Origin of the sequence: Cardinium endosymbiont of Philonthus spinipes (assembly GCF_964030745.1) — a bacterium.
Lineage (GTDB): Bacteria > Bacteroidota > Bacteroidia > Cytophagales > Amoebophilaceae > Cardinium.
The window spans coordinates 173,014-230,684 of the sequence record NZ_OZ034918.1 but is presented as its reverse complement, the minus strand read 5'-3'; the positions used below and the strand labels follow the sequence as shown (position 1 = coordinate 230,684).

The window sequence follows — 57,671 nt, the reverse complement described above, 5'->3', positions numbered from 1 at the left end:
CATGAGTTTCCCAACTGCTATAAGCAGCTGTTCTTGCTCTTTAAGTGTGGGTAGGGTAGTTATTTTTTTGAGGAGTGATTCCATATGTCTTCCGTAATATTTGTATCTGATCAGCTGCATAAAGGGCATATGTACATACTGCTGTTGGCTATTTTCTCGCTTAGCAGGTTTGGGGTTAGGGCTATCAATATCTAGTTTGTAGTCCGATAGTATGAAAAGATCATCCCACCGTTTTTGTGGTGATGTAGCATTGGGATTGACCACTTCCATGAGCTTTACAATACCATAGGCTTTTTGTGTGCGAATGGCTTTGTCTTCAATGGTTGCAAGCTGTTCCATAAGCTTTTGTATGTTTCTGCCATATTCTTTAAGCATTAAGGGCGATCGAATTGTATTATAGTCGTACATTTTGGGTGATTGGGTTATTTAATAAAATATATATTGGTTAGCTTCTATGTTGAAGATAAGATTTCTAACTTTGCATAGTTTAGCAAGAGGGTCTTTTCTCCAAATTTATGAAAAAGAATAATGGCTTTACGCATACCTTCAGTTTCTACTAACTTCAAAACTTTTCCTATACCGAAGTGGTGGTGCGCCACCGAGTGGCCAACTTGTAGGGCAGTTAGATCAGTAGCAGGCTGATGAACTGAAGTAGGTTTCGAAAGTGGTCTAACAGAGCTGCTTGGCTTTGCTCTATGCTTTTGGATCGGCTGGGCAGCAGATAGAAAAGTTTTAGCGGTTGTTTTAGTGGTTGTATATCCTCCCATTTCTTTTAAAAAACGACTAGGCTGAACGTTGGTTAATTTTCCAAATCGGTACCTGCTGAGCGCGTGAGATAGGGTTAACTTGCGTTGTGCACGGGTAACCGCTACGTAAAAGAGACGCCTTTCTTCTTCTAAGTCTGCTTTGCTGCCCAACATCATAGCAGAGGGAAAGAGCTCTTCTTCCATGCCTACAAGATATACATATTTGAATTCTAAGCCTTTAGAAGCATGAATGGTCATGAGTGTCACTGCATCTTCATTTGGATCATTCTTATCTGCACTGGTCAGCAATGCGATTTCTTGTAAAAAACTACCTAGGCTTGGATCATTATTTTCAGGATCGTCTACAAATTGTTTGATGCTATTGAGCAGCTCTTGGATATGCTCATAGCGGGTTAGTCCTTCTACCGTTTTATCTTCATGCAATTCCTTGAGCAGGCCAGATGCTTTGGCCATATAGGCGGCTATAGTATAAGCATTTTCGTTGGCTAGTTTTAGAGTAGCCGTATCAATGAGTGTCACAAAACGGGAGACAGCGGTGGCAGCAGCGCCGCTTAAAAAATCATTCGGGTGATGCAGTACCGACCATAGGGGGCATGCTTTTTCGGCTGCAGTAGAAAATATTTTTTCAATAGTAGTGGGTCCAATGCCCCGTTTGGGGAAATTAATAATCCTTCTAAAAGCTTCTGTATCATTATGGTTTACGACAAAACGCAAATAGGCTAAAAGGTCTTTTACCTCTTTTCGTTGATAGAAAGAGAGGCCGCCTATGATGCGGTAAGGAATGTTTTTTTTACGTAATGCCTCTTCAAAATTACGAGATTGGTTATTGGTACGGTATAGAATCGCAAAGTCTCGATAGCGTAATTGGGCTGTTAGTTTTTCTGCCACCATTTTATCTACTACCAATCGACTCTCCTCCATATCTGACATGGCCCTGAACACTTGAACCGGTTCTCCTAGCGGATTGGCTGTCCAAACCTTTTTTTTGAGCTGCGTTTCATTGTGGCTAATGATACGGTTGGCCACATCTACAATATGCCCTGTAGAACGGTAGTTTTGTTCCAGTTTGATCATTTGGTGGTTGGGGTAGTCATGAGCAAAATGCAGAATGTTATGAATATCTGCACCTCTGAATGCATAAATGCTTTGTGCATCATCTCCTACTACGCAGATATTCTGATGGTGGGCCGCTAGTTTTTTGGCAATACGGTATTGCACCAAATTGGTATCTTGAAACTCATCAATCAATAGATAACGAAATTGTTCTTGGTATTTTGTACTTAATGCAGGGTGGTCATTTAACAACTTATAGGTTTGTACGAGTAAATCATCAAAATCCATTGCACCAGCTTGTACACAGTGGCGGGCATATCTTAAAAAGATCTCACTGAATCTTGGCATACGCATATAGCTATCTTCCTTTTGATAGGTTGGGTCTGCTGCGTAAGCCTCTGGCGTGATCAACCTATTTTTAGCATGAGAAATACGCCCCAATACCACTCCTGGCTTATATACCTTATCGTCAAGCTCCAATGCTTTCGTGATTTGTTTGATGAGTGATTTGCTATCATCTGTGTCGTAAACACTAAAATGGGAGGGATAGCCCAAGCTGCTGGCTTCTCGCCGCAATAATTTCATAAAGACACTATGAAAAGTGCCCAGCCATATTGCCTTGGCCTCATTGCCCACTATGTCGGTTATACGGTGGCGCATTTCACCAGCCGCCTTATTGGTAAAGGTTAAAGCAAGGATCTGATCAGCTGTTGCTTTTTTTTCTTTAAGGAGATGGGCTATTCTGGCGGTTAGTACTTTGGTTTTGCCTGAGCCAGCACCTGCCACAACAATTGATGGCCCTTCTGTATGGATGACCGCTTTTTTTTGCATTTCATTAAGCCCATCAAGATAGGCTGGCTGCATAGCTGGTTCCATTGTGATGACCATGTTACTTTTAATATTTGATGAAATCTAAGCAAATATGCTTGTGATGGCTGTAAGTTTGTAAATTTAGAGATTATAATTATACCTGGCAATTGGTTAAATAAGTAGGCAAGCAATTTAATAAATAGTTGGATAAAGGACAAGCAAGGGCTTATAATGGACTCAAAAAACGGATAAAAAAAGATGGTTGTACAAGATGCGCATGTCAATATAATAGCTTTTTATATTGGCATTTTACTATTACGAACATAGCGTTGAAACGCATACATGTCAATGACTCAGTTTAGACCTGTAGTAGTTCTGGAATCACTATGCCTGCTTCATTTATTTCCTTCAGGATTACTTTACAGAGTTTATTGGCTAATGGTTCTTGATAGGGAAGTTGTACCCGAATGTAATTTTCCGTAAACCCTTCTATAACCTCATCATCTGCACCATATTCAAATAAAACCGTAGCAGTATGACCCAGGTGTTGGCTATAAAAGTGTCTAAGCTTTTTGTCCGAAAGGATCCGGAGCATTCTGGCCCGTTTTACCCGTTCTTTTTGGGGTACTACATCAGTCATGCCAGCTGCTATTGTATTATCGCGTTCTGAGTAAGGAAATACATGTATATAGGCAATAGCCAATTCATTTAAAAAATGATAGGTTTCTAAGAAATCTTCTTCTGTTTCACCTGGAAATCCAACTAGTACATCTACCCCTATGCAACAAGTAGGCATTTGTGCTTTTATATGGGCTATACGTTCCTGGTAGAGCGTTGTTAAGTAGCGACGGCGCATGCGTTTTAGAATCTTGTCGCTACCAGATTGTAGTGGAATATGGAAGTGGGGAACAAAGCGTTTGGAGGCAGCGACAAAATCTATAATCTCCTTGCGGAGCAAATTGGGCTCAATAGAGGAAATGCGAAAACGTTCTATCCCTTCTACTGCATCTAAGGCTTGAATCAACTCAAAAAAATTGGTTTGTCGTTTGGCATCAATGATACCAAAATCTCCTAGGTTGACGCCAGTTAAAACAATTTCTTTTACATTTTGCTTAGCAATCACTTGGGCTTGTGTGACTACTTCTGTAATGGTGGCACTTCTGCTAGGGCCTCTAGCCAGTGGTATCGTACAAAAAGTACAGGCATAGCTACAACCATCCTGTACTTTCAGAAAAGTCCTGGTGCGGTCTCCTATAGAGTAAGCAGGGGAGAAGGTTAACTTTTCTTTGATAGAGGCCACTTGTATGGTGGCTAATTCGTCTGATTTTTTTTTATGCCAATCGGTAATCCAATCCAGCAGTTTAAACTTTTCATGTGTACCGAATACCGCATCCACGCCTGGTATCGTTGCAATCTCTTCTGGCTTGAGTTGTGCATAGCAGCCTATTACAATAACAAAGGCCTCTGGTGCAGCTTTTAGTGCTTCCCTAACAATCTTTGCGCATTTATGATCTGCATTTTCTGTGACAGAGCAAGTATTTAAAACAAAAACATGCGGACGTTGTGCCAAGGTTACCGTCACAAATCCTGCTTCCGTAAACAATCGGCCAATCGCGGAGGTCTCAGAAAAATTTAATTTACAACCTAAGGTATGAAAAGCAACTTTTTTCATTCAGTTTTTCAAGTAAGGCATTGATAGGCTACTTTTTGCTTGATAAAAAAGTAGCGAAGCAATCGTTTTATTGCCGCAGTAGGGCCAGCAAGCAGCATAAGCGCTAAGTTAATCATTTTATCTTCTATATGGTAATCACCACTGTTATTTTCCCTTATTATAGCAAGTGATACAATGCCCCTGTAAAAAGTTTCGAAATAGAAGCCACCCCTTGCAGATGATTGGGAAAAACAGATTCCTTTGAAGCCCGCGCAGCGGGCGACTTCTGTTTTTCCATCTGTAAGGGGTGGGTTCCGGAACTTTTTGCCGAGGGCTTGATTTTTTGGCCACTTTTTTATCAAGAAAAAAGTGGAATACAATTCATTATTAACCAGTGACGTGAATAGATACTATCTATATCGGGCCAGACTTTTTATCGAAGGAGATAAGGGGCCCAGCCACAGGCGTGTATAGAATACTATAATACTTCTGTGTCCATCAGATGACACCATTAGACTTGAATTGCTATATTAGCTGTATCTTTACTTCCCTATGCTACTTTCAGCCACACTACCATCCCAAACCTTTGCATTAGCTATTTTGTCTTCTTGTAGTGCCAAGCGATAGACCTGATCTACAGAATCTACATAGTGAAATATTAAATTTTCACGGTAAATTGCTTTGATCTCTTGTACATCTTTTTTGTTTTTGCTGCTGAGTATAATCTCTTTCATGCCCACACGTTTTGCAGCTAAAATTTTCTCTTTGATACCGCCTACTGGTAGCACTTCTCCACGTAAGGTAATCTCTCCTGTCATGGCCAAAGCGTCTTTTACCTTTTTTTGCGTATAGAGAGAGGCCAGTGAGGTAAAGAGGGTAATCCCTGCAGAAGGACCATCCTTTGGTACTGCGCCAGAGGGAATGTGAATGTGTAAATCATAATTTTCAAAGACCCCATGCGATATGTCCAGGTATTGGTCATTGGCCTTTAGATAAGAAAGGGCAGTCATGGCAGATTCTTTCATCACTTCTCCTAAGTGGCCAGATAAATTCACCCTGCCTTTCCCTTTACTTAAAACAGATTCTATAAAAAGAATTTCACCGCCAGCTGCTGTCCATGCCAAGCCAACGGAAACACCCGGAAGGGGTGTGGTTTGGTAAGGCGTCTGGTCAAATGGTTCTGGACCTAGTAAAGCCAGCACATCTGATTGTTTGATTTTTTTCGTATAACTTTCCCCTAAAGCAATGGATTTAGCTGTCTTTCTACAAATATTGGCCAATTGACGCGATAGCTCACGTACACCAGATTCACGGGTATAACTTGCTATAACAGTAGCCAAGGCATCATCTTGTATAGCCAGATCAGTGGCTTTAAGGCCATGCTCTTTTCTTTGCTTGGGGAAAAGATACTTTTTAGCAATCTCTATCTTTTCTTCTAAAAGATAACCACTTACGTCAATGACCTCCATTCTGTCCTGTAAAGCAGCTGGAATGCGGTCCATAGCATTGGCAGTGGCTATAAACAAAATATTAGAAAGATCATAGGGTACTTCTAAAAAGTTGTCTACAAAAGCATTGTTTTGCTCTGGATCGAGTACTTCTAGTAGGGCAGATGCTGGATCTCCACGCATGCCATCTATTTTATCTATTTCATCTAATACAATAACAGGATTGGAGGTACCACTCTTCTGAATGTTATAGATGATTTTACCAGGCATGGCGCCAATATAGGTCTTTCTATGACCACGTATCTCAGCCTCATCATTTAACCCACCTAGTGCAATGCGGGCATATTTTCTACCCATTGCTTTTGCAATAGACTTGCCTAAAGAGGTTTTACCAACTCCAGGAGGACCACATAAACATAAAATAGGCCCTTTCATGTCTTTTTTTAGCTGTAAAACAGCTAAATACTCTAAAAGACGTTCTTTTACTTTTTCAATACCATAATGATCTGCATCGAAAATCTTTTTAGCTCGGTTCAAGTCTAGGTTATCTTTGGTATAGCTTTCCCAAGGAAGGTCTACCAGCAGCTCTGCATGGTTGATGCTAATCGAATAATCTGGACTATGTGGGCTGATCCGCTCCGCTTTTTCCAATGCTTTTTTAAAGTAATCGGCTACTTCTTTAGGCCATTGTTTTTTATTGCCTTTTTCACGCAATAGATCGATTTCATCAGAAAGGTCATTTTCGCCTAGTTCATCTTGTAGTACTTTAACCTGCTGCCTTAAGTAATAATCCCGTTGCTGTTGACTAATATCAGAATGTACTTTGTCCTGAATCTCTTTTTTAAGCTCTGAAATCTCTAATTCCCTAAGCAGGTGCTTTAAAAGTAGGTTGGCACGTTTGGTGCTATTGTTGGATTCTAGTAGCTTTTGCTTGTAGTGGATGTCGGTGTTTAAATTAGAAGCTAAAAAATAGGTAAGAAAGTCTAGGCTTTTAATGCTGGTGAGTACCGTTTGTGCTTCACTAGAAAGATCAGATCGAAATTTGAGGATTTTAATGGCAACATCTTTTAGAGATTGCATAAGCGCCAGCACCCTTTTATCCTCTTTATAGGGTTGGTCTTTGAGAAGTTGAATGGTAGCTTCTAGCCCAGATGGCTCTGTAAAGAGTTGAATCGTTTGAAATCTTTGCTTGCCATGCACCAAAGCAATCGTTCTACCATTTGGCAAACTGATGATTTTAATAATTTTGGCCAGTGTGCCTATTTTATAAATGTCTGTTTGCTTGCCTTCAAAGGTTTCTGGATTGCGTTGTGCAACGATGCCTAATAGGCCATCTCTTTCATGTATGGCTTCTATCAAGTGCATGGCTTGCCGTTCCTTAACGGTAATGGGTACAACTACATTGGGAAATAGGACTGTATTGCGAAGCGCCAATAGGGGTACTCGGGTGGTGCAATCAGAGGGTTGTTCTTTTTCGTCAGAGACAATCAACTCTACCATGCCGCCTATGCCATCCTCACCCCATGCAGAAGCAAGCCCTCCATCCATTATCAGTGACTTATTGAAGTACATATATTTGGTTTATCTATAGACCTTCTGCAAAACCTATTTCTAATGGCAATTTTGGTATCGAAGCTTGTCTATGCTCCTCAAATACATCTAGTATGCTGCGGTGCTCGACTGCGTTTCTCCTAAAAATTGCTGATCACAAATAGCTTTTGCAGAAGGCCTTATTATGCTGTATAATACTACAAGCAAATAATGTGCCAGAAAAGTGAAAACAATAGGCTACTTATAATAATTTAGAAATATCATTCCCCAATACATAAAGTGTAAGTAAAAGGATGAAAATCATACCCAATTTTTGGGCGATTTGTAAAAATCTATCGGAAGGTTTTCTGCCAGATAGTGTTTCATACAATATGCATAACGCATGCCCTCCATCTAATGCGGGAATAGGCAACAAATTGGCTAAACCCAACGCGATAGATAAATAGGCAACCAGCATCCAGAATCTATAGCCAATAAATTCATTGCCAAAGCTTTGGGCAATGCCAATGGGACCACTTAAAGATTTTTTCACACTGAGTTTACCTGTGATCAATTTCCAGATGGATAAACACTGCCCCTCCATCAACTTCAATGCTTTTGCTATACCAACGGGAATGGATGCTATAAATGAGTAGTTGAGCTGTTTATAATGATAGGGTGGTTGGGTTAATGCTACGCCTAATCTTTGCTCGTCCATTTGAATCTGAGTAGATTTTCTTACACCATCCCGCAAATAGACGATCTCGACTTCTTGGCCCAAACAAGTTTTAACTATTGCATGGAGCATTTCTATATCAAGAGTAGATTGGCCAGCTAATGCAAGGATTTGATCTCCAGCCATTAATCCTGCGCGTTCAGCGCTGCTGTTTGGACTAACGGATTGAACCACACAAGGATAAATAGGTCTTAACAAAAGGCCTTTTTTGATATCTGATAAATTTTCTATGGCATTTTCTGTAATGGGCAGCCTTAGGAGTGCTCCATCTCTATGAATGGTATAGTAGCTTTTACTGCGCAGCAAAAGATTGGGTGAAATCGTATCGTTAAAATCTTCAAAATCTTCTCCATTGATTTGAATAATCTTATCCCCTGGTTTAAAACCCATTTGTATGGCTAGTGCATTGGGCATAATGCCATATTTATTTACTTCATCTTTAGGCAAATAGGTATAGCCGATCAGATAGGTTAAACCAATCCATATAAGGATACCACTGATCAGGTTAAAAGCAATACCCCCCAATATGGTGATGAGCCGTTGCCAAGCTGGCTTTGAACGGAACTCCCAAGGTTGTGGGCTATTTTGCAAATGATCGGTAGTTAATGACTCATCCACCATGCCTGCAATTTGAACCGCCCCGCCTAAGGGAATCGACCCTAGAGCATATTCTGTTTCACCCCATTTTACTTTAAATATTTTGGGTGGGAAGCCAATCATGTAGCTGTTGACGCGCATTTTAAATAACTTGGCAAAAAGCAGATGGCCTAATTCATGGATGCCAACCATGATGAAGAGTGCTGCTAAAAATTGAATTGTCTTAATAAGGAATGCCATGTAGTATCAGTAAATAGTAAGCGTTATGTCCATAACAGTCCATAAATATAAGGATTTTTTTCTTGTTTTGGAGTGGTATTGCCAGAAGGCTAGGTGGATGCTAATGATAGAACCCTTATAAAATATAACTACTCAAATCTTTCCGTTTTATTAACCCAGCTAGTGCTTCTTGAACCATTTCTTTGGTGATTGTAATAGCTGTATGGGGGGCGATGGTATCGGGCACGTCGAATAGTATAGGGGTTAATAGATGGCTCATTACTGTTTGCAACCGCCTGGCACCAATGTTTTCTATCTCTTCATTGAGTAGATAGGCGGTAGCTGCAATTTCTTGTTTGGCTTCTGGGCTAAATATTAGGCTAACCTTTTCTACTGATAACAGCGCCTGGTATTGGATGGGTAATGCGCTTTTAGGTTCATCTAGAATCTTATAAAAATCCTTTTCTGAGAGGTTTTCTAATGTTACACGAATGGGAAAGCGGCCTTGTAATTCTGGAATGAGGTCAGATGGCTTGGCCATATGAAAAGCACCGGCTCCAATAAAAAGAATATGATCTGTTTCGATAGGGCCGTGTTTGGTTTGTACCGTACTCCCTTCTACAATGGGTAAAAGGTCGCGTTGCACCCCTTCTCGACTTACACCTGGGTTATTTCCTGGTCCGGTATGGGCAATTTTATCAATTTCATCTATAAAAATAATACCGGTATTGCTGGCTCTGGCTAAGGCTTCTTCTTTAACCGCATGCATGTCAATGAGCTTGGCCAGTTCCTCTGCTAATAATAGCGTACGTGCTTCTGCAATGGTTACTTTTCTTTTTTTAGTTTGCTTAGGTAAAAAGCTACTGAGCATATCTTGAAAGTTCATTACAAACCCTTCTTCCATAGCAGGCCCCATACCTAGATTATTTATATTACCAGAAGGAGGCACTTTGGCTACTTTAATCTCTATTTGCTGTTGATCCAGTGCGCCACTGCTGAGCTTTTCACGAAAATGCTCCCGAGTAGCATAGCTGCTTTGCTCTGTGCATGGGCCTGTTGTGCTTTGTGGATGAAGCGGAGGCAGCAATATATCTAAAATAATTTCTTCTACTTGCTGAGCCGCCTTGTGTTGGAGCGCTTCCATTTTTTCTGCCTTTACCATGGCGATAGCACGTTCCACCAAATCCCTGACCATGCTTTCTACATCACGCCCCACATAGCCTACTTCTGTAAATTTAGAGGCTTCTACTTTCGTAAAGGGAACTTTTGCAATTTTAGCCAATCGCCTAGCTATTTCTGTTTTGCCAACGCCAGTGGGCCCAATCATTAAAATATTGTTTGGAATAATATCCTCTTTGAGCTGTTCCGTAACTTGCATTCTGCGCCACCTATTGCGTAGTGCAACTGCAACGTTGCGTTTGGCTTCTGCCTGACCGATAATATATTTATCAAGCTCTTGTACAATTGCTTTGGGTGTGAGGGCGTGTGGATCGGTTGACATCATTTCTAGTTGGTTGGTCTATACAAGCTGCGCAATACCGTCTTATGTTCACGACGATAGGGCCGTTCTGTTGGCATCTAGCACTGCTTAAATTTACTAATTTTTGTCTTGTTTTTAAGCACACAAGCACAAAATAAGCGTTTTGAAGTTACCAGTGATCAATAGTTCCCTCGTGCAGACAAGATCAAAACTCTTTTTTCTTCTTCTAATCCTTGATAAATAAGCCTTTCTTTTTTATTTATCATTCGGGACCATTGCCCATACAAATCGTATTTTAAAGCCTCAGGCTTACCTGTACCCCCAATGGCGTCAACTTAAGGAATTTATTTTATTTTTTTACTCAGCATTGTGGTTGAAAACGCATTTTTTCTAGTTTTTTAAGGAACTTCATTACACGCCTGTGGCTTGGGCCCCTTATCTCCTTCGATAAAAAGTCTGGCCCGATAGTAAATAGCTGAATCGATATCTTTTTCAGCGGGAAAATCGTGAACTCAGCCCGCAAGCGGGCTTCACACAGACGATTTTCTAATCCGCTGAAAAAGATATCGCTCAGGTGTTAGTATTTTACTAGAGCGCCATTTTTTATCGAAGGAGACGCGGGGCTGATAATGATAAGAAAATCTATTGTGGCCGCCGATAAAGGAATGCGGTACTTCAGTAAAGCGGAAGTCTTTAAACAATCTGTTTTTCAGCGGATTAGAAAAACAGCCTGTTTGCAGCCCACGAAGTGGGCAAGTTCTGTTTTTCCCGCTGAACAATAGATTGTTTCATTGTCTTTACTGCGTGCCAAATCTTTTATCGGCGGCCATAAGTGCTGCGTATACCAATACTCCATGTAAAAAATGCTATTCTATTTAATAGTCAATAGATGTAAATAAATGATCTATGTTTACAAATCCAATAAAAACCATACAACACCCTCCTTTTTTGGCAGAGGTTGTTGCGTACTTAAATAAGTCTAATAGCCTGAAGAAAAGGCGCCTGTTGATATTTCCCACATGGTTGTCTATTGATTATTTTCAAACTTTGTGGACGCAGCAAGCTGATTGTTTGACTTTGCCTGAGTGGATGCTGATGCATAGCAAGCTGGCTCCCCTACCTACTTTGGCTTTGTTGAGCAGACTGCATAAACTAGCGCAGCATATTTTCAATAGAGCGGAATCCTTCGAGCAATTTTATAGTTGGGGGACTACTCTTTTAGAAGACTTTAATAAGATAGACAGCCACCTGGTCAATGGAACTGCGTTGTTTGCAGCCTTAATGCAGCACAAGCAACTGACCAGCGATGGATTTGTAACTCAACTCAAGGTTGGAACGCTACCACTATTTCAACAAAAAGAAGACCCTGTTTTTTGGAAACAATTGCCCCTGCTATATCAAGCTTTTAGAGAAAAGCTTATAGCGGAAGGTAAAGGGTATGAAGGGTTATGCCATAGCATGGCCCAACCTTTACCGGAAATAATGGATGCCTATCAGGAAGTAATCTTTATTGGATTTAATTTACTAACGCCTGCCCAAGAGCAGTTTATAAGGCAATGTCAGGCAGCTGTGGCGACTACTTTTTTCTGGGATGTTGATCCCCATTATTTAGATAATGGAGTCAATATAGCAGGCCATTACCTGCGTCAGCATAGGGAAAAAAAATGGTTTGACCATACTTTCCCTATGGGTACCTATTTGAATGATCCTAATAAAAAGGTTTTCGCAATAGAAGCATCTACTTCGGTAGCACAGGTGCAAGCAGTGATAGCAGCTTTAGAAGAAAAAACAGATGATGGAAAGCCAAGGTTTTTGCCTAGTCAAACTGCAATCGTGGTAAGTGGCAGCGATCTACTGATCCCTTTATTGGATCAGCTCTCTAACCTATCTATTCCGCTCCATTGTAGGTTGGATTATCCATTCCATGCTACGGTGATCTATACCTTAGTAGAGCAATTGGTAGCGCTTTGGGAAGCCTCTGTTGCAGGGAGTGAGCAAATATATCGCCATATGGCTAATCTCTTGGCATTATGGCATCCATTTGCGGAAGAGACGGTTCAGGCAGAGATCACTGTTATGCGCCAATCACTGGATGCATGTAAGCTAGTCGATCCCTTTGGCTTATGGCTCCATCAAGAAGGGCTGCTTCTCTACTTACAGAAGGGATTAACCTATATCTATACCCATTTTACGGAGACCAAGCAGTTGTTCTTGGAACTGAATAAAGCAGCATTGCATCATCTATTGGATTATATAGAGGGGCTAATGGCAGAAATGACCGACTGTTCCACTGCTTTTTTCTTAAATGGTTTGAAGCAGAGTAAGGTGCACTTCCATCAAGCAAACGCTTTAACGGGGCTCTATATTGTGGAGGTCTCCTACTCCCATAACTTAGATTTTGAACATATTTTTTTTCTGAATATGAATGAAGGGAGCTTCCCTAAGCTTACCCGTAATGACTCCTTTTTACCCTATAGTCTGTGTTATCATTTTGGGTTACCGTTGGTAGATAAAGTAGCAGAACATACAACTGCTTATGGCTTTTATAGATTGCTGCAGCGTGCTCAAGTTGTTTATTGTTATTATGCTCAAAAAAATCATTTAGATGGTTCTGGTGAAATGAATCGACTGTTGATACAATTGACTTTTGATAGTAAGTTAACCATAACACAGTCATGTCATGCCCTGCAGTTGTTCAAAAGGCCAATAGCTGCTATATCTATTGACAAGGATAGTAAAGTGATGGAGTTATTAGATAGGTTTCTCGGCCAGGAAGCTGCTTCCATCCTGACGCCTTCTGCGTTAACTACGTATTTGTCTTGTCCGCTTCAATTTTATTTTAGCTATTTGCTCCGCCTTAAGCAGGAGGTTGGTGCAACAGATGGCGCAGATGCCATCCAGTTGGGTATAATATTTCATGATGTTATGGCCAGGTTGTACAGCCCTTTTGTAGCGATGCAGGTGGATTCAAAGATGGTCGTACAGCTTAAATCAATAATAAAAACAAGGATAAAAGAAGCTATGGCTGCTCGGGGTGCAGTGTTCAGCACACCTATCTTGATCCATGCGCTACTGGACAAGTTGGTAGCCGGTATGTTGGACTTAGATGACGCAGATGGACCCTTTACCCTTTTGGGTGTTGAGGTAGCCATCAAACACCCCATGGTTTTAGATAGCAAGAGAAAGATCTGGCTTGGTGGTGTATTAGATCGTATAGATAGGCACAACCAGGTGATCCGTATTATAGATTATAAAACAGGATTGTCCAATTGCAAAATATCCAGTATAACCAGCCTGTTTGATCCTACTAAAATTAAAAAAAACAGAGCTGTTTTTCAGCTGTTTTTTTATGCTTGGCTTTTTCAGTCGCTACACGGAGCTGATTACCAGCAACCGATCATGCCTTACTTGATTTCTATTCGCGAGATTTTTTTGAAGGGTTATGCGCCTGGTATCTTTATGCAACAAGCTAATGGTGGCAAACAGTACCAACGGATCGAGGATGTTCAGGAATATGCACAACCATTTCAAGAAGGGCTCAAGGAGCTGCTGTTAGAGATATTTAACCCTGCAATACCTTTTACCCAAACAGAAGACTTAGAAATATGTCGCTATTGCCCATATGTGCGCATTTGTCAAAGGGATTAGTTGATCTGAACCGTTTTTTGTGTTAACACGATTTAGTTATCTCAAATTTTACATGAAGTATTGGTATACGCAGCATTTATGGCCACCGATAAAAGATTTGGCGCGCAGTAAAGGCAATGAAACAATCTATTGTTCAGCTATTTACTATCGGGCCAGACTTTTTATCGAAGGAGATAAGAGGCCCCAGCCACAGGCGTGTAATGAAGTTCCTTAAAAAACTGGGAAAAATGCGTTTTCAACCACAGTGCTGAGTAAAAAAATAAGACAAATTCCTTAAGTTGACGCCATGGGTTGTACGGTATTGGGGTGTTGGGCGGGATTGAGGACTTAACATAGGCCTAATATCTTAAATACTTCGCGAATACTAGTTTATATAACTTAAGGCCATTGTGATAGAAAACAAAAATTTAATAAAGAGGCGAGCTGTATCTATTGCAATGGTTTCAATTTATGTTAGGTCATATAAAACGAAATTGATGAAATATATATATGTAGTCATCAGGGGGACCTTATTAACTTTTTATGGAATTATGGTCATTGCAGTTTCTAAAGTCCATGCAAAAAATCTTAATGCAGTTAAGAGGGATTATAGAAACTGGGTAGACTATTTGTGCACGAATTGTGATTATCGTGATCATACAGAACCAAAAGATATCTATAAATATGGATGCAAGTGGGGTACCTGGGTCACTTTTCCTAATAAAATAGCAGCGATAGAAGCAAAGGTAGGGCCTTGGAAACCCCCGGAAGCATTGTTTCGTTCTCAGGATTTTATTGCTATGTATAAACATCCTGGTTATTATTGGAAGCATGTTTTGGATTATCTGTCTGATCCGAATTATACTGAAACACAGAAAAAGATAGCAATATATGGCTTAGAAAATTTGTCATACGAGCCTTATTTATCCTTTGCAAAATCATGTTACAAACTCTATAAACACCAACGTCTGAGTGAAGCACTGCTAGAAATGGTATTAAGTTTTGAGTTTCTGCGCATACATCCACTTGTAACAGCACTACGATATAAGTACGAAAAATCTGTTATTGAACCTTTTTTGCGAGAAATACAGTCTTATATAGGTGATACTACGGCTGTTGGATTACAAATTGAAAAAATCTTGTCTGGTAAATTGGCAGAAGACTGGAACCAAAAGAAAGCAAGCAATTATATAGATTATCGAAATCGATTACCTTTCTCGAAGACTATATGTGATGCATATAAAGATTTTGTAAAATATATGAAGACTTGGTGGGAGGGTTGTTTAGAGCCTTATAAGCCTCCTTATTTTCTAATGATTCGTGACCATCCTGGCGATTACTATATGATGGGTGTAGAGTCAAAAGATATAGTAAGGTTTTTAAAAGATCCTACTCATACTAGTATGGAGAAGCGATTGGCTATTTTCGCTATGCAGGAACTATGGGAGACTGCTTATAGTCAATTGATTGAAAGTGCATGTGGTTTGTACTACCTGGATCACGTATCTGTACATCTTATGGAAGACTTACTACACTATAGTTTTCCAAATTTTTGTAAATATCCATTTTATATATTGGATTATAAAGCAGCTCAATATACTTTAAATAAATTTATATCTATTCCTACGCTACCTTGTGGCTTAAAAGAGATGGCCAAAAAAATAAAGGATGGCACATTAGCTACACCTGAAGAGATGGCTTATATAGAAGGATACAGAACGTTTTGTCAAACACACTTTATCTTATATGAAACCATATTACCACTTAAAGACCGTGTGAAGAAACAGCGTCAAGCAGTGAAAAAATAGACTTTATTCTATCACATTAGTATCTATTCACCACTGTGGCAGAAAATACGTTTTTTCTAGCTTTTCGTGAGTATCCATTCATCACTGTGATTACGTTTTTCTGAAAAAGCAAATAGCTGACCAAGTACCCGCCCCGCGTCTCCTTCGATAAAAAATGGCGCTCTAGTAAAACACTAACAGCTGAGCGATATGTTTTTTAGCGGATTAGAAAATCGTCTGTTTGAAGCCCGCTTGCGGGCTGAGTTTACGATTTTCCCGCTAAAAAACATATCGATTCATCTATTTACTATCGGGCCAGACTTTTTATCGAAGGAGATAAGGGGCCCAGCCACAGGCGTGAATAGACACTCACATTATTCCTCTTCTTGTTGCGTTTTATCTATGAGTTGTGGATCCAACACCTTACTGGTTCGTGCGCCTAATAATTTCATTTTTTGTGCTCTGGATACCAAACTTCCTTTTCCATCGTATAATTTTTTAGTAGCCTCTAAATAGTTTTTTTGTGTTAAATCCAATTGGCGTCCTATGTTTTTAATATCTTCTGTAAAAGCAACAAATTTGTCATATAAGGCACCGCCTTGTCTAGCAATTTCTACAGCATTTTGATTTTGATGGGCTTGTTTCCATAAGTTTGCAACGGTGCGCAGGGTGGCTATTAAATTGGAAGGAGATACGATTACAATATTGCGTTCATAGGCTTCGTTAAAGAGCATGCCCTCTTCTTGCACAGCTAGTGCAAAGGCTGGTTCAATGGGTATAAACATTAAAACAAAATCCAAACCTTGCAGGTTATAGAGCGATTGGTAACGTTTCTCGCTGAGTGTTTTAATATGGCGTCTAATAGAGAGAATATGTTGCTTGAGGTGAAAAGTCCGCTCAGGCGTATGTGCATTATTAAAAAATTTTTCATAGTGATTTAAAGATACTTTTGCATCAATCACAATATTTCTGCCTTCGGGAAGGTTAATGATAACGTCTGGTTGAAAGCGCTGGCCATCTTCTGTTGTAATAGAGGGTTGAATCACATACTCTCTATTTTTAACCAGTCCCGATTGCACCAGAATGTTTTCTAAAATAAACTCGCCCCATCCCCCTTGCAATTTTGAATCTCCTTTAAGCGCCTTGGTTAGCCCTTCAGCTTCTTGTGTGATTTTTAGGTTGAGGTCATGTAGTTGTTTGAGTTCGGTCCGTAAAGCCACATTTCTTTCCAAATTTTCTTGGTTATACTGGGTTACTTGTTGTGCAAAGGTCTTAATTTTCTCGCTCAGTGGCGTCAATAATTGTTCCATTTGGAGCTGGCTATGATCTGAAAATTTTTTACTTTTTTCTTCTAAAAGTTCATTGGCTAAATTTTTAAAATGGATGGTGAGTTGGCTTTGGAGTTGTGTAACTGATTGTCCTTGTTCGGCTATTTTGTTTTCTAAATAGCTATTATGTGCCAGAGCAGTGGCTAATTCTTTACTGGTTTGTAAGTGTTGTTCCTGTAAGGTATGGAATTGATTTTGGTTTTCTGATGCATGTTTTTCTAGACCAACAATATTATTTTGTAGGGTTGCAATGGCTACTTTGTATAGAAGGGTTGCGATGCACCATCCGATGATGAAGCCAATGAGGCATGCAATGATACAATAGACTATCAAGGAAGACATAGTAACCCGGTAAAGATATTCATTAGACCAACATTTTTAGGAGTAGTGCAAGGGTCTCCTTTAGTTTGCGTCTATCTACAATCATATCTAAGAAGCCATGTGCCAATAAAAATTCTGCCGTTTGAAATCCTTTTGGCAGTTCTTTGCCTACTGTTTCGCGAATGACACGTGGTCCAGCAAAACCAATCAATGCACCAGGCTCAGCCATATTGATATCACCCAACATCGCATAGGAGGCACTGACGCCACCTGTAGTGGGGTCGGTAAGCAGCGAAATATAAGGAATTTTAGCTTGTGCCAATTGTAGTAATTTGGCAGATGTTTTGGCCATTTGCATCAGTGAAAAACTGCCTTCCATCATCCGTGCACCACCAGATGTGGAGATAATCAATAGGGGGGTTTGGTAGGCCAAACAATGGTTGACCAATTGGGCTATTTTTTCACCTACTACACTACCCATGGAACCGCCAATAAATTTAAAATCCATGCAGGCAATGGCAAGGGGTAGGCTATGGAGCTGGCCATAGGCTGTGCGTATGGCATCTGTTAAGCCGGTTTGCGCTTCTGCTTGTTTGAGGCGTTCTGTATAGGGCCTGTTGTCTACAAATTTAAGCGGATCTGCAGATCGGAAGGTTGGGTTGAGTTCAGTAAACTTGCTCTCATCAAATAAGATGGAAAAATATTCTTTGGACCCAATTGGTAGATGATGGCCATCATCAGGCACAACGTGTAGATTTTCCTGTAATATTTTACTGTGTATAATTTTCCCTTTGGGTGTTTTTACCCAAAGCCCATCGGGGGACTCTTTTTTGGCAGAACTGGGGGTTAGAATGCCTTTCTTTTTTCGTTTAAACCAGCTGAGGTTCTCGTTCATTAAACTCATAAGATCATATAATGGGTGATGATGGCACAACAAATAGGCCTCGTAAGAGATCTAGTGATGGTCCAACCATAGGGCTAAGATACAGTTTTTATCAAAAAAACGATGGGTTGAAAATTTTATCGGTTTTCCGGGCGCATTTGTGGGAAAAATATTACATCTTGAATAGAGTTTGAGTTGGTCATAATCATCGTTAATCGATCTATACCTATGCCAATACCTACCGTTGGGGGCATTCCATAACGTAAGGCTTTTAAAAAATCATGATCTACCACCATAGCCTCTTCATCGCCCCGTTCGCCTAATGCACGTTGTTCTTCTAACCTTTGTTGTTGATCGATTGGGTCGTTTAACTCAGAGAAGGCATTGCAGATCTCTTTACCTGCACATATCACCTCAAATCGTTCTGTTAAAGCTGGATTGTCTCGATGCCGTTTGGCCAAAGGGGACATTTCAACTGGATAATCGGTTATAATGGTAGGCTGAATAAGATGTGGTTCACATTTTTCTCCAAAAATTTCATCTATAATTTTACCTTTAGCTAGATTATCCGCCACATGGACATGGAGTTGATGGGCTACTGTGCGCAATGCTGCTTCATCCATATTGCTTACATCATATCCGGTAAAATAGTGAATGGCTTCAAACATGGTAAAACGCTTCCATGGCCGTTGGAAGTTGATCAGATGGGGACCAAATGGAACCGTTGTATGACCATGTAAGGCTAGTGCTACCCCTTCTACCAATTCTTCCACGTAGTCCATCATCCAGATGTAATCTTTGTAGGCAACATAGAGCTCTACTTGGGTAAACTCTGGGTTATGAAAACGGGACATCCCTTCGTTTCTAAAATCTTTAGCAAACTCATAGACCCCTTCATATCCTCCAATAATTAATCTTTTTAAATAGAGTTCATTGGAAATACGTAAATATAAGGGTATGTCTAGCGTATGGTGGTGTGTGGTGAAGGGACGTGCAGATGCCCCACCATAAACGGGTTGTAGAATGGGCGTTTCTACTTCTAGATATCCTTCACGATGTAAGAAAGATTTAATGGTATGAATCAATTTAGCCCGTTGTTCAAATACTTTTCGTATGTCTGGATTAACGATTAAATCAACATACCTTTGGCGATACCGTTGCTCTGGGTCTGTAAAGGCATCGTGTACTTTTGTACATTCTTTAGTGGCTACCTCTTTGACAATCGGTAAAGGAGCAAGTGTTTTGGTTAACAAGCGCAGGTGGGTGACATGCACCGCTATAGCTCCTACTTGAGTAGTAAAGACAAATCCCTGTACTTCAATGATATCACCTATATCCAGCAACCTTTTAAATAAGGTGTTATAGTCGCTTTTATCTTCTCCTGGACAAATAGTATCGCGCTGTACATAGAGTTGAATGCGTCCACTAGCATCTTGTAGTTCTACAAAGGAGGCTGCGCCCATAATTCTGCGGCTCATTATACGACCTGCCAGTATTACATGGCTATAGTTTGCTTTATCCTCCTCTTTGTAGTGCGCAAGAATCGTCGCCGCTTTGGCATTGATCGGCGCAACAAAGGCTGGATAGGGGTTGATCCCCATCGATTCTAAAAGCGCTTTTTTTTGTGTTCGAATAATGGCTTGTTCGCTCAGTTCTTGCATCGTTTTAGTATAGTTATCAATAAGGTAGCTGGCTATGGACAGGCAACAGCAGTCTATGGCCATGTCGATAATAATCATTCATTAGGGACTTACCTAATTTACACTTTTATTTTTAATAAGTTCTATACTTTTATAGTAACCTTTATTTTGTTTAATTCTTATTTATAGTGCCCGTAGCCAATCGATTATGTGCCAAATTTCTTTATCGGTGGTCATAAGGTGGGGCAGTATGCTCATCATTTACAGACCGCTTTGTGCACGTCTGAGCTAAAATATGTTTTCCTTTATCTTGCTTTTTATTTAAATTTGATTTGGCTATTGATTTTTTGTTGAGAATGTATAAAAGAACCGTTTATCTTATTGTATATCTATTGGTTTGTCCCCTTTGCGTTTTGGCTGAGCCTGTAACCTATCAGGCTGATCGGTTGGAAGGTGATCTGGTCAACGATAAGCCCTGTAAAAAACTAGAAGGAAATGTAGTCTTTACTTTTCCTACCAACGGTATGGTACTGACAGCTGATAAAGCTTATAAATATGATGATCAGGAACTGATAGAAGCAGAAGGTAATGTAAAAATTGTAGACCAACAAGGTGGCGTGATAACGAGTGAGGTGTTAATATATGATTTAGCACAGAAGCAAGCTATATTCGAAAATAATGTAAGTTATGCATCTAAAAAAGCCACCTTTTATACCCCCAAGTTAATTTATAATGTAGAGAAAAGACAAGGCAAATTTTTACAAGGAGGGAAACTGGTACAGGATCAAATGGTTGTAACCAGTAGGATGGGTTTTTATGATGGGGTCAACCATCGGGTTACTTTTTCAAGAAAAGTGGCATTGGTAGATCCTAGTTATACACTCCATTGCGACCAATTGCATTACCATACTGAATCAGAAAGCGCTTACTTTCAAGGAGCTACTAAAATTGTCCATCAAGATGGTGTGCTCACAACGGCTAAAGGAGGCCATTATCTGCTGCCTACAAAACAGCTTATATTTGACCAAGGGACACTGACTACAGAAGCCATCATACTGACTGCCGATCGCTTAGAAATGGTCCATGAGCAAGATTGTCTAGCTACTGGCCATGTTTCGCTTCGTGCGCGAAGGCATGATGCAGTGATTGTTGGTGAGAAGGCTAGTTATTCTGAAAAAGAGAAAAAAGGCGAGATAACGGGCCATCCATTATTAACAAAGGTAGTCCATGATGAGCCCCTCTATTTACGTGCCGATACCTTTGTTGTTTTAGAAAAAAAGATAAAAAATCAACCATCAGAACAAGAAATCCATGCTTTGGATCATGTTAGGCTTTACCAAGAAGAGCTACAAGGCATAGCAGATGGAGCTGTTTATAATACCAGTAAAAATACCATTCATTTACAAAATAAACCAGTTATTTGGTGTAGCAACTATCAGATTACAGGAGAAGCGGTTTACCTGGTTATAGAGGAAGAAGAACAGGTTAAACTATTTGTCGGCAAAGATTTATTTATGGCATCAGCAGATCCAGTTGGCCATTATAATCAAGTAAAAGGGCATAAGATGGTTGCCTCTTTTAAAGAAGGTGCCATTCAAAAAATGTCGATAACTGGTAATAGTGAAAGCCTCTATTTTGCTCTTGGAGATAAAAATGAGTTAATCGGTATGAACCATATCAAGTGTGATAGCATGGAAATGACTATGGTCGATAATGCATTGGAGCAGATGACATGCAAACCACAGCCGCGCGGTAGCTTTTATCCTGCAGAAAAAATTGAAGCAACACAAATGAAATTAGATGGTTTTGAGTGGCATGGAGAAAAATGGCCCACTAAGGAGAATATTTTAGAAGGGCTTCCCAAACATGCAGCAGATAAAAGCTAAACTTCCATTTAGACTAATATCTAGAAATTTAATATCTTTACATGGCGTAGTGGCCTACTACTAGGTTGGCTTTTTTATATTTTGCTCATGCACTTTTCAGTACTGCCTGAAAAGTAAAAAATAGCATATAAATTTCTTTATAAACTTTAGGATTTTTCCATGAAAGAGCATACCATTAACCCATCCCTTATATGCAGACTCAGGTGGCTATTTTTGCTGCCCTGCATTTTAGCAAGCCATGCCCTGCTTGCTACGCCTCCAACGCATAGTACTCAAATTGAACAAAAAAAAGAAGAAGTAGTGCGATTCTATGCGGGCAAACGTTATGCAAAAGCGCATGAGCAAATAGATTCCCTTTTACCTATGTTAAAAGATAGAAAAGATCGTTCCAAGTTTGAACTGTACCAAGCTTATTGTAATTTCCACGAAAAAAAATATTTGGTTAGTGCCCATCAGTTTCACTTGTTTGCCAAACAATATCCATTTTTTCCTCAAGCAGAAGAAGCACTTTTTATGCGAGGCTATAGTTTGGCCTCTGAAAATGTAGATATATGGTTAGATCAAACAACCACTTATGATGCCATGCGTTGTTTGAAACACTATTTAGCTGTTTATCCAACCGGTGCTTATGCTCGTAAAGCTTCCCATGCTTTGCAAAAATTACAAGAGCGCCTTGTGCAAAAAAGTTTCCAAGCTGCTGCGTTATATGTTCGGTTAGGTTACTATAATGCTGCGATTGTAGCCCTAAAAAACTTTGAGCAAGCCTATCCAACTACTTCTTTAAAAGAAAACCTATTGCGGCTATTGATAAAGTGTTATGACAAGTTAGCGATGCAAGCAGGTGATGTGGGAAAAAAACAAGCATTTATAGCAAATAGTGCACACTGTGTTCAACAGTTAGACCAGTATTTGAATGAAAAGAAGTGTGATGTGGTGGATAAAAAATAGAAAGATAATATTCTAAAATAGAATAAAAAATTTGTTTTGATTATATAGCATATATTTACGATTATGAGTTTGAATAAAAAAGTATATTTGGTACCTAGAAACATACATGAGCTGATTGGGCCTACTGGTAATATTTATGAAAGCACTGTTATCATTACCAAACGTGCCAAGCAGATTGCTGTGAATATGAAGGATGAGCTCGATCGAAAATTGGAGGAGTTTATTTCTATTATTGAAGAAAAAGATAGTATAGATGCGCAGCGTCAATATGAGATTACCCAGCATTATGAAAAGCTTCCTAAGCCTGTTCTAGAAGCCACTACCGAATTTTTAGAAGGAGGTATTGCCTTTCGCTATATTGATGAAGCGGGAACCTCAGCGTAAAGGAAAGCATTTGTATTATTTTTGGGTCGCGCTCTATTTGTTATCTGGGTGTGGCCTCCAGCAGGATAGCAGACACTCGTTTGATGTAACCGGTCTCTGCACTTCTTTTCCTGCCTGTTTCTCGATGCAAGCCTCTTTACATTTTATAGGCTCCCACCATGTCTGCCGCCTTCGTGTGCGCTGTTGTGTAACATATGACCAACAAATTGCCTTTTTAGTCAAAGGTCCCTTTGGTGTAGAACTGATGCGTGGTGTCATCGATAAAAAAGGCGTAACAGTGGTAGATCGGTTGCGTCGTCTTGTCTACCAGTGGGATTATAAGCGCATCAGGGAGCAGTATCATTTCCCTTGTCATTATGCACTCATTCAGTCATTGCTGTTGGCGAAAGTTTGTAGCCCTATGGAGGATGATCTATCTATATCAGATGCACTGCCTGCCCATTTATCCTATACCTACGATGACCTGACACGTAAGGTTATAGCACTTCAATTATCCGGCACTAAATCGGGTGATTTTCTTCGCTGTTTATACCAATACAAAATGGTAGAAAATAGCCCTTGTCTGTCTGGGAGTAAAATAGTCTTTTCCATCAAAGAGAAGGGAAGGCTTTATCGGGGAAGGGCAACATTACATAAGCTTCATTTCAAGAAGCTGAAAAAGCCCAACATTCAATTGACTATACCTCCTTATTATCGTAAATAAATAATGTTTAGTTCGTTTTTTGTTCCAGTTGGTCTGCGATGAGTTCTAATTCTTTTAAAATCTGTTGGGCAGAGTTGACCACCCCTGTAATGACCTCTTTACCAGTTACTTTAGCCTCGTTTGCAAGAGCGTGTTTGTTCCCTATGAGCTTTAGTATAAAGGTTTGTAACCGTTTTTTACATGACTTTAAGTTGTATAGCATTCCATCCCTGGCTACTGACCCTTTGGTAGGCGCAGACAGAATGCCTACAACCGCACCCAAGCAAAAACCCAAGCAAAGCATTACTAAATTTTCAGTTTTTTTTATCATGATTAGATTGATTAAAGTAATAAGCAGCCCACCTATCGTTTATCTTCTAGCCCTTTTAAAATACCCTCTAATACACCATTTATGAAAGAGCCGCTTTTAGAAGTGCCATACCATTTTGCTATTTCAATGTATTCATTTATAGATACTTTAAGGGGTATCTCTTGGCATTCAAGTAATTCCGCTAGGGCTAATTTGAGTATCAACTTATCCGTTAATAGGATGCGTTCATGATCCCATTTTTCAGCCTTTTCACCAATCATAGCCTCATAAAGCGGGTTGTTTTCTAGGACAATGGTCAAAAGGCGGTTGTAAAATGCTGCTTCCGTAGTCCATTTTTCCTCTAAATGATGCCAAAGTAGCGTAAATGTAGTAAAATCTTTTGTCAATAGCAGCATAAAGACCCGGGTTAAAAGCTTTTTTACCAGCCGTTTATGCTCATCCCAGTAGAGGTCTGCCATAGCTAAAAAATCGTTGATAGGACCCTCTTGGAATATAATCTTTTCAAGTATGTACTCCAAAAGTTTCACACCATTATCGGGACCTGATCTATACCACTTTGGTATTTCTGCAGCTTGGATAAACTGCCTAAACCAACTCTTCACTTGGTCTTGATCCTTAGCCCAGCTGATACCATTTTTATAAATGGCGTTGATCCAACTACGGTTATCATGTAGTTCCCTTAGCAAGGGGTCTTCTGCCAGCTGGCTGTTCAGTAGATGATCTGTTGGTTTGCATGGATCGTGTGATTGTTTTGCCAATTTGTACCACTCTACCAGCAATAGCAAAACATATAAAAGCCCTATATAGATGGATTCCTTGGATTGGCTAAATCCACCTTGTAAAAGAGCTTGCTCTTTTTGCAATGCTGCTAGGTAGTGGCAAAGATGGCCACGTACAGACTGCTCAATTTTTTTGTTTTCCACATAGGCAAAAGCCTCGGTAGGCAGCCCTGCTGCTACTGCTTTTGAGCAAAGTTCAACCGCTATACTTTGCTCTGTAGCACGTTGGGCTTTTTCGTCTAGTGCATCTAGAAAAGGATCAAATACAAAATCGTTTTTTACTTGTTCTACAGCCTCTTTCTTATGAGCTATTTGCGCAATAGTATAAGCGTAAAGATTTTGTAGCGCTTTTATACGAACGAAACGGCGAGGAATTAGGAAGGTTTCCATAAGTAAGTTTTGCAGCTATTGGCCAAGTTGTGCATTTTTGATGCTTTGAATACGTGCGATAGCCATTTCTTGCGCTATCTCCTGCGTTGGGCGAGCTGTTTTTGCAGCTTTATCTAATACATCAAGGCAGATGGTATAGAGCTGCTCGGTACGTTTTTTGACCAAATCTTTAGACCTAGGTTCTAATTCCGTAACGGCGTTGATTAGCCCCCCTGCATTGGCCAAAAAGTCTGGTGTATATATAATTCCTCTTTTTAGCAACAGTTTGCCATCTCGGTCTTGATCTGCTAGTTGGTTATTGGCTGCACCCACTACGATGGCACAATTCAGCATTGGAATGGTTGCACTATTTAAGGTGGCACCTAAAGCACATGGTGCATATATGTCTAGCGGCCGGCTGCATAACCGCTCAGCTGCTACTACTTCTACTTTGCAGACTTCCGTTATAGCTTGAAGCCGCTTGGCGCATATATCGGCTACATAGACAATCGCTTCCTCTTTGCAGAGCAATTGTGCCAAAAAGTAGCCCACTTTGCCTACGCCCGCTATACCAATTTTTTTGCCAGTTAAGCAATCTCTACCAAATGTTTTTTTTGCAGTAGCTTTCATGGCCATATAGACCCCATAAGCCGTATTCTCTGAGGGATCGCCACTACCCCCTGATGCGACAGGAAGGCCTATGACATGGCGGGTTGATTTTGCAATCTCTACCATATGCTCCATAGTAGTATTGTAGTCTGGTGCAGTAATGTAATGCCCCCCCAACCGCTCTATAAAAGTTCCATATTTGCGCAGCAGTGCTTCGGTAAGTTTCATGCCTTTTTTTTTCATAATCACAGCTTTTCCTCCTCCGCAGTTTAATCCAGCTATAGATGCTTTGTAGGTCATTCCCCTGGAAAGGCGCAGTACATCTTTGAGTGCATCTCGTTCATCTTGATATTCAAAAAAACGCAATCCACCAACAGCAGGCCCTAATGTAGTATCATGTATGCCCACAATGGCTTGCAAACCAGTTGCTTCATCTTGAAAATAGACCACTTGCTCATGCCCTTTTTGGGAAAAATGGATGGAATCATTTGAATAGTTGCTAAAAATATAATTCGAAATGGTTTGTTCTATTATTTTCATAGGGGCTGATAAAGGTTTTTTTGGTTAAAAGAATCGCCTCAATATACAAAAAAGCCAATAAATGAGGAGTCGTGGTGCGCATTTTTAGGAGCAGTTCAGTCAATGGCGTCAACTTAAGGAATTTGTCTTATTTTTTACCTGATTATAAGTATCTATTCACGCCTATGGCTGGGCCCCTTATCTCCTTCGATAAAAAGTCTGGCCCGATAGTAAATAGCTGAACAATAGATTGTTGCATTGCCTTTACTGCGCGCCAAATCTTTTATCGGTGGCCATAAGTGCTGCGTATACCAATACTCCATGTAAAAAATGCTATTCTATTTAATAGTCAACAATATTTATCTCTTAAGCCCGCGCCATTGGCAGTTCAGTAGCCAACATACTCAGGCTACAATTAAGGAGCATAGACCACAAAATGGCTATTAGCAAATTGTGTTTCGAAAGAAGCCTATGGACTAGCCAAAATCAGGAAGGGTGGAGTAGGGGGGATTCGAACCCCCGGTACCCTTTTAGAGGTACACCCACTTTCCAGGCGGGCACCTTAAGCCACTCGGCCACCACTCCAACTAGTGCAGCTAAATGTACAGCTTTTTTTTGAATTAGAAAAGATAGACTGCTTTCTCTATTTATTTATGCGTAAAAATGTGTAAGAGACATATAGTGAAAAGTCGCATATTATAAATTTTTAAAAAAATATGAACGAAATAGTATGATTAATCAATAAACTTTTTTATAATAAAAACGAAATGCTTTGTCAAGAGATTAAAAAATAATAATGATTATTGTACTGCTTTTATCTACCATTCTTTCGTGTAGTAGGTTAATCCATTATAGTGTAAACTCTGACAAAAAATTGCCAGACAAAACCCTTGTAGAATTGGCTGCCTTAGTGGGTAGCTTGCCTATCAAGCATAACCCCTTATGTGCACTAGACCAGGATGGCCGAAATATGCTGCACCATTGTGCTTTGAACAATCGACCAGAGAGTGTTCAATTATGCCTTTCGCTTCGGTTTCCAGATCATGCGTATGCCCGTCTTACTGCCAATCAACAAGATAAACTAGGCTATACTCCACTTCATTTGGCGGCAACATGTGGCCATGTAGTCGTAGTTGAAAAGTTGCTGGAAGTGGAAGCAGGAAGGAAGTCTATCAATGACGTAGATCGCTTCTGTAGGTCTGCGCTTCATTTTGCGGCAGCATATGGGCATGTAGAGGTAGTCAAAAAGTTACTGGAAGTGCAAGACCCACTTGTTGATGTAAATGCAAAAGATTCTTATCTTAACGCTCCGATTCATTTAGCAGCAATAAATGGCCATGTAGTCGTAGTTGAAAAGTTGCTGGAAGTGGAAGCAGGAAGGAAGTCTATCAATGACGTAGATCGCTTCTGTAGGTCTGCGCTTCATTTTGCGGTAGCATATGGGCATGTAGAGGTAGTCAAAAAGTTACTGGAAGTGCAAGACCCACTTGTTGATGTAAATGCAAAAGATTCTTGTCTTAACGCTCCGATTCATTTAGCAGCAATGCATGGTCATGTAGATGTAGTCCAAAAACTGTGTACGCATACCTATCCAAAGGTTAATGTTAATGCATTAGACGTTTGGTTGAACGCTCCGCTTCCTTTGGCAGCAGCAAATGGTCATGTAGCTGTGGTCGAAGTGTTGTTAAAACATGAAGACCTTTACATTGATAAAAAAAATTATTTTGCAAGCTCTGGCCTTAATGTGGCAGCAAAAAATGGTCATATAGCCGTAGTCAAAACGCTGCTAAAATATGGAGGCATTAACGCGCATACAATAGATGCTTCCGGTAGAACAGTCCTTCATTGGGCAGCAGAAAATGGTTATGTGGCTCTAGTTAAAGCCGTTCTGCATGGGGCGTTACTCAGCGATCTGGAAGATGTAGAGGTGAATATAAGGGATCGTTTTGGCCAGACTCCACTTCATTTGGCCGCAGCAAATGGTCATGCAGCTATTGTTGAAGTGCTATTGCAAGATGGCAGAGTTAATCCTCATATAAAGGACTATTCTAGTAGGTCCCCTTTAGCGTTGGCACGCCAAAAGTGTCATAAAGCTGTAGTTAGAGCATTTGTGAAAAATTCGGGTGTGCTCTATAAGAGAGGTTCTCGGCTGTTGAGCTTTTCATGTATCAGCATCAAATAGTTGAATGTGTAAGGTAATCTATCAGTAACATAAGTGCTTTATAGCGATGTGAGATTTTATTTTTTTGATCTTCTTCCATCATGGCATAGTTTATATGATATCCTTCTGGTTGAAAAATAGATTGCCAATTGGTTTGGTTTTCTGGCATGTTGCTAGACTGGGTAATGGTTCCATTCATGGTGCCCGTAAACAGCTTTACGGGCTGGTTTGGGCCTTCTGTATAGGCGAAAGTAGAGGTCGCTACTGCAGTTTTATCTTCAAAATCTGATAAAATTCGTACTAGTCCTTCTAAACCTATTTGCTGTATAAAAGTTTTAATGTAAGGCCCAGGCAAACCATTTAAACTATTAAAGGTGAATGCAGTATCTTCTACCAACACTGCATCTCCTATAATAGTAGCGGCAGTTATACATTTGTTAATGGCAATTTCATCTAAAGATGCTTGTAGCTCTGGTAATTCTAAGGGATGATGCACCAGCTTAAAAGTGGTGTTATTTCTTAAAATAGCTTGAACCTGTTGTAGTTTTAATAGATTGCTGGTGACAAAGTTGATTGTTTTCATAGGCGATTAAGAAATAGTCATATGCTCTATTTTATAATTTTTTAAAGCTAAACGCAACCATCGCATCTGCTCAGGACACCTATACCTAGAGTATTTTAGCTATATCTAATTCTATGGCTATTTTCTTTTTCTCTGGTGTACCCGTTGACTGATTGCTACTTGCATCGGTAGATTGGGGATCTGGCGTTTTGCTTTGAATAATATTTTTTACCTTTTCAGATAAGGTGTGGCCCGGGATCAAAGGTCCTTTTTTATAGACCAGAAGAGGGTCACTATACAGCCTTAACATAAATTTTTCCCATATAGGGCGTGCGGTTGCACTACCTTGTCCCAGTGCAAAATCTCTAAAATGAATGCAACGATCTTCTCCACCTACCCAAACACCTGTACAAAGGTTTTGGGTTAATCCGATAAACCAGCCATCTGAATGGTTGGACGTAGTACCCGATTTCCCCGCTATATCGTTTTGCCCCCTTAGTGCTAAGGGCACCCCATTTAAGGCACCTTCATCTAGTGAGCCTTGCAGCATATAGGTCATAAGATCAGCCGTATCCTCGTGAATGGCTTCATGCCGTTGGGGGATAAAGGTTTGTAATATATTGCCATGTTTATCTTCAATATGGGTAATAAAAAAGGGCTCCGTCCAAACTCCTTTGTTTAAAAAAGTACTGTATGCCCCTACCATTTCATAAATAGAAGCATCACTACAACCCAAACAAATGGCAGGAACTGGATCTAAGGGGCCTTGTAGGCCCATGCGCTTGGCGTAATCTACAACCAATTGAGGCGTAAGTTGCTTAATCAGATAAGATGTAATAGAGTTGTAAGACTTGGCCATAGCATATCGTAAGGTATATTGCTTTCCAGAGTAACTTTTCCAGGCATTTTGTGGCGTCCAAGTTGCCCCATTGGGTTGTAAAAAAGTAACCGGCTCATCTGTGACCAAATCTGTTGGCAAGTAATCATTATCCAATGCTACGGTGTATACTATAGGTTTAAAGGTTGAGCCAGTTTGCCGTTTACCCTGTTTCACATGATCGTACTGAAAATGTTTGTAATCAATACCACCTACCCAAGCTTTAATATGGCCTGTATAAGGGTCCATGGCCATACATCCGGCTTGTAATATCCTTCGATGGTATTTAAAGGCTTCTATAGGGCTTATTGTTTTTTGAATGGGGCCTTCCCAGGAAAATAATGTGGTGGATACAGGTGTATGCAATATTTTATCAATGGATTCGGTGTCTGTTCCATATTCTTTAAGCAACTTTTGGTAAAGTGTTGTTTTTTTTATCGCTTTTTCAATATAGTCTGCTATTTCGTTCCCATTTTCATGCACCCATGGATTTTGATCTTTCCAGTGTGCATCAAATTTATTTTGTAGTGTGGCCATGTGCTCTTTTACAGCAGCTTCTGCGTGTACTTGCACCCGGCTATCAATAGTAGTATAGATGCGCAGCCCATCTGCAAAAAGATCATAACCATTTTCTTGCGCCCATTTTAAGAGGAAGTCCCGTACTACCGCTCTAAAATAAGGCGCTATACCCTTTTCATAATTTTCTTCTTGATACTGTAATTCAGTAGGTATTTCACAAATAAGGTCGTATTCAGATTGTTTTAGAAAACCATATTTAACCATTTGGGATAGTACTACATTTCTAATATGGTTGGCACTTTCAGGATGCTTTATCGGGCTGTAGCGGGTAGGGGCACGCAATAGACCTACCAATAGTGCAGCCTCTTCTACGCGTAATTCGGCTGGTGTTTTGTTAAAAAAGGTGCGTGCAGCTACTTTTATACCATAGGTATTGCTTCCAAAGGTAACTGTGTTTAGATACATGGCTATAATTTCTTGCTTGGTATAAGCGCGCTCGAGTTGAACGGCTAGGATCCACTCTTTCGTTTTAAGAATCAGTTTACTCAGCAAGGGAATATTGGAACATTTGCCTCTATAGTTTGCCTCTCTTCTAATGTTGAAAAGATTTTTAGCCAACTGTTGGGTCAACGTGCTACCCCCTCCTTTGTTTTGTTGCAATACAATCGAAAGAAAAAAGGCACGCGATAATCCCCGTAAATCTATACCAGCATGTTGCTCAAAACGATAATCTTCTGAGGCGATAAGCGCATGAATCATATTAGGGGAGATTTCCTCATAGGTTACAGAACTTCGGTTGTTTCTAAAGTACTTGCCTAGTAAAATGCCATCAGCGGCATAGAGCTCAGAAGCGAGCTCACTTTGTGGGTTTTCTAACAAGTCTGTGGATGGCATGCCGCCATATAAATTGTAGAAATTGACTTGAACAGAAAAAAGGTAAATAGGAATGCCTACGACTACCGCTATAAAAAATTTCCAAATTATACCTATTATTTTTTCCATATGTTGTAACCTGCCTGTATCATTCTGTTGAATACAGCAATAAAAATATTCATAAATTTAACCTTTTTAAAACGAAAAAATATACAACTATAGTAGACTGATTTATTTATATTAGCTACTTTGAAGGTAAGCTATATAAATTTTAGCGTATGGGTTTCACATTAGGGCAATAGCAAAGCTATATGGTATGGAGGATAAAGGGTTAAATGCTGCTAGGAGGGTACGTATTCCTATTGGAAAAGCTAGTGCCAAACAGATGATAGATGCTGGTTTTTACGCAGATAAAACTGATTATATTTCTAAACTATTTGAAGATGAGGGAACTTATTACTTCTTTATAAGGCCACGTAGGTTTGGCAAATCATTACTATTGGATACCATAGACCAAATAGCCCAAGGTAATAAGGAACTGTTTAAGGTGTGTGCTATTGGTCAGCAAGAAAACTATGCGTGGAAGAAGTATCCTGTTATTTGGTTGAATTTTTCAGAGTTAACTTCTAAAAAAGCTTCTTTATTGGAAGAAGAGCTACAATATAAACTTTTAGAAATTTCAAATACATATGGCCTCCATGGATTAAAAGCTCCTTCACTTAGCACGAAATTGGGTGAGTTGATACATGCCCTAGGAGGGTTGCAAAAAGGTTACGAACCTATTCCCATTGTTTTAATTGACGAATATGACAGCCCATTAATTTCCTCTAAAAAAGAGCAATATGAAGATGTACTTGCCGTGCTTAGTTCATTTTTCAAAGTCTTAAAAAGTCGTCAAAAGGATTGTAAATTTATTTTTGTAACAGGTGTAACTAAATTTCATTTATCTGGACTTACCTCAGGTGCTAACTCGGCAAATGACATATCATTGCATGAAGATTATGCAGGGATGCTGGGCTATACAGAAGAGGATATTGACAATCTATTTCTTAGCAAGAATGCAATTATTAATCCTGTACTTGAAAGACTGAACAGCAAGAAGACGCAGGAAGAAAAGTACACACTGATTCAAATCAAACAAGAGGTAAAGGATTATTATAATGGTTATTGTTTTACAACTGATAAAATGGTAAGCGTTTATAATCCAGACTCCATACTAAGATTCTTTTATGCAAAAGATTTTGAGAATTTCTGGTTTAACTCTGGCAGTCCTACCATCTTATTGCAACAAATGAAGCAAAATATGCATCGGTTTAATATGGATTGGGATAAATGCAGTTTCTCAATAGATAAGGTGAGATTTAAACTGGTACATCCTTCGCTCCATGAAATGCCTTTGCTGCCATTGATGTATCAAACAGGATACCTCACGATGGATCTTGATCCATCTCATGTGCAGGATAAAAACAACCTGCTCTATCATTTGAGATTTCCCAACCAAGAAGTAAAATCTGCTTTAAAGCTTATATTAGCTGATTTTGTTGCTCAAGCCCAACAAGAAGCAGGGAAAGCATGTAGCATCTCTATTTTAGAATCTTTAAGAAAAGAAGCGTGGGTTTCTTTTCTTAACATGATTCGAAGCGATTGTTTAGCCAAAGCGGGTTACCGTTTCTTAGATAGAACTGAAAAAAGCTTTCAGGCCACTTTATATGTGTTTCTCAATGGTGCCTTTCATGCCACTCAAGAGACGCATGCTAGCGCTGAAAGAGATAGTGGCATGGGGCGTTTGGATATCGTTATGGAAGACCAGTACAATGGCCAAAGCACCGTTTATATTGTTGAGTTAAAAGTAGACAAGCCAGCTTTAGACGCTTTAAAACAAATACATAGTAAAGACTACAGCCTTCAATATGGCACATATCGTAAAAAGGTCCTTATAGGTTTAACCTGTGATGCTACAAAGCTTAATATTACAGAGGCAGTTATTCAAGTGCATCAAAAGGATGATGAAAATGACTTTAAGGTAATGTCAAGTAAAAATTTTACAATTAATAGCGATGGGTATTTTGAAACAACATAAAAATTAGGATCGTTTTCGATCTTTTGGTTTAAGCATAGTTGACCGAATAATTCGGACAAAAAACATTAATTTGTTTTCCGTATCGTTTAGCTTGAGGGTTTTATAAAGTCTTCCAGGGGATAGCAACAAGATTATAAATTGTATGCGTTCAACGTTATGGTCGTAATAGTAAAATGCCCTGAACTTTTTACCGAACCAACCCTGCGTTCCCTTCGATAAAAAATAGCGCTCTAGTACAACACGAACACCTGAGCGAAGGAGATAATGGGGCCAGCCACAGGCGTGTAATGAAGTTCCTTAAAAAACTAGAAAAAATGCGTTTTCAACCACAATGCTGAGTAAAAAAATAAGATAAATTCCTTAAGCCCGCGCCATTGCGTGAGCAGATACTATGAATTTTAATTCAGAAGAAAAAACTAATATAGCATTAGCTTTCTTAACCTTAAAGAAGGTCTAATGTTAGCCAGGTTATTATCCAAGTTATGTACAAGTCCAGATTTAAGATAGTGTTGTTTATGTTTCTCTTCCTTAAAAGTCCCTATTTGTGGGCTTCTGGTATGGGAAACTATCGATTAAGTTTTCTGGGAGAGCTGGAAAAAAGGGTTGGAAGCGGTTGGGTGGTTGTGCAAGGGAAGGGTTTGCCTTTGCGCTGGATATATCCAGCAATGGAAAAAAGACCCCTCACCGCTGTTGCCAGCACACTGGCTAGGCCCGAGCAAGTTGTTGTAACAACAGGTGAGGAAATATTTTTATCGCAAGATGGTGGTGGTGCTTTTACGCTGGTAGCGGATAAGCATGCCCTTTCTTATTTGTCCTATTTTACCTCAGTCGCTATTTCAGAAAAAGATTCGAATGAATGGATTGTCGGCACTTCTTATAATGGTTTTTACCTCACACGAGATGGAGGAAGGAGCTGGAAGGCTATACCGGTAACGTTAAAAGGCCTTCGTTTTGGTGGTCACTATCACGAAACGATTAATGATATAGCCTATGATCTTGCCAATCCTGATAAAGTTTATTTTGCTTATGGGCCTTATGGAAAGATGGGTTTGCTCCATATCAAAACAGGTTTTATGGAGCCCATAGCCCCCCTACCAGTGCCACATGGCATTGTTTCCCTATCCACCGTTGGTTCAGATGCGCAGCTGATTGCGCAAACGCAATCAGCTGTTTGGTGTTTTCGTAAGAACAAGTGGCTAAAAAATGGCATACTGCCTCCCAACTGCTCACCTTATTTTTCCGAAGCTAGACGAAAAAAGGTGCAAGACAAACGAGGCATTTATCTAACCGCTTGGACAGCTAGCAATCTAAAGGACTTACGAAAGCATTTGTTGTTTATCAAGGAGCATGGTATGAATGCCGTTGTAATTGACTGTAAAGATGACTTTGGTTATATTACGTATAATTCTCGGGTTAAAATGGCCAGCGAAATCAAGGCGATTCGTCCCATGCTAGATATACAGGCGATTCGTGCCTTAGCAGATGAGCTAGATATTTATCTGATTGCTCGTGTGGTCCTTTTTAAGGATGAAAAACTATATCGATATGCCGGAAATGGCTATGCATTATGGGATAAAAAAAGGAATGCACCATGGGCCCATTTTATAAAAACCCCTACAGGCCAACTGGTTCAACGAGAATACTGGGTGAATCTCTTTTCGCCTGAAGTTTGGGAGTACAACCTCCAAATTGCCCAGGAGTTGCAATCTCTAGGTATGGATGAGATTCAATTTGACTACATCCGGCTGCCTTCAGAGGGGCCTCTTCATACCATTTCTTGTCGTCATAATAACTATGAAATGAAGGCTATAGATGCCCTAGAGTCTTACTTAAAGAGGGCGCGTGAAGTCTTGACCTTACCTATCTCTGTCAACGTATTTGGCTATAACGGTTGGTTTTTGACCAACGCACTGGGGCAAAATATCCAACGGCTAGCCCTTTATGTAGATGCGATTTCTCCTATGACCTATCCTTCTCACTACCACACTACCTTTTTAGGGACTACGCCATATTTCAAAAAAGCCCATCTGCTGTATAAAGTAGGCTCAGATCGTTCCGCCTTCTATACCAAAGAACAAGTTTGTATTCGTCAGTATGTACAAGCCTTCCTTTTGGGAGCAGAAAGGAAATTTTCAGAAGAGGTCTATTGCAATTATATGAAAGCGCAAATAGCCGGCGTCTATGGTTCAAAAGGGTCAGGCTTTTTACTCTGGAATGCTTCCAATAACTATTACATGGTAAAGCAGGGTTTGCTTCGTTCTCCATTATCGAGTTTGTCTAAGTATAGCTGGGCTACAGGTAAAAAATGATTTGATCTATGCGTTGGATTTTTGTTGTTATCGCCTTGCTACCATTTCCTGGATGGGCTATTGATACGCCTCAATCAATCGTGGTGCCGCAAGTAGTCCGGTTTGCAAACATGCGATTGAGGCTTACGCGTGGTGCCCGTAAACGTGTGCAAGCAAAAGTAGACCAGTTGACCCGATCTGCCAGGTCGTTTAATCAAATATTAGAGCGCACCCATCTTTTTTTTCCTATTATAGAAAAAATATTGTCTGATGAAAATGTTCCAGATGATTTTAAATTCCAAGCTGTGCATGAAAGTATGCTTGTCGGCCATGCAGTAAGCCACACCCAAGATGTTGGATTTTGGCAAATTCAAAAGGCAACTGGCTTGGGTTTACGTTTAACCATTGATCATCTTGTAGATGAGCGAATGCACTTAATTCAGTCGACAAAAGCGGCAGCCCGTTTTTTAAAAATCCAGTACCAATATTTTGATAGTTGGCTGGGCGCATTACTGGCCTATAATAGAGGTAGGGCAGGGGCTGTAAAGCTATTTCCTTCCCGTTTCCGTGGCGCCAAAATCGTACGTTTAGATGATCAGACCGACCACTATATCATTTCTGTTATCGCTACTAAGCTGGCCTTTGAAAAGATGGCTGGAAAAAAGCAGCATGCAAAGCTACGGCTATTTGTTTATGATCAAGGTCACCATGGCCAAAGATTGGAAGATATTGCTATGCATTTAAAAATAGAAGCAGGATTATTACTCGAACACAATCGGTGGCTTAGAACGGCTGTAGTACCACCTCATACAAGGTGTGCTTTGCTGGTACCATTACTCCATGCCCACGCTCCTATGCATCCTGTGCTAAGCCTTTCTAAACCAATAAAAAATAAATCACTTAAACAGAAACAAACAGCAGTAGTACCCAAGCAAAAGTCTTCCCAATCTGGTCATATAGATTATGCCAAGTATGTAAAATCTCCCTTTCCTGAGATGAAGTCTTTACAAGATACCCGTTCTGCTAGATTGGTTAAAGCCAATGGTAGATTGGCTATTGTTGCAAAAAAAGGAGATACCATTCCCTGTTTAGCCAAGTTAGGTGGCTTGGCTATAGATCAATTTCTTCTTATAAATGAGATTAAAAAAACGCACCAGTTGATACCAGGAACTATATATTATTACAGTCCAAAAGGCAGTAAAGGTGGTACCCATTATCACGTTGTGGCACTGGGCGAAGATATGTGGAGCATTGCCCAACGGTATGGCATGAGACAAGCTGCACTTTTGGAAAAGAATCGCATGAAGCAGGTAGAACCGTTAGAAAAGGGACGTGTATTATGGTTACGATTTATTAGGCCTCGAAAGATTCCAGTGGAATACCACCATGTAGATGCTCCATTTTAAAATCTTATTCATTATGCAGGATGCACATCAGATGAAAAGCCTTAAAGAATTGGTCAATAGGTTTCTTGAAACCTCTCCTTTTCAGAAACAACTCACATCAGCTATGGCACGTGCTGCATGGCATAAAACCATGCCTAAAGCAGTGTGTGATAGAACAGAAAAGCTTTACATACACGATAACAAGGTTTTTTTAAAAATTACCTCTGCTCCTTTGCGTCATGAGTTACAGTTTAATAAAGATAGAATCCTTATCATGCTCCATGAAGCCATGGAGGGTGCTTCATTGCAGGATGTTGTTTTTTTGTAATAGGGATTGATTACATGTATCTGTTCAACACTATGGTCATAGTGATAAAATGCCCCTGTAAAAAGTTTCGAAATAGAAGCCACCCCTTGCAGATGATTGGGAAAAACAGCTTCCTTTGAAGCCCGCGCAGCGGGCGACTTCTGTTTTTCCATCTGTAAGGGGTGGCTTCCGGAACTTTTTGCCGAGGGCTTGATTTTTTGTCCACTTTTTTATCAAGAAAAAAGTGGAATACAATTCATTATTAACCAGTGACGTGAATAGATACGATTACATTATTGTTGCAGTAAGTTTTACGCACTGCTTTATGAATCCTCCTGCATGGGCTGAGTGCATAGGATTTGCTGTACGCCCAAAACTATCTTGTGCATTTGCATCAGCACCATACTCTAATAGTAAGCTAATCATTGCTTTAGCCGTCTTTGTATGAGGAAACATTGCTGCGAGATGCAGTGGGGTAAACATCGATAAGAAGTAATGCCTACATGGCTCATTTACATTGGCACGATATTCCAACAACAACTTAGCTATTTCTACATAACCATTTTCTACTGCTAGATGCAGTGGGGTATAACCGTTTGAAGACCATATATCTACATTAATTTTATTATGAGCATGAGCAAGTAAATAGCGCATAGCTTGTAGATTTTTCGTAAAAACTGCTATATGTAAAGGAGCCCATCCTTTATTATCTAATAAATTCGATGATTCTCTATGATAATCAATAAAGAGTTCTATGCACTTTTTTTGCAGCACAGGAGACAATTTGCACTTTTTAAGGTTTCGTTGAGTCGATTGAAAATCTTTGATAAATGCATGCAGCGGGAATTCACTACTAGCTACATTTTTGCTAGATCGATCTACAGACTGGATGCATGCACGCCACCACTTTTCCATTTTTTTATCATGAATCTGCTCCAGAAGCTGTTGTATAACTTTGTCTGCAGCTTGCTTGCGTACGTCTTGCGGGTTTTTCAAACCCACAGAAGGGGAATATAGCTGTGACAGGTTATATACTCTACTACAGCCTAAATAAAACAATACAATGCTACTAAATAAAATCACTTTCCGGTTCATAATAAAATAACGTAAATTTTTGTTTATGAAGCAATAGGATATAATATAATAGACCATAAACCGTTTGGTGCACTGCTGCGCTAAAATACATTTTCCCTATGCTATAGATTTTTAGGCCAGCTGAATACCTTTTTCGCACCTGGTTGTAACCAAATGACTGCTAAGCTTAATGTTTTAATGGCTGGGTGGTAATAAAATGGACGGACCTCTTTGGTATATATCACCAATGTTTTGATGTTACATACTTTCAAAATAATATCCATATCAGAGAGTAGTTTTTCATCTATCAGTAAATAGTCTATATCCAGTTTCGCGCCATGCCATCTATGCCAATCAATGGGAATCTTATCAATGGTCAAGATCATTTTTTTATACCAGCTTGCTATTGTGCCTCCAGCATAGTGTCGTAGTGGACTACTCTTTGAAAGAGGTCTATTACAGCCTAAAGTCTCTATGCCATCTTTTAAAGTAAAGGATAGTTGATGGTGGTTGCAACAGATCATCTTACATTGTTTTTGTTTGGATAGGATAAGTTGCAGTTGATCTATACTATAAAATAGGGTGCATATACTGATGGTAACAGGATAAATCAGCTGTTTGTATTGCAAGAACAGACTGGTTGTAAGGAGCACAACATATAGTAAACAAGCAGAACGGCCATTTACAGCACAGCAGGAAAGGGTGCTCATCGGCCATTTTGCCACCCAACAAACCCATCCATTGGTGGCAACAATCAGTTTATTAAGTATAAAACCTAGTAGTGTACCTACTATAGGCAAATGGCTACCCACTAACAATGCCAGGCTAAGCATTAGAATGGCAAAAATAGCAGGTATCACCAACCAATTAGCGATGATAAAATAGAGTGGAAACTGTTTAAAGTAAAATAGTATAAGTGGTAGTGTACTCAATTGTGCAGCAATAGACAGCGTAGTAGCAGTCCATATTTTCTGTAGCCAATAATTTTTCAGGGTAGTGAGGCGATGGATAAAAGGTTGTAGGTAAAGTATGCCTAACGTGGCTGAATAGGAAAGTTGAAAACCACAGTTAAATAGTAACAATGGGTTCCACAATAGTAACCCAAATGCAGAGACAATCAGTCCATTGTAACTGTTAGATCCCCTACCCATTAGCAACCCTAGTCTAGCCATGGTGATCATAATTGTTGCACGCACTATAGGAGGGGTAAAATCGCAGAGCCCAGCATATAGCCAAATAAAAAGCAGCGACAGCAGCTCTGGTAATATCCAATAACCTATTCTGCTAAACACAAATCTAAAAATAGTCTTCATAATCAGGTACAACATGGTTACATGTAAACCAGAAATAGCCAATACATGAATGGTACCTGTTTGAGCATAGGCTTTTTGTAAATCCGGGTTTAAACCATCTTTTTCCCCCCATAGGAGTGCAGCAACCACCCCCCTGGCCGTTGTGTCTTGGAGCTGTTTTTCGAAGATTTGACTGCACCACTCCCTAATCACTCTAACCCATTGTCTATTTTTACAAACTGGTTGCAGGTAGATAAAATCTCGATCGATTTGCTTTAAAACATGACGATGCATCGAGGGGTGATAAAAGGATGCATAAGGAGGTGGTAGTTCCCTGTTTTTAGATGGTACGATGCGAGTTGGTGTGCCAGAAATCAATAGCGTATCTCCTTTTTGTGGTTTATAACCAGACTTTTTTGAAAAGAACAGTTGTATAGATGCAGGATGCTTGTGCCAACCTGAGTTTGCTTTTATATGTGTAATTAAAGCTTTGCAGCTGAGCGAATGATAAACTTTTTGAATAGAGGCTGTATATCCCTCTATAGGCTGATTGGTCCATGTAAGCAGTTTTTGGTATGGTGCGATTTGTAATACTAGGTTGCTATACCCTACTAAAAAAATCACTAGCAGGCCTATTATATGAGGCCATTTCGAAAGAAGTCTGGCAGCTTTAAATCCTATCCAGGTAACCAAATACAGCATCTTTAGTGCAATCAAAAGCATAACTGCATGGAATGGCTCTATTGGGCAGCAGATGGCTATTAGCACACCACTTATATAAACCAATAGTAAACGAAAGAGAGGAAAAGCAACAGCGCTTAACATACTAAGCTTGATTCAAAACGCTAAAAAGTTAAATTTCTTTATAAGAAAAGCTTTTTCGGTGGTATAAAGTAAGGCCAAATTGTTTAATAATTTGCTTATGTGTTGGCGTTGCATAGCCTTTGTTTTTTTTCCAGTTATAAGCAGGAAAGTCTTTATCTAACTTTTCCATATAACGATCTCTATATACTTTAGCCAGTATGCTTGCTGCCGTAATGGCAGCATAGATCTGGTCTCCCTGGGGAATGCATTGGTGTGGAATCGTTTTATATCCATCAAACGACCGTCCAGCAACTAATAGTAGGTTGGGTAATGTTTTTAATTGATCAAGTGCCTTATGTATTGCAAGCTGAGCTGCATTTGGCACACCGCTTCTATTAATTTCTTCATGGTCCACCATAGAGATGCTCCATCCAACAGCATGTTGTTGAATGATACTGTACAGATGAATTGGTAGGGTGGTAGCTAGCTTTTTAGTATTGTATAGTACTTCGTTATAAAAAGCACTTGGTAGTATTACAGCTGCCCCAACAATAGGGCCTGCTATTGCGCCTGTCCCTGCGTGATCGCAGCCAGCTATATGGGATGCGTGATAGTCTTTGTATTCAGATAGTAGTGGTTTATGTAGTCGCACCATATTCAAAATACTTTAATTGGTTTACCCATTATCGACTAAATAGTACACTTGTTTGGCAATATCTATGTTTTTCAGGCAACATTCTTATAAAGTAAAAAATTTTATTTAAAAAAAATAATCCTATCTCTTACGCTGAGCAATTTGTAGGAGAGATGGCTCGCTGATTACAAATAGCTCTCAAAAGAGGTCTATTCTTGTAAATAATAATTATATTTGCTCTTATCTATCTTTATGAAGCAGCGCTATGCTTTCAGCTATGCCGTATAGTCTTTCATTTTTGAGATTAGCCTAAATTTTTCTTTACTCTATATGGTTTTAGATAAAAATAAATTTGCTCGGTTGTTTTTGATATCAGCAGGTTTTCTGGTTTACTTTTATGTGTTTAAACCTAAGTTAGAGAAGCAACTTACTGCACCACCTGCCCATGCTACTGATCAGACAATCCCCTCTTTAGCTGGGTCCAGCCCATTGGTTCCTAGTCCATTTACTACTGCGTTTCAGGGAGAAGACAAAGATATAGTAGTTGAAAATGAACTATTTAAAGTAGTCCTTGGCACCAAGGGAGGTATGATCAAAAAGGTTGTACTTAAAAAGTTCAAAGACAAGTATGGAAAAAAATTGGTCTTACTGGATGAGCAGAGCAGTAATATGGGGCTTTCTTTGCTGCATCAAAATATGCGTATAGAGACCAAGGATTTATATTTTCACACTCAGGCTAACCCTACATATACACTAAAAGAGGGTGAGGAGGTTAAAATAGTTTTCCATATGGAGGTGGCTCCAGCGCAATATTTGGAGCAATCTTTTTCGTTTACTGGAAATAGTTACCAAATCGACTATAGCTGGCATGCTGTTGGGATGGAAAGTTATCTCAACAAAACCACGCAGGCAGCTTTCTGCTGGAATATGGATATGAGAAGCTTAGAGGCCGATGATAAAGCAGATGCTTCTAGAAGTACAGTCCATTATTATTTATCAGATGAAACCTTTGATAAACTAAAAGAATCATCGAGTGAAGCTGAAAAAAAGAAAATAGAAGCCCCTATCAAATGGGTCAGTATCAAACAACGTTTTTTCTCTTCTGCCGTTATTGCACAAGATGCTTTTGCTGCAGGGGAGCTGCGCATGGAGCCAGTGGTATCAACAGATGTTACGAAGTCTGTAGCGCTATCCCTGCCACTATCTCAAAAAAATAAAACAGAAGGCCATGGCCAGTTCATTTTTTTCTTTGGTCCCAATGATTATAAAATCCTTAAAAAGGTTACGAAAGGGTTTGAGCAAAATTTACCCTTGGGATGGCCGGTAGTCAAGTGGGTGAATCAGGGAGTAATTATTCCACTTTTTTATTTTTTGGAAAAGCATTTTTCTAATTATGGCCTGGTCATCTTCTTCTTGGTTATTATCATCAAATTGCTTTTGATGCCACTTTCCTATAAGTCTTGTATTTCTATGGCTAAAATGCAGGTTCTCAAGCCAGAACTCGATAAGATAAAGGAGAAATATAAAGATAACTTACAAAAAGCTCAGATTGAGCAAGTAGCCTTTTATAGAGAATTCGGTATTAATCCATTGAGTGGCTGCATGCCTATTTTACTCCAAATGCCCATTCTGATGGCTATGTTTCATTTCTTTCCTCATGCTATTGCACTTCGGCAAGCCTCTTTTTTATGGGCAAAGGATTTATCTACCTATGATAGTGTCATGCGCCTTCCCTGTACGATACCTGTCTATGGTAACCATGTCAGTTTGTTTACACTCTTGATGGTGTTCTCAACCATTTTATATACGCGATCTAGTAGCCAAAGTGGTCCAAAAGAGGGTCCTATGAAGGGCTTATCCTATATCATGCCTTTTGCTTTTATGTTTGTTTTAAACACATTTCCTGCTGGGTTAAGCTTTTACTATTGTATCTCTAATGTTATGACTTTTCTTCAGCAGAAGCTTATAAATTACTGGGTAGATGCAGCTAGCATTAAAGAAAAGTTGATGGCTAGGCAGCAAAAGGTCAAACAGCATGGTAAGCTTTCTTTTCAATCTAGGGTTGCTGCTGCCATTGAGGCTAATAATAAAAAGAAAAAATAAGGCCTGGTTGGCTAACTATTTTACGGTGGAGAACTTTATAGGATATTAGGGGTATCGGTTTGGTCAAAATAGTTTGCTTATCAGGCAAAAACAGCATAGTGTTGGATCTATGATTGCCCAACTTACAGGAAAATTACTGCATAAGGAGCCCACTTACATTATGGTAGATGTAGGGGGGGTAGGGTATGGCTTACATATTTCCTTGTATACTTTTGATCAGATCAAAGCCTTGGATAGCTGTACCTTGTTGACCATTATGCAAGTAAAAGGTGAAACCCCTACCCTTTATGGTTTTTATACGACAGAGGAAAAGTCCTGGTGGTTGTATCTAACTACCGTTAGTAGCATTGGTCCAAAGACTGCTTTGACCATTTTATCTTCCTTAGCGCCTGGCGTTTTACATAAGGCTATTTTAAGTAAGGATACCCGTTTGCTTACCTCTATTAAAGGGGTGGGCGCAAAAGCTGCGCAGCGCTTGATACTCGAATTATCAGATAAAGTGCAAAAATTGGATTACATGCAGGATCCAGTTCTATCACAACCAACTGCCAACAAAGTAGACCAAGATGCCATAATGGCTTTAATCCAACTAGGGCTTACCCAAAAAATCGCAGAAAAGGCGATTGCAACTGTAAGGGAACAGGCATGCACTCCCCTGACCTTAGAAGCATTGATTAAAAAGGCCTTGCAGCCACATTCTGCTAGTAACTAGCAAATTAAATTTGATGAAAATCAATAGCATATCAAAAATTTTATGCATAATACCCCTCATTATGCTCCTTATAGGCTTCAAGAGCACAGCTACTTCTAAGGGGGAGCCTAGAGGAATATGGGCCATACCGCTTGGTATAGGAGTAAACTGGAAACCTAAAGCTGAAGCAAAAAATCATGGATGGATGGGTTTGGTGGCTACTACAGGTATAAAGTGGGAGAAGCGGTTTTCTACGCGGTATACATTTTCTGCTGGCCTGCTATGGGGCCTATTCTTACCAGATATGTTTATGAAAAATAAGCCGGTAGACTTCCGTATACTAAAAGTTATTGTAATCCCTTACAACTTAGCCTTATTGTTACCTATGACCTCTCTTCAGCTTGGTTATTTGGTTAGTAGCCACTGGCATCTCTCTTGTGGGCTAATTTATTTATACGCTGCAGCATTCAATGTCCATTATTTGATCTCTTCCAAAATAGCGCTTAATGCTAAGTGTTGCCTATTTCTAGATAAGATCTTTATGGGCCATGGCATCCATTTGGGTTTTGCAACCATAGGTATAGAGTGGAGGCTATAAAGGATGATGCAGCGCTAATAAAAACCTTTTAGCTGTTGGATTTCTTTGGCCCACATCGTTTCGCCATTAGGTGTTTCTAGATATTTAGGAATCGTTCTAAGTTTTGAATGCTGCATGATGGCTTGAAAACAAGCCATGCCTATTGCTCCATCTCCCAAGTTGGCATGCCGGTCTTTTCTTGACCCAAATGGCATCATTGAATCATTCACATGCAAAGCATAGAGATGGTTTAAGCCAATGGTTGATTCAAATTGAGTCAATGTAGTTTCCCATCCATCCAGTGTGCGAATGTCATACCCTGCTGCAAAGATATGACAAGTATCTATACAGACACCAATAGGGACTACCTCTTTGACCCGTTCAATAATATAGGCCAACTGCTCAAAAGAATGGCCAACTGTAGAACCTTGACCTGCGGTAGTTTCTAGTAACAAACGTAAAGGCGTTGCTTGTTGAAAAAGCGGTTCAAGGCTCCATAAACTTTGCACAATGCGGTCCAAACAAGCTTCCGCACTATCGCCTGTTGCAGCTCCTGGATGAAAGTTTAGATAACTGATTTTTAAATCTAAACAACGTTGGATTTCTTCCACAAAAGCACTCCGACTTTTAGCCAATAACGCTTCTTTGTTTGACCCAAGGTTGATCAGATAACTTGCATGGCTCATCACCTGTTGCATAGCGGTTGTCTCTAGCATATGGTGCCATGCATCCAACATTTCTTTGCTTAATAGCCTGCTGGTCCATTGGCGTTGATTGCTGGTAAAAAGTTGTATAGTAGTAGCCCCTATGGTGGTACCATGGTGTAATGCGTTGTGGAGTCCCCCTTGCGTAGAGGTATGGGCACCAAGTAGTGGTATATCTATTGCTTTGTCTGTCATATAGGTTGCGGGGTTTCGTTATCTTTAATAAAGATACAACTATTCTATACAACCTATTTAAACTAATTTTAGTAGAGACCTTCTGCAAAAGCGCAACGCAAGCCTAGTTTTGGTACTGAAGTTAACGCAAAATTTGTAATTTATACAGCTAGCCTTCTTTGGAAACGCTAATTGCTGCTATGTAACCTATTAGATGGTTGGGTCTAAATTAGGTATAACTACACATTGTTTATTTAAATTATAAAAAGGAATGAATATAGAAAAGATATCATTAGGAGATGATTTTCCAAATGAATTGCATGTCATCATTGAAATTCCAATGCATCATGACCCTGTAAAATATGAAATGGATAAGTCCTCTGGCACTTTATTTGTAGATAGGTTTATGCCAACGGCTATGTACTATCCTTGTAACTATGGATTTGTGCCCCATACAGCTTCTGGAGATGGAGACCCTACAGATGTGTTGGTGGTAACTACTTATCCTATTATATCTGGTGCAGTGGTTAAAGCTAGACCTATTGGCGTCTTATTGATGGAAGATGAGTCTGGTTTTGACGAAAAAATTATTGCACTTCCCTTAAAAAAAGTAGCCCCTGAATTTGCGCATGTTGAGCATATTGACCAATTAAGTAGCCTGTTGCAAGGGCGTATCATACATTTTTTTAGCCACTATAAGGATTTAGATGCGGCAAAATGGGTTAAAGTGCAGGGGTTTGCAGGAAAGGAAAAGGCTGTAGAACTGTTAATAGAAGCCGCACAAAGGTCTAAGGATCGGTAATCAAGTTAATAGGTTTACTTTCTTAAAAATTATGCACCAAACACCTGACGATGCAAACGGTTCTAATAGCCCCGATCATAAAACAGCTGCACTTGACCTGCTCCCTATGGAGGGAATGTATGAGCAGTGGTTTTTGGAATATGCCTCTTATGTAATTTTAGAGCGAGCTGTGCCTGCTATAGAAGATGGCCTGAAGCCTGTTCAGCGTCGGATTCTTCATGCCATGCAGCTGATTGATGATGGCCGTTACAACAAAGTAGCCAATATTGTAGGGCAGACCATGCAATACCATCCTCATGGAGATGCATCTATTACAGAAGCCATTGTAGCAATAGGACAAAAAGAATTGCTAATAGACACCCAGGGGAATTGGGGAGACCTAAGAACCGGAGACAGTGCTGCTGCTGCCCGTTATATAGAAGCCCGTCTGGCTCCATTTGGTAAGGAAATTTTGTATAGTCCACAGATTACAACCTGGCAGCTCTCTTACGATGGCAGAAAAAAAGAGCCCCGTACCCTACCTGTTAAATTTCCTTTATTGCTTGCACAAGGTGTAGAAGGCATTGCAGTAGGGTTGGCCACTAAGATTCTGCCCCATAATTTTATAGAATTGGTCGAAGCTGCTATAGATCTACTGAAAGGCAAACCGGTTAGCTTGTTTCCAGACTTTCCCACAGGTGGATTGGCAGATTGCACCCACTACCATGCAGGCAAAAGAGGGGGGAAGGTTCGCCTGCGCGCCCGTATAGAAATCCAGGATCAGCAAACATTGTCTATTACCCAAATACCTTATGGAACCACTACTACGAGTTTAATTGATTCTATTCTAAAAGCCCATGAAAAAGGGAAGATAAAAATTAAAAATGTAGTGGATAACACTGCAGAAAATATTGAGATTCTTGTCCATTTACTCCCTGGTCAACTGGCAGAAACCGTTATAGATGCGCTCTATCTTTTTACAGATTGTGAAGTAAGCTATGCACCTAATGCTTGTGTCATTCAGGATGAAAAACCGGTTTTTGTAACGGTTCATGAGCTTTTGGCCTATACAGTAGCCCGTACGACTGATTTGCTTGAACAAGAGTTGCTTTTAGAACAACAAGCATTAAAAGAAAAGTTATTTTTTGCCAGTTTGGAGAAAATATTTATTGAAAACCGTATCTATAGGGAGATAGAGTCGTCTACAACCTGGGAGGAGGTATTGATGACCATAGCAAGCCATTTAGAGCCCTATGATTTAGGTCGGCCTATTGTAGAAGCAGATTTGGTCCGTTTAACAGAGATTAAAATCAAACGCATCTCACAATATGATAGCCTGCGTGCCGAGGAAACCTTAACCCAGCTTCAATCCGATTTAGCCACTACTAGGCATCATTTGCAACATCTAAAGGACTATACCATAGCCTGGTATAGCCGCTTGCTTGAAAAATATGGCAAAGGACGGGAAAGAAAAACTATTTTAACCAGTTTTGATCCTATTGAGGCTCAAGATGTAATGGTTAAGCAATACAAGCTGTATGTAAACCGTAAACAAGGTTTTATAGGTTATGGCCTTAAAGGAGAAGAATTTGTCGAGGCTTGCTCAGATATAGATGATGTCATCGCAATATGCAAAGATGGCAAATATGTCATTACTAAAATAGCCGATAAGCTTTTTGTAGGAAAAGATATTATATATGTCTCTGTTTATGACAAAAAAGACAGCAGCCGTTGTTATAACCTAATTTATGTAGATGGTGCTACTGGAATTGCCTTTGCCAAACGATTTCAAGTATTGGCTATTACACGCGATAAAACCTATGATGTAACCTTAGGCACACCAGGCTCTCGAGTCGTTTATCTAAGTGTCCATCCCAATGGAGCAGCAGATATCGTTACCATTTTGCTTTCTCCTATCAGCAGGACCACTAAAAAGAAATTTGAGTTTAACTTTGCTAATTTATCTATAAAAGGCCGTGCTGCTAAAGGTAATATGGTAACCAAACATGCCATTTATAAGGTGCAACGAAAAGGGAAAAGTCGTTCTATACCAGCTGAAGTAGCGCTCTGGTATGATCCCTCCACAGGCCGAATAGCCCCCCAGGGAAGCGGACAATTACTCGGCCTTTTTGGTCCAACAGATAAAATACTTGTAGTGTTTAAAGAAGGAGATTATCTGGTGACTACCTATCCACTTACCTTTCAACCCATACCTGAGCAGATTGCTCTTATAGAGCCATTAAGAGATTGCCATTTGCTTTCAGTAGTCTATTACCATACCATACAGGAAAATTATTTTGTAAAACGCTTTGCGGTAGATGTGCGGGTTTTAGATAAACGCTATAATCTCTTTCTTTCAGAATCAGATGTTTGTGTTTTAAAACTGGTTACCTCCTCTGCAACACCTAAATTACAACTCCATTATTGTATAGACCCTACTGGTAACGATAAACGATCTATTATGTATGATTTGGAAAAAGTCGCTATTAAAACGATTAAAGCAAAGGGGACCCGTCTTTCAAAGTATAGGATTATAGAAGTATCGTTATGGAATGAATAATTTTTATATTTTGATTTTCAGATTTTTGGTTTAGATATGCATCACACCAGTTCAAGAATGTTCATTTGTACATACTAATATGAAAAAGACAATACAAAAAATTACAGGGCTTATTGCGTTATCAGTAGGGTTGGCAAGCCAAGTGCCAGTTTTTGCTGCAGCAGATCAGGTTGGCCAGAAACAGTCGGGTATACATGAAGATTTTCCTTGGCGTATTGGTGTAAAACTATGGCACAAGCATCCTATCAAAACGGTTATGGACCGTTTGTCTGGAGGCTTAGAATTTGCCCTTGGTCCATTTATAGAGTGGAAACCATTCGATAGCTTGGGCATTCAGACTGGTGTACTCTATAGTTACAACGATTTGGCTACAGCCGGTTTTAATTGGCAGATGCGCGTAGTCAGTGGCTGGTCTGGTAAGCCTAAAAAAAGTATAAAAAATGCATCCAACACTATAGATATAGATCGGGTTAAATTTGATGCTATTAGTATTCCATTGTCTATTCGGTTCTATCCAGGCAGTGGTCAGCAACTTGCGTTATATATAGGGACTCGTTTGCTCATTCCTGTATTGAAAGCAAAACAAATTTGCTATGGTTTTATCTCTTGTAATAATGGGCATAAAGCTAAGTTATTTGAGTGGATCAACCAGGAAATGGAGTTTTTTAAAGACAAATCAAGTAAACAATTGGCTCATGACCTTGAGATTAAGTCTCATGTAACTTGGGATTTGGGATTTGATTATAGTACCAAGTTTGGTCTTATAGTAGGCATGAATGGATTCGGGCTTATGTTAGGCTATGATTGTACCAGACATTGGCTTAAATGAACCATAACTTACATATTTATGGAATATAGCATATGCATGGTATTTGAATTGGAATGGTAAAAAAAATAGAAAGGTTTACATTGTTGGTTGGCTTATGGATAGGGTGGGTAGGTCATCATGCAGTTTTGGCTATAGAGCCTTCTACCGACTTAGCAGCGCAAAATAATTTTTTTGGTAAAAATGGACGATCTAGTTTCCATATTGGTATAAAAGGTTGGGTCAAAGGGACTAAAAAGGTTATTGAGCAGCATTGGGCGCTTGGTGGTGAACTGGCCATTGGACCTCTTGTAGAGTGGCATCCTTTAAATGGAATAGCACTGCAAACTGGCTTGCTCTATAGTTATAACTACTTTTTTACGATAGATTTTTCTGTTGATCGCAAGAAGTTATTGGATGCAGGTTTATACTCTTTTGGCCATCGTTTGATAGCTGCTATTAATGGCTTATCGGCTAAAAAAGAAGGTTATATAGCCCATACTGGTTTGGACAGTATAGCATTTCATGCCATCAGTCTACCTTTATTTATTCGATTCTATCCAGAAAAGAGCCGGAAGTTGGTATGCTATGGAGGCCCCCGCTTCCTATTGTTATGTGCTGGTATAGATAGAAGAAAACATTGTCCTATTCATATTGACACCTCTATCATCAAAAACATATTTTATGACGCCCTCAAAAATGGAAAAGCTATTGCTGATGAACGTGGTATTACGGTTCAGGATATACAAAATATAGCTCAGGGAGGAGTATTCGACATATATCATTCTATTTTTAATATTAAGCCTGACAGGGTGCAAAACGAACTACTTCCTAACCAGGTCTACATTTGGGATTTGATTTGGGATTTTGGAGTGGAGTTTAGAGGCAGTTCTGGATTGATGATAGGTGTCAATGGGTTGGGCATTGTATTGGGGTATGATTTTATAAATTAAAGGAATGTGTATTTTACTTTTTTCTTGATAAAGAAGTAAGCAAAAAATCAAGCCCTGATGCAAAAAGTTGCAGAAAGCACAGCTTACAGATGGAAAAACACGAGCCCCATTTTAGCTCTCTCTGCAGCTGTTTTTCTTGTCATCTGTAAGCTGCACTTTCTAATTGCAACTTTTTACAAGGCGCGTTTTTTTTCGTAGCATTTCCATAGCACTAAAATGGATACTACAGATAAATCATGCAAATAGAAGCACAATATCTTTCAGGTCTTTTACTGCTTAGGCCTACTGTATATTATGACAGCAGGGGGTATTTTTTTGAAACCTACCATAGAGAAAGATACAAACAGAAAGGATTAGACATTTCTTTTATACAGGATAATCAATCATTATCTAAAAAAGGAACGGTTCGTGGGCTCCACTATCAATTGGCGCCCTATGCACAAGCCAAATTGGTTCGTGTGGTGCAGGGGGTGATATGGGATGTAGTAGTAGACTTGCGCAAAGGCATGCATACCTTTGGAAAGTGGCAAGGTTTTTTGCTCTCTTCAGACAATCAGCATCAGCTTTTTGTTCCTAAAGGCTTTGCCCATGGCTTTATAGCCTTAAGTGACCAGGCAATAGTAGCCTATAAGTGTGACGCCTATCATTACCCAGAGGCAGAGCAGGGCATTTATTTTCAAGATCCTACCTTAGGTATTCCTTGGGAAGATTATGCAAAACCCCAAGTTATTTCAGCAAAAGATGCAGCGTGGCCGTTATTGCAAGAGGCAGTCTATAATTTTTAAGGTATCTATTCACGCCTGTGGTTGGGGCCCCTTATCTCCTTCGATAAAAAGTCTGGCCCGATAGTAAATAGCTGAATCGATATCTTTTTCAGCGGGAAAATCGTAAACTCAGCCCGCTTCGCGGGCTTCAAACAGACGATTTTCTAATCCGCTGAAAAAGATATCGCTCAGGTGTTAATGTTTTACTAGAGCGCCATTTTTTATCGAAGGAGACGTTGGGCTGATAATGATAAGAAAATCTATTGTGGCCGCCGATAAAGGAATGCGGCGCTTCAGTAAAGCGGAAGTCTTTAAACAATCTGAGGCCGTTGCAATAGACCTTTACGATTTGCCATAAAAAGTATCTTTTTATTTTTTAGAAGAAGGTAAAAAAAGGTTAAATTCTATTGATTTTTTTAGGTATTGATGCTTAAAACTTTTAATAATATTGTGTATGTCGCTCAAGCAAACTAAGCAATTAAGTTTTTCAGATATTTCCGCCAATAAGCGTAAGTGCAAACACACTTTCTTTGATCAAATCAACAAGCTAGTTAATTGGTCAGTAGTAGAAAAAGCACTCCGATTACATTATCCTAAAGGTTTACGTTTATCAGGCAAACCGGCCTATAGTCCTCTGCTTCTATTCAAAATGCTATTGCTACAGACGTGGTATGGCTTGAGCGACTATGCAGTCGAAGAAGAAGTGAATGATCGTATCACTTTTAGCAGATTTTGTGGTATTTCGATGGATAGTTCTGTTCCAGATCATAGTGTACTAAGTAGATTTAGAACTACCCTTACAGAGAAGAATGCTTTAGAAAAGTTATTGCATATCATTAATAATCAGCTATCTGATCATGGTGTATTGGTTCAAAACGGTTCAGCAGCTGTAGATGCTTCTATTACCCCTACCCCTAGACGCCCTAAAGGTAAAAAAAGCTACGATCTGCATGAAGATGGAACCATAACCACAGCTGAAAGTTATCAAAAAGGAGTAGATCCAGAAGCAAGTTGGATAAAAAAAGGCCATCATCTCTACTATGGCTATAAGCGGCATGTTCTTGTGGAAAGCAAAGAGGGGTTGGTGCTAGCCGTAGGTACCACAAAAGCATCTAGTCATGATAGTGGGCATTTACAGGTATTATTGGATAAAGTAAGGCTAAAATCAGGCAGCAGACTCTATGCAGATAAAGGCTATAGCGGGTCGCCCAACGAAAATTTACTAAAGAAAAAGAAGTTAAAATCAGCTATTCAGAAAAAAGGGGCTAGAAACAATCCTTTATCACCCACTGCTAAACGGTTTAATAAATTAGTATCTAAAACGCGCTATAAAGTAGAACGGGTATTTGGAAGTATTAAAAGTTGGTTCCGTAGCTCAGGAGCCAGATATATAGGCCTTGCTAAAACCCATACGCAACATGTTATGGAGGCAATAGCCTATAACTTATATAGGTCCCCAAACATCATATTAAGAGGTATCTAGGGGAATGGTGTGTCCAAAATAGATTGAAAATGACTAAAAAATCAGTAAATAAATAGTTTTATACCACTATAACATCAAATATGGCAAGGAAATAACCCTGGAAGATTAATCAAAATTATACCTTCAACCTATCACAACGGCCTCAATCTATTGTTCAGCGGATTGGAAAAACAGTATCTGTTCAACGCTATGGCCATAGTAGAAAAATGCCCCTGTAAAAAGTGGGGAAATAGGCCTCATCCCTTGCAGATGCTTAGGAAAAACAGATTCCTTTGAAGCCCGCTTGCGGGCGACTTCTGTTGTATCCATTCACGCCTCTGGCTGGCCGCCTTATCTCCTTCGATAAAAAGTCTGGCCCGATAGTAAATAGCTGAATCGATATATTTTTCAGCGGGAAAATCGTGAACTCAGCCCGCAAGCGGGCTTCAAACAGACGATTTTCTAATCCGCTGAAAAAGATATCGCTCAGGGGTTAGTGTTTTACTAGAGCGCCATTTTTTTATCGAAGGAGACGCGGGGGCTGGTAATGGACTAGCCACTTGTTTTTTCAGCCAAACGTAGCGTATGCGTTTAACGCTATGTCCATAGTAGAAAAATGCCCCTGTAAAAAGTGGGGAAATAGGCCTCATCCCTTGCAGATGATTAGGAAAAACAGATTCCTTTGAAGCCCGCGCAGCGGGCGACTTCTGTTTTTCCATCTGTAAGGGGTGAGGTCCCCCAACTTTTTACCGAGGGCTTGATTTTTTGTCCACTTTTTTATCAAGAAAAAAGTGGAATACAATTCATTATTAACCAGTGACGTGAATAGATACCTTCTGTTTTTCCATCTGTAAGGGGTGGGTTCCGGAACTTTTTGCCGAGGGCTTGATTTTTTGTCCACTTTTTTATCAAGAAAAAAGTGGAATACAATTCATTATTAACCAGTGACGTGAATAGATACGTTTTACTTATTCATCTGCTTACTAAGCGCTTCTCTGTTTACTATTTCATATGCCCAACTATCTATCATTTAAATCTTGGGCATACCTGGTTTTATCTACATAATAGCCTGTTTCAATCACTGATTTAACATCTGAATAGCCAATAGGCAGTGCATCTATCTTACGCATCATTTTATCTCCTTATATTGATGATTGGTTATAAACCAAACTATACCAAGACGAATATAGGGTAAAATTTGGATGTGTGAATTTTTGGATCGGTATACTTTATTTATTGGTACAGAAAAGAGTGTAGAATAGGACGGTATCGGGTCTAGGTGATGCATACTCAATGCCGTCAACTTAAGAGAGATTGTAAATCTTTACATATTATTATATATGTAAAAACCAGTTATATATAATATATAGTCCCTTATCAGCTCCACGTCTCCTTCGATAAAAAATGGCGTTCTAGTAAAACACGAACACCTGAGCGATATGTACTATCGGGCCAGACTTTTTATCGAAGGAGATAAGGAGACCAGCTACAGTGGATAGATACCTTGCCTTAATAATATGGGGTATCAAATATCCTTGCAATAGGCCTTAAGTGGATTTTAAGGCGATCAAGGGAGAGTGGGATATAATTTTTTATCATTAATAAGTCCATGTTGATCATAGTTTGGGGGCCAAGGAGCATCTAGCCGCTCAGTAGTGAATTGGGGGGCATATTCTTGTTTTGGATATAAGTTTGTTTCTGCATTAGTAGATTTATCTGACTTGTTATTTTGTTCCTCTATTATTTTAATAATGAGCCTCAAATGGTTGATCTCATAATTTATAATGCCTTTTTTTATGAAAAGATTTTTTAGCTGTTTTGCCTTATCGTTAGCAGATAATCCTGAATTCACAAGTGTTACCTTTTTTTCTTCCTCTATTTCTTTTTCTTCTTGTTCTAATTTGTTTAGTCTAACATGAAACTTATACATATGTCCTTTTTGTAACCATGATGACAGTATATATTTTAAATCAGTGATTTTATTTGAATAAAATCTTCTCATTTTTTGTTTCATTGATGGATTTTTATCTAAATCATTTAGCACAGCGCTATTAAATATGGAGTTGCATCCTTGGTTAGAATCAGCGTATCCATTATGTGGAAAATAATCAAGATTGGGTGAGAAATGACTATTTTGTGGATCCCTAGTGTATGCGGGAGGAGGGTCATATGCGGATTCAGGAGCGCTTGGCTGAGGGTTATGGTCATAGCCATAAGGATGATAAAAATTTTGGATTTTGTCTTGTCCTTCTAGGTTGTGTTGCCCTGCTACCAGTTCTTTTTCTTGCTCTTCTTGCTCTTCTTTTTCTAACCTTTGTTGTTCTGCTTCCAATATTTCTTTTATCTTTTTTTTTAGGTCTTCATCCTCTTCCCCTGCATCATTACCCTCTTCTTTACCAGAATCATCTAAAGAACCTTTAGGGGAAGGATCATCAGGTTCAGCCTTTTTTGCTGGTTCCTTTGGTTCTGGTATTTCTGGAGGGGTTTTCCCTATATTGATGATTGTCGATTTATCGACGGATCCTTTACACCAATCACAACCAGTTGCTATAGTAGCGCATAAACTAAAATGTACAATAGTGTATATAATGGATCTTTTTAGTAGGGTGTGGTGCATGATAATCACTTTTATAAAGCAATGATAAAAAAATAAATAATATTTATATACTACTACTAATATCGATGACTGGTAGCAAGGAACCAGATTACTTATAGCTTTAAATTAATCCTATTAAGAAACGTTTCAAACGCTGCTATATCAACATGCATATCTTCTTCTAAATGGTCTTCAGTTACATGGTCTACATAAAAAGGATGGTATATACAATCCATTATGGCACAAAACCTTTTATAAAAACTCCTAGCCTCATCTGTACCATGATCAATTTCTATTACTTTAGTGGTTGGTTGCGCAAATATTAAATTGGCAAAACCAGATCCATGGGGACCCATAATGATTTTTGCATTGTTAAATAAATAGGCTTGCTCAAATGGATTCAGATGCTCCAAATATACAACTTTAAAACCTCTTTTCTTAAGGTAGTCAGTTAATTCCTTTTCATTAGCTATACGCCTTATGGTAGCTTGTGCCCTGGAAATATAAATTTTTTCCGAAAGTAATGACTTATTTCCCTTCAAATCAGCATAATTCAAAAAGCTGTTCCTTAAAAAAGTTTTCAGCCAACCCGGAAGGGGTCTCCCTTTACAAGGAATAAATGGAACCGATGGTACAATTAACTGTTTTGCTTGTATAATGGAATCACCATCAATTGCTAGAATTTTTTCTTTAGGAATTTGCAAAACCTTCAAAATATGGGCTAAAGCAGCTTTTTGGAAGGGGTACTTTAAATTGTTGATATAGATTTTATCAAATGTTATTTTGGATTCCTTTAAGATTTTTAGTCGAGGTAATACTTGTAGCAAAAAATGGTACCAATTTTCTTGGCCTGGTGAAGATATAACAGCAAGGTTACCTTTAAAAAATCTAGGGCTTTCATCTGCGATATTGCGCCCTTTCTTTAAAAGGCGGTGTTGATCCTTATAGGACGTCTGTGTATCTATCAGAACTTTGCCATTATTGGTCACTATTCCCCCTTCATTGACTACTACGCCATCTATAAGAGAGAGTATAAATTGACTAGAACGCTGCTCTTGGAGTAAATCTGTTTTGGTTCCTACCTCTTTTAATAGCTCATTGGCTTTTATACAGCCTGTTGGCTGGGTTATATTGGCCGCTGCAATGGGCGTAAACGACAAAGAGAGGTATATGCTAAATAGACTCAGCAAGATGTAGGCCTTAGCGCTTCTAGTGTGATGGTTGTATTGCATTTTTTTACTTACTTAATTATTTTAACATTTTGTATCTGTTCGCGCAATGGCGCGGGCTTAAGGAATTTTCCTTATTTTTTTACCTGATTATAAGTATCTATTCACGGATGCAGCTCAGCCCCTTATCTTCTTCGATAAAAAGTCTGGCCCGATAGTAAATAGCTGAATCGATATATTTTTTAGCGGGAAAATCGTGAACTCAGCCCGCAAGCGGGCTTCAAACAAACGATTTTCTAATCCGCTAAAAAATATATCGCTCAGGTGTTAGTGTTTTACTAGAGCGCCATTTTTTTATCGAAGAAGATAAGGTGGGCTGGTATTGACAAGAAAAGCTATTGTGGCCGCCGATAAAGGAATGCGGCGCTTTAGTAAAGCGGAAGTCTTTAAACAATCTGTTTTTCCCGCTGAACAATAGATTGTTTCATTGCCTTTACTGTTCGCCAAATCTTTTATCGAAGGCCACAAGTGCTACGTATACCCATGCTCCATGTAAAAAATGCTGTTCTATTTAACAATCAAAAATATTTATGTATTAAATTGACGCCATTATCTGTTCACATCACTGGTTAATATAATGAATTTTATTCCAATTTTTTCTTGATAAAGAAGTGGACAAAAAATCACGTCCTCGGCAAAAAGCTATTATCTTAATATGCAAAGTCAATATTAGTTTTTACTTGGTTAACAAACCCTCGTTTATTTTGTATAAGCTTGTGCACTGTTTCTAAAAGCTTGCGCATACAGGCTACAATTGCTACTTTTTTAGGTTTATAGTTATTTACTAGTCTATCATATTGTTAAGCCAAACAGGACGCCTACTATGCTTTTAATCTATTTTGGTAGTAGACGATAAAACAGGTGCAAGAAATAATTATGGCTGCTCCTAAACAGGTGCTGGCCGTTGGCCATTCCTGAAAAAAAAGATAGCCCAATAGGATAGAAAGGACCCACTCGGTATACTTCATCGGTGCTAAGGAAGCTACATCTGATTGCTGTAATGCTTTTAATAGGAAATAAAGAATAAGATTG

45 protein-coding genes and 1 tRNA gene (2 of these 46 only partly in view) are annotated in these 57,671 nt (G+C 39.4%); 20 read left to right on the top strand and 26 right to left on the bottom strand.

What is annotated here, in order from left to right; genetic code table 11:
* The 7 genes from AAHM81_RS00920 to AAHM81_RS00890 all read right to left on the bottom strand — a co-directional run.
* Positions 1-375 carry the 5' portion of a DUF4290 domain-containing protein gene (locus AAHM81_RS00920; protein ID WP_342265498.1) on the bottom strand. Its footprint begins 189 nt before the window's first position, so only the first 375 of its 564 coding nucleotides appear in the window; the start codon lies at positions 373-375; the stop codon falls past the left edge of the window.
* A 77-nt stretch (positions 376-452) separates the two neighbouring features.
* Complete coding sequence (locus AAHM81_RS00915; RefSeq protein ID WP_342265497.1) at positions 453-2,708, bottom strand: ATP-dependent helicase; 2,256 nt, start codon at positions 2,706-2,708, stop codon at positions 453-455.
* Between the two features lie 280 nt (positions 2,709-2,988).
* On the bottom strand, positions 2,989-4,302 hold the full coding sequence (mtaB, locus tag AAHM81_RS00910; protein WP_342265496.1) for a tRNA (N(6)-L-threonylcarbamoyladenosine(37)-C(2))-methylthiotransferase MtaB: 1,314 nt from the start codon (positions 4,300-4,302) through the stop codon (positions 2,989-2,991).
* A 521-nt stretch (positions 4,303-4,823) separates the two neighbouring features.
* Positions 4,824-7,301, bottom strand: coding sequence for an endopeptidase La (gene lon, locus AAHM81_RS00905; RefSeq protein ID WP_342265495.1), 2,478 nt, complete (start codon positions 7,299-7,301; stop codon positions 4,824-4,826).
* A gap of 220 nt (positions 7,302-7,521) precedes the next feature.
* Positions 7,522-8,832: an RIP metalloprotease RseP gene (gene rseP, locus AAHM81_RS00900; protein ID WP_342265494.1), complete on the bottom strand. Its 1,311-nt coding sequence runs from the start codon at positions 8,830-8,832 to the stop codon at positions 7,522-7,524.
* A 115-nt stretch (positions 8,833-8,947) separates the two neighbouring features.
* Positions 8,948-10,312, bottom strand: a complete 1,365-nt coding sequence (hslU, locus tag AAHM81_RS00895) for an ATP-dependent protease ATPase subunit HslU (protein ID WP_425286269.1) — start codon at positions 10,310-10,312, stop codon at positions 8,948-8,950.
* A 158-nt stretch (positions 10,313-10,470) separates the two neighbouring features.
* A complete protein-coding gene (locus AAHM81_RS00890; RefSeq protein WP_342265492.1) occupies positions 10,471-10,578 on the bottom strand; it encodes a hypothetical protein in 108 nt (35 codons plus the stop codon).
* Between the two features lie 619 nt (positions 10,579-11,197).
* Here AAHM81_RS00890 and AAHM81_RS00885 point away from each other — a divergent pair.
* Together AAHM81_RS00885 and AAHM81_RS00880 are read left to right on the top strand one after the other, a co-directional pair.
* Positions 11,198-13,939 carry a PD-(D/E)XK nuclease family protein gene (locus AAHM81_RS00885; protein ID WP_342265491.1) on the top strand — a complete coding sequence of 914 codons (2,742 nt, stop codon included), beginning with the start codon at positions 11,198-11,200 and terminating at the stop codon, positions 13,937-13,939.
* A gap of 476 nt (positions 13,940-14,415) precedes the next feature.
* Positions 14,416-15,726 (top strand): hypothetical protein, encoded by a 1,311-nt coding sequence (locus AAHM81_RS00880; protein ID WP_342265490.1) that lies wholly within the window; start codon positions 14,416-14,418, stop codon positions 15,724-15,726.
* Positions 15,727-16,079: 353 nt separating this feature from the next.
* On the opposite strand, the gene AAHM81_RS00875 is transcribed toward AAHM81_RS00880, so the two are convergent.
* The 3 genes from AAHM81_RS00875 to lysS all read right to left on the bottom strand — a co-directional run bounded on the left by AAHM81_RS00875 (position 16,080) and on the right by lysS (position 19,898).
* Positions 16,080-17,375, bottom strand: a complete 1,296-nt coding sequence (locus AAHM81_RS00875; RefSeq protein ID WP_342265489.1) for a DNA recombination protein RmuC — start codon at positions 17,373-17,375, stop codon at positions 16,080-16,082.
* A 22-nt stretch (positions 17,376-17,397) separates the two neighbouring features.
* A complete protein-coding gene (accD, locus tag AAHM81_RS00870; RefSeq protein WP_342265488.1) occupies positions 17,398-18,258 on the bottom strand; it encodes an acetyl-CoA carboxylase, carboxyltransferase subunit beta in 861 nt (286 codons plus the stop codon).
* Positions 18,259-18,374: 116 nt separating this feature from the next.
* Positions 18,375-19,898: a lysine--tRNA ligase gene (gene lysS, locus AAHM81_RS00865; RefSeq protein ID WP_342265765.1), complete on the bottom strand. Its 1,524-nt coding sequence runs from the start codon at positions 19,896-19,898 to the stop codon at positions 18,375-18,377.
* A gap of 335 nt (positions 19,899-20,233) precedes the next feature.
* Between lysS and AAHM81_RS00860 the strand changes: the two genes are divergently transcribed.
* The 4 genes from AAHM81_RS00860 (at position 20,234) to AAHM81_RS00845 (ending at position 23,798) form a co-directional block, all read left to right on the top strand.
* Positions 20,234-21,763 (top strand): OstA-like protein, encoded by a 1,530-nt coding sequence (locus tag AAHM81_RS00860; protein ID WP_342265487.1) that lies wholly within the window; start codon positions 20,234-20,236, stop codon positions 21,761-21,763.
* A gap of 159 nt (positions 21,764-21,922) precedes the next feature.
* Entirely contained in the window at positions 21,923-22,711 is a 789-nt protein-coding gene (locus AAHM81_RS00855; protein ID WP_342265486.1) for an outer membrane protein assembly factor BamD, read from the top strand.
* 63 nt (positions 22,712-22,774) lie between these two features.
* Positions 22,775-23,095 carry a DNA-directed RNA polymerase subunit omega gene (locus AAHM81_RS00850; RefSeq protein ID WP_342265485.1) on the top strand — a complete coding sequence of 107 codons (321 nt, stop codon included), beginning with the start codon at positions 22,775-22,777 and terminating at the stop codon, positions 23,093-23,095.
* Entirely contained in the window at positions 23,073-23,798 is a 726-nt protein-coding gene (locus tag AAHM81_RS00845; protein WP_342265484.1) for a DUF4292 domain-containing protein, read from the top strand. The genes AAHM81_RS00850 and AAHM81_RS00845 overlap by 23 nt, the downstream gene beginning before the upstream one ends.
* A gap of 7 nt (positions 23,799-23,805) precedes the next feature.
* Here AAHM81_RS00845 and AAHM81_RS00840 read toward each other — a convergent pair whose 3' ends face one another.
* From AAHM81_RS00840 to AAHM81_RS00825, 4 genes are all read right to left on the bottom strand, one after another.
* Positions 23,806-24,108 carry a YtxH domain-containing protein gene (locus AAHM81_RS00840; RefSeq protein ID WP_342265483.1) on the bottom strand — a complete coding sequence of 101 codons (303 nt, stop codon included), beginning with the start codon at positions 24,106-24,108 and terminating at the stop codon, positions 23,806-23,808.
* Positions 24,109-24,140: 32 nt separating this feature from the next.
* The gene (gene nusB / locus AAHM81_RS00835; protein WP_342265482.1) at positions 24,141-25,277 is read right to left on the bottom strand and encodes a transcription antitermination factor NusB; all 1,137 of its coding nucleotides are present in this window, start codon (positions 25,275-25,277) and stop codon (positions 24,141-24,143) included.
* A gap of 15 nt (positions 25,278-25,292) precedes the next feature.
* Positions 25,293-26,405: a Glu/Leu/Phe/Val family dehydrogenase gene (locus AAHM81_RS00830; RefSeq protein ID WP_342265481.1), complete on the bottom strand. Its 1,113-nt coding sequence runs from the start codon at positions 26,403-26,405 to the stop codon at positions 25,293-25,295.
* 475 nt (positions 26,406-26,880) lie between these two features.
* Positions 26,881-26,969 (bottom strand) — tRNA-Ser (locus AAHM81_RS00825).
* 211 nt (positions 26,970-27,180) lie between these two features.
* Here AAHM81_RS00825 and AAHM81_RS00820 point away from each other — a divergent pair.
* A complete protein-coding gene (locus tag AAHM81_RS00820) occupies positions 27,181-28,566 on the top strand; it encodes an ankyrin repeat domain-containing protein (protein WP_342265480.1) in 1,386 nt (461 codons plus the stop codon).
* Here the strand turns inward: AAHM81_RS00820 and AAHM81_RS00815 are convergent.
* The gene (locus tag AAHM81_RS00815; RefSeq protein ID WP_342265479.1) at positions 28,559-29,128 is read right to left on the bottom strand and encodes a non-canonical purine NTP pyrophosphatase; all 570 of its coding nucleotides are present in this window, start codon (positions 29,126-29,128) and stop codon (positions 28,559-28,561) included. The genes AAHM81_RS00820 and AAHM81_RS00815 overlap by 8 nt on opposite strands.
* Positions 29,129-29,213: 85 nt before the next feature.
* The gene (locus tag AAHM81_RS00810) at positions 29,214-31,505 is read right to left on the bottom strand and encodes a transglycosylase domain-containing protein (protein WP_342265478.1); all 2,292 of its coding nucleotides are present in this window, start codon (positions 31,503-31,505) and stop codon (positions 29,214-29,216) included.
* Positions 31,506-31,692: 187 nt separating this feature from the next.
* Between AAHM81_RS00810 and AAHM81_RS00805 the strand changes: the two genes are divergently transcribed.
* The 4 genes from AAHM81_RS00805 to AAHM81_RS04665 all read left to right on the top strand — a co-directional run bounded on the left by AAHM81_RS00805 (position 31,693) and on the right by AAHM81_RS04665 (position 37,457).
* Entirely contained in the window at positions 31,693-33,456 is a 1,764-nt protein-coding gene (locus tag AAHM81_RS00805) for an AAA family ATPase (protein ID WP_342265477.1), read from the top strand.
* A gap of 665 nt (positions 33,457-34,121) precedes the next feature.
* The gene (locus tag AAHM81_RS00800) at positions 34,122-35,765 is read left to right on the top strand and encodes a putative glycoside hydrolase (protein ID WP_342265476.1); all 1,644 of its coding nucleotides are present in this window, start codon (positions 34,122-34,124) and stop codon (positions 35,763-35,765) included.
* 8 nt (positions 35,766-35,773) lie between these two features.
* The gene (locus tag AAHM81_RS00795) at positions 35,774-37,150 is read left to right on the top strand and encodes a LysM peptidoglycan-binding domain-containing protein (protein WP_342265475.1); all 1,377 of its coding nucleotides are present in this window, start codon (positions 35,774-35,776) and stop codon (positions 37,148-37,150) included.
* Entirely contained in the window at positions 37,137-37,457 is a 321-nt protein-coding gene (locus AAHM81_RS04665) for a DUF721 domain-containing protein (protein WP_425286265.1), read from the top strand. The genes AAHM81_RS00795 and AAHM81_RS04665 overlap by 14 nt, the downstream gene beginning before the upstream one ends.
* Here the strand turns inward: AAHM81_RS04665 and AAHM81_RS00790 are convergent.
* From AAHM81_RS00790 to AAHM81_RS00775, 4 genes are all read right to left on the bottom strand, one after another.
* Positions 37,367-37,609, bottom strand: a complete 243-nt coding sequence (locus tag AAHM81_RS00790) for a hypothetical protein (RefSeq protein WP_342265474.1) — start codon at positions 37,607-37,609, stop codon at positions 37,367-37,369. The genes AAHM81_RS04665 and AAHM81_RS00790 overlap by 91 nt on opposite strands.
* 115 nt (positions 37,610-37,724) lie before the next feature.
* Positions 37,725-38,531 (bottom strand): ankyrin repeat domain-containing protein, encoded by an 807-nt coding sequence (locus AAHM81_RS00785; protein ID WP_342265473.1) that lies wholly within the window; start codon positions 38,529-38,531, stop codon positions 37,725-37,727.
* A 101-nt stretch (positions 38,532-38,632) separates the two neighbouring features.
* Positions 38,633-40,627 (bottom strand): ComEC/Rec2 family competence protein, encoded by a 1,995-nt coding sequence (locus tag AAHM81_RS00780; RefSeq protein ID WP_342265472.1) that lies wholly within the window; start codon positions 40,625-40,627, stop codon positions 38,633-38,635.
* Between the two features lie 28 nt (positions 40,628-40,655).
* Positions 40,656-41,261 carry a ribonuclease HII gene (locus AAHM81_RS00775; protein WP_342265471.1) on the bottom strand — a complete coding sequence of 202 codons (606 nt, stop codon included), beginning with the start codon at positions 41,259-41,261 and terminating at the stop codon, positions 40,656-40,658.
* A gap of 378 nt (positions 41,262-41,639) precedes the next feature.
* Here AAHM81_RS00775 and yidC point away from each other — a divergent pair, with 378 nt between their 5' ends.
* The 3 genes from yidC (at position 41,640) to AAHM81_RS00760 (ending at position 44,632) form a co-directional block, all read left to right on the top strand.
* Positions 41,640-43,343, top strand: coding sequence for a membrane protein insertase YidC (gene yidC, locus AAHM81_RS00770; protein ID WP_342265470.1), 1,704 nt, complete (start codon positions 41,640-41,642; stop codon positions 43,341-43,343).
* A 73-nt stretch (positions 43,344-43,416) separates the two neighbouring features.
* Positions 43,417-44,055 (top strand): Holliday junction branch migration protein RuvA, encoded by a 639-nt coding sequence (gene ruvA / locus AAHM81_RS00765; protein WP_342265469.1) that lies wholly within the window; start codon positions 43,417-43,419, stop codon positions 44,053-44,055.
* 61 nt (positions 44,056-44,116) lie between these two features.
* Positions 44,117-44,632: a hypothetical protein gene (locus tag AAHM81_RS00760; protein ID WP_342265468.1), complete on the top strand. Its 516-nt coding sequence runs from the start codon at positions 44,117-44,119 to the stop codon at positions 44,630-44,632.
* 14 nt (positions 44,633-44,646) lie between these two features.
* On the opposite strand, the gene AAHM81_RS00755 is transcribed toward AAHM81_RS00760, so the two are convergent.
* Positions 44,647-45,510, bottom strand: coding sequence for a deoxyribonuclease IV (locus AAHM81_RS00755; RefSeq protein ID WP_342265467.1), 864 nt, complete (start codon positions 45,508-45,510; stop codon positions 44,647-44,649).
* A gap of 250 nt (positions 45,511-45,760) precedes the next feature.
* Here AAHM81_RS00755 and ppa point away from each other — a divergent pair, with 250 nt between their 5' ends.
* The 6 genes from ppa to AAHM81_RS00725 all read left to right on the top strand — a co-directional run bounded on the left by ppa (position 45,761) and on the right by AAHM81_RS00725 (position 52,835).
* Complete coding sequence (gene ppa, locus AAHM81_RS00750; RefSeq protein ID WP_342265466.1) at positions 45,761-46,291, top strand: inorganic diphosphatase; 531 nt, start codon at positions 45,761-45,763, stop codon at positions 46,289-46,291.
* Positions 46,292-46,322: 31 nt separating this feature from the next.
* Positions 46,323-48,830: a DNA gyrase/topoisomerase IV subunit A gene (locus AAHM81_RS00745; RefSeq protein WP_342265465.1), complete on the top strand. Its 2,508-nt coding sequence runs from the start codon at positions 46,323-46,325 to the stop codon at positions 48,828-48,830.
* A gap of 79 nt (positions 48,831-48,909) precedes the next feature.
* Complete coding sequence (locus tag AAHM81_RS00740) at positions 48,910-49,659, top strand: hypothetical protein (protein WP_342265464.1); 750 nt, start codon at positions 48,910-48,912, stop codon at positions 49,657-49,659.
* 53 nt (positions 49,660-49,712) lie between these two features.
* Positions 49,713-50,588: a hypothetical protein gene (locus tag AAHM81_RS00735; RefSeq protein WP_342265463.1), complete on the top strand. Its 876-nt coding sequence runs from the start codon at positions 49,713-49,715 to the stop codon at positions 50,586-50,588.
* A gap of 236 nt (positions 50,589-50,824) precedes the next feature.
* On the top strand, positions 50,825-51,373 hold the full coding sequence (rfbC, locus tag AAHM81_RS00730; protein ID WP_342265462.1) for a dTDP-4-dehydrorhamnose 3,5-epimerase: 549 nt from the start codon (positions 50,825-50,827) through the stop codon (positions 51,371-51,373).
* Between the two features lie 433 nt (positions 51,374-51,806).
* On the top strand, positions 51,807-52,835 hold the full coding sequence (locus tag AAHM81_RS00725) for an IS5 family transposase (RefSeq protein WP_342264943.1): 1,029 nt from the start codon (positions 51,807-51,809) through the stop codon (positions 52,833-52,835).
* A 147-nt stretch (positions 52,836-52,982) separates the two neighbouring features.
* Here the strand turns inward: AAHM81_RS00725 and AAHM81_RS00720 are convergent, their stop codons facing one another.
* The 5 genes from AAHM81_RS00720 to AAHM81_RS00700 all read right to left on the bottom strand — a co-directional run.
* Positions 52,983-53,144 carry a hypothetical protein gene (locus tag AAHM81_RS00720; RefSeq protein WP_342265461.1) on the bottom strand — a complete coding sequence of 54 codons (162 nt, stop codon included), beginning with the start codon at positions 53,142-53,144 and terminating at the stop codon, positions 52,983-52,985.
* Between the two features lie 116 nt (positions 53,145-53,260).
* On the bottom strand, positions 53,261-53,533 hold the full coding sequence (locus AAHM81_RS00715; RefSeq protein WP_342264990.1) for a hypothetical protein: 273 nt from the start codon (positions 53,531-53,533) through the stop codon (positions 53,261-53,263).
* Positions 53,534-54,381: 848 nt separating this feature from the next.
* Positions 54,382-55,431: a hypothetical protein gene (locus tag AAHM81_RS00710; protein ID WP_342265460.1), complete on the bottom strand. Its 1,050-nt coding sequence runs from the start codon at positions 55,429-55,431 to the stop codon at positions 54,382-54,384.
* Between the two features lie 92 nt (positions 55,432-55,523).
* Positions 55,524-56,642 (bottom strand): glycosyltransferase family 61 protein, encoded by a 1,119-nt coding sequence (locus tag AAHM81_RS00705; RefSeq protein WP_342265459.1) that lies wholly within the window; start codon positions 56,640-56,642, stop codon positions 55,524-55,526.
* Positions 56,643-57,460: 818 nt separating this feature from the next.
* Positions 57,461-57,671: the final stretch of a DMT family transporter gene (locus AAHM81_RS00700; RefSeq protein WP_342265458.1), read on the bottom strand. Its footprint extends 650 nt past the window's final position; only the last 211 of its 861 coding nucleotides appear in the window; the start codon falls outside the window, past its right edge; it ends in the stop codon at positions 57,461-57,463.

Coding starts and splice junctions, on each gene's coding strand:
- AAHM81_RS00915 (WP_342265497.1), bottom strand. CDS start 2,708: ATGGTCATCACAATGGAACCAGCTATGCAGCCAGCCTATCTTGATGGG.
- mtaB (WP_342265496.1), bottom strand. CDS start 4,302: ATGAAAAAAGTTGCTTTTCATACCTTAGGTTGTAAATTAAATTTTTCT.
- lon (WP_342265495.1), bottom strand. CDS start 7,301: ATGTACTTCAATAAGTCACTGATAATGGATGGAGGGCTTGCTTCTGCA.
- rseP (WP_342265494.1), bottom strand. CDS start 8,832: ATGGCATTCCTTATTAAGACAATTCAATTTTTAGCAGCACTCTTCATC.
- hslU (WP_425286269.1), bottom strand. CDS start 10,312: ATGTCAACCGATCCACACGCCCTCACACCCAAAGCAATTGTACAAGAG.
- AAHM81_RS00885 (WP_342265491.1), top strand. CDS start 11,198: ATGTTTACAAATCCAATAAAAACCATACAACACCCTCCTTTTTTGGCA.
- AAHM81_RS00880 (WP_342265490.1), top strand. CDS start 14,416: ATGAAATATATATATGTAGTCATCAGGGGGACCTTATTAACTTTTTAT.
- AAHM81_RS00875 (WP_342265489.1), bottom strand. CDS start 17,375: ATGTCTTCCTTGATAGTCTATTGTATCATTGCATGCCTCATTGGCTTC.
- accD (WP_342265488.1), bottom strand. CDS start 18,258: ATGAGTTTAATGAACGAGAACCTCAGCTGGTTTAAACGAAAAAAGAAA.
- lysS (WP_342265765.1), bottom strand. CDS start 19,898: ATGCAAGAACTGAGCGAACAAGCCATTATTCGAACACAAAAAAAAGCG.
- AAHM81_RS00860 (WP_342265487.1), top strand. CDS start 20,234: ATGTATAAAAGAACCGTTTATCTTATTGTATATCTATTGGTTTGTCCC.
- AAHM81_RS00855 (WP_342265486.1), top strand. CDS start 21,923: ATGAAAGAGCATACCATTAACCCATCCCTTATATGCAGACTCAGGTGG.
- AAHM81_RS00850 (WP_342265485.1), top strand. CDS start 22,775: ATGAGTTTGAATAAAAAAGTATATTTGGTACCTAGAAACATACATGAG.
- AAHM81_RS00845 (WP_342265484.1), top strand. CDS start 23,073: ATGAAGCGGGAACCTCAGCGTAAAGGAAAGCATTTGTATTATTTTTGG.
- AAHM81_RS00840 (WP_342265483.1), bottom strand. CDS start 24,108: ATGATAAAAAAAACTGAAAATTTAGTAATGCTTTGCTTGGGTTTTTGC.
- nusB (WP_342265482.1), bottom strand. CDS start 25,277: ATGGAAACCTTCCTAATTCCTCGCCGTTTCGTTCGTATAAAAGCGCTA.
- AAHM81_RS00830 (WP_342265481.1), bottom strand. CDS start 26,405: ATGAAAATAATAGAACAAACCATTTCGAATTATATTTTTAGCAACTAT.
- AAHM81_RS00820 (WP_342265480.1), top strand. CDS start 27,181: ATGATTATTGTACTGCTTTTATCTACCATTCTTTCGTGTAGTAGGTTA.
- AAHM81_RS00815 (WP_342265479.1), bottom strand. CDS start 29,128: ATGAAAACAATCAACTTTGTCACCAGCAATCTATTAAAACTACAACAG.
- AAHM81_RS00810 (WP_342265478.1), bottom strand. CDS start 31,505: ATGGAAAAAATAATAGGTATAATTTGGAAATTTTTTATAGCGGTAGTC.
- AAHM81_RS00805 (WP_342265477.1), top strand. CDS start 31,693: ATGGAGGATAAAGGGTTAAATGCTGCTAGGAGGGTACGTATTCCTATT.
- AAHM81_RS00800 (WP_342265476.1), top strand. CDS start 34,122: ATGGAAAAAAGACCCCTCACCGCTGTTGCCAGCACACTGGCTAGGCCC.
- AAHM81_RS00795 (WP_342265475.1), top strand. CDS start 35,774: ATGCGTTGGATTTTTGTTGTTATCGCCTTGCTACCATTTCCTGGATGG.
- AAHM81_RS04665 (WP_425286265.1), top strand. CDS start 37,137: ATGCTCCATTTTAAAATCTTATTCATTATGCAGGATGCACATCAGATG.
- AAHM81_RS00790 (WP_342265474.1), bottom strand. CDS start 37,609: ATGGAAAAACAGAAGTCGCCCGCTGCGCGGGCTTCAAAGGAAGCTGTT.
- AAHM81_RS00785 (WP_342265473.1), bottom strand. CDS start 38,531: ATGAACCGGAAAGTGATTTTATTTAGTAGCATTGTATTGTTTTATTTA.
- AAHM81_RS00780 (WP_342265472.1), bottom strand. CDS start 40,627: ATGTTAAGCGCTGTTGCTTTTCCTCTCTTTCGTTTACTATTGGTTTAT.
- AAHM81_RS00775 (WP_342265471.1), bottom strand. CDS start 41,261: ATGGTGCGACTACATAAACCACTACTATCTGAATACAAAGACTATCAC.
- AAHM81_RS00760 (WP_342265468.1), top strand. CDS start 44,117: ATGCTCCTTATAGGCTTCAAGAGCACAGCTACTTCTAAGGGGGAGCCT.
- AAHM81_RS00755 (WP_342265467.1), bottom strand. CDS start 45,510: ATGACAGACAAAGCAATAGATATACCACTACTTGGTGCCCATACCTCT.
- ppa (WP_342265466.1), top strand. CDS start 45,761: ATGAATATAGAAAAGATATCATTAGGAGATGATTTTCCAAATGAATTG.
- AAHM81_RS00745 (WP_342265465.1), top strand. CDS start 46,323: ATGCACCAAACACCTGACGATGCAAACGGTTCTAATAGCCCCGATCAT.
- AAHM81_RS00740 (WP_342265464.1), top strand. CDS start 48,910: ATGAAAAAGACAATACAAAAAATTACAGGGCTTATTGCGTTATCAGTA.
- AAHM81_RS00735 (WP_342265463.1), top strand. CDS start 49,713: ATGGTAAAAAAAATAGAAAGGTTTACATTGTTGGTTGGCTTATGGATA.
- rfbC (WP_342265462.1), top strand. CDS start 50,825: ATGCAAATAGAAGCACAATATCTTTCAGGTCTTTTACTGCTTAGGCCT.
- AAHM81_RS00725 (WP_342264943.1), top strand. CDS start 51,807: ATGTCGCTCAAGCAAACTAAGCAATTAAGTTTTTCAGATATTTCCGCC.
- AAHM81_RS00720 (WP_342265461.1), bottom strand. CDS start 53,144: ATGGATACAACAGAAGTCGCCCGCAAGCGGGCTTCAAAGGAATCTGTT.
- AAHM81_RS00715 (WP_342264990.1), bottom strand. CDS start 53,533: ATGGAAAAACAGAAGTCGCCCGCTGCGCGGGCTTCAAAGGAATCTGTT.
- AAHM81_RS00710 (WP_342265460.1), bottom strand. CDS start 55,431: ATGCACCACACCCTACTAAAAAGATCCATTATATACACTATTGTACAT.
- AAHM81_RS00705 (WP_342265459.1), bottom strand. CDS start 56,642: ATGCAATACAACCATCACACTAGAAGCGCTAAGGCCTACATCTTGCTG.